Consider the following 57,021-nt stretch of genomic DNA (forward strand, 5'->3'; position numbering starts at 1 on the left):
GCCGAAGGCGTAGATGGTGCCGGCGGTGGATGCGCCGAAGGCGAAGAACACGAAGTTCAGCAGCCGGGCAAAGAAACCGTCGGTGGGACCAAAGGCGCCCATCAGGACGATGGCCACAATCACGATGGTGACGTTGCCGTCAATAACCGGGGTCAGGCCGCGGGCAAAGCCGCTCTTGAGGGCGCCGGGCAGGGACTTGCCGTTGCGCAGCTCCTCCTTGATGCGCTCCGCCGTGATGATGTTGGCATCCACGCCCATGCCGATGGCCAGAATGATACCGGCGATACCGGGCAGGGTCAGGGTGAAGCTGTTGAACACCGGGAAGTAGCCCGAGACAAACGCCAGGGTCGCGGCCACCTGGCCCAGCAGGGCCACACAGGCCAGCGCGCCGGGCAGGCGGTACATAAAGATCATGATGGCAAAGATCAGGATGAAGGCGATGATGCCGGCATAGACCATAGCCTCCAGGCTGTTCTCACCCAGGGTGGGGCTGATGGTGGAGTAGCTGTCCACCGTCAGGGCAAAGGGCAGCGCGCCGGAATTGATCTGGCGGGCCAGGGTGACCACGTCCTCCCGGGTGAAGTTGGACCCGGTGATGACGGCCCGGCCATCGGTGATGGCCGAGTTCACGGAAGCCACGCTGATGTTCTGGTCGTCCAGCCAGATGCTGATGCTGCCGCCCTCCTGGTACAGGCGGGTGGTGGCGTCGCCGAAGGCGGCTGCGCCGTTGGCGTCAAACTCCAGAGCCACATAATACTCCGAAGCGCCGCCGTTGGTCACCGGGCCATACTGGGCGGTGGCGTTCTCCACGCTGGAACCGTCCAGAATCAGGGCGCCGTCGGCGCTGCTCCCCTCCCGGAAGGTCAGGTAAGCGGTGGTGCCGATCTCCTGGATGGCGGCCTCCGGATCAAATGCGGTCTCATCGGACTGCCAGGGGAACTCCAGGATCAGGCTGTCCTGGTTGTAATCTGCATAGAGCTCGTAGTCGGTGATGTTCAGGGCCACCAGACGGTTCTCGATGACCGACTGGGCTGCATCCAGCTGCTCGTCGGTGGCATCAAAGCCGTCGGAGGGAAGGAACGTCACATTGACGCCGCCCTTGATATCCACACCAAAGCGGATATCGGACACGCCTTTGATGTAGGTGGTCGTCACATCTCCGTACTTCACCGACACGCCGAAGAACGCGGTGAATGCAAACACCACGATCAGCAGCACCGTGACCACGAGATGCCATGCTCTGCCTTTTGTCTTCATAAAATTTTGGAAACCTCCCAATTAAATAACCTCCCGCCCGCCGGTTTCCCGGACGGGCAGAGAAGATTTTTCAGGATGCATCTGAAAAGTCAAACAGGCCGAACCATGGCAAGCAAAGCGCTGGGGGACTTTTCAGACCGGCCCCGAGCCAGAGGCTCAGGCCTTATTCTTGAGCAGGAGCTCAACGGTAGCCAGCCGGGTGCAGACGGTCAGCAGCTCGGAGGCCTGCTCCACCTCGCTCAGGCTGGGGTAAGTGGGGGCGATGCGCAGGTGCGAATCCTCGGGGTCCTTCCCGTAGGGGAAGGCTGCGCCGGCGCCCGTCAGCACCAGGCCTGCCTCCTTGCACAGCTGAGCCACACGCTTGGCGCAGCCGGGCATCACATACAGGCTGATGAAGTAGCCGCCCTTGGGGTTGGTCCAGTGGGCGATGTCGCCGCAGGGGGTCAGCTTCTGGGCAAAGGTGGTCTTGACTGCGTCAAAGCAGGGCACCAGACGGCGGCGATGCTTGAGCATATGGGCCAGCACGCCGGCCTTGTTCTTCAGGAACCGCACATGGCGCAGCTGGTTCATCTTGTCGTAGCTGATGATCATGACCTCAAAGCGCTTGCAGACATACTTCATCATGTTGTCGCTGCAGGCCAGGGCCGAAACACCAGCGCCGGGGAACGTGATCTTGCTGGTGGAGGTAAACATAAAGACGCGGTCCTCGTGGCCGTAAGCCTTGCTCTCCTCCAGCAGAACGGGGGTCTCGATGATCTCATCGGTCAGGTGATGGACGATGTAAGCCTCATCCCAGAAGATCTTAAAGTCGGGGGCAGCGGTCTTCATGGCGGCAAAACGGCGCACCGTCTCATCGCTGTAGGTGTAGCCGTCGGGGTTGGAATACTGCGGCACACACCAGATGCCCTTGATGGTGGGATCCTCAGCCACCAGCTTCTCCACCATGTCCATGTCGGGGCCTTCCGGGGTCATGGGGATGTTGATCATGTCGATGCCAAACTCCTCGGTGATCCGGAAGTGGCGGTCATAGCCGGGCACCGGGCAGAGGAACTTGGGGTGATCCACCTGGGACCAGGGGCAGGGAGACTCGGGGAAGCCGAAGGTGTAGCCAATGCTCACCAGGAAGTACATCAGCTGCAGGCTGGAGTTGCCGCCCACAAAGACGTTCTCCGGCTTGACGCCCATCACTTCGCCGAACAGTCTGCGGGCCTCATACAGGCCCTCCAGGTTACCGTAGTTGCGGGCGTCGGTGCCGTCCTCCGAGGTGTAATCGGTGGTTTTGAACAGGTCCATCGCCAGATCCATCTGGTGAGGGCCGGGCTTGCCGCGGGCCATGTTCAGCTTCAGACCCATGTTCTTAAAGTTCTGATAGGCGCTGCGCAGCTGCTTCTCCTCTGCCTGCAGTTCTTCGGTGCTCATCTCCAGATAATTTGCCATATTCAGTACTCCTTTACTATACTTTCTGTCCCTATCACCGCTGCTTTTCCTGCCGGAGGAAGCGCGGCGGAAACGCCTTTTGCATCGGCCGGACCTGCCGGCGCGATCCCAGACTTTATTATTATAGTACACTTTGCTTTGAGAAACAAGAATTTTACACGAAAAAAGCCCGGCCAGAGGGCTTTCATCCCCTGGCCGGGCCTGGATTTCAGGAAACTCAGTTTGCCGAAATCTGATTCTTATAGCGCTTGCGGACAGCGCCGTACTCCATGTGAGGTTCGCCGCCCTCCACCGTATCCTGGTCGATGGTGACCCGGACAATGGTGGGGTCGCTGGGCACGGCGTACATCACCGGCATCAGCAGGCTTTCCATCACGCTGCGCAGGCCGCGGGCGCCGCTCTTGCGCTCGATGGTCTTGCGTGCGATGGCCCGCAGGGCATCGTCGGTGAAGGTCAGCTCCACATTGTCCATCCCAAGCAGTGCCTTGTACTGTTTAACCAGGCTGTTCTTGGGCTCCTTCAGAACCCGGACCAGGGTCTCCTCGTCCAGGTCGTCCAGAACGGTGATGACCGGCAGACGGCCGATCAGCTCGGGGATCAGGCCGAACTTCACCAGATCGTGGGGCTCCACCTTCCGCAGCAGAGCTTTCTGTGCGTCGGAGGAATTGTCCTTCAGCATGCTGCCGAAGCCCAGAGCCGAGTTGTCGGTGCGGCGCTGGATGTATTTGTCCAGCCCGTCAAAGGCGCCGCCGCAGATGAACAGGATATTGGTGGTGTCGATCTGGATGAACTCCTGCTGGGGATGCTTGCGGCCGCCCTGGGGCGGGACGTTGCTGACGGTGCCCTCCAGGATCTTCAGCAGAGCCTGCTGGACGCCCTCGCCGCCCACATCACGGGTGATGGAGGGGTTCTCGCTCTTGCGGGTGATCTTGTCGATCTCATCAATGTAGATGATGCCGATCTGTGCCCGCTGCACATCGAAATCGGCGGCCTGGATCAGCTTGAGCAGGATGTTCTCCACATCCTCGCCCACGTAGCCGGCCTCGGTCAGGGTGGTGGCGTCCGCAATGGCGAAGGGAACGCCCAGCATCCGGGCCAGGGTCTGGGCCAGCAGGGTCTTGCCCACGCCGGAGGGGCCCAGCAGCAGAACGTTGGACTTCTGCAGCTCCACGTCATTCCCCTTGCCGCTCATGATGCGCTTATAGTGGTTGTACACCGAAACGGACAGAACCCGCTTGGCGTCGTCCTGGCCGATGACGTACTGGTCCAGACCTTCCTTGATCTCCTCGGGAGTCATGATGTTGATCTGGGCGGGAGCCGCCGGCTGAATCCGGGCGCGGGCGCTGGGCGCGCCGCCCCGGCTGGGCCGGTTGCCGCTGGAGCGGTCGGGCTTTTCGCCCAGCAGATCGTAGCACAGGTTGATGCACTCGCTGCAGATATTGACGCCGGGCCCAATGATCATCCGCTCGACTTCGTCCTGATGCTTGCCGCAGAAGTTGCAAACAAGGTCTTTTTCATTCTTATCTCTGCCGGAATTGTTATTTGCCATAGCTGTACTTTCCTTTATTGTGCGTTTCTGCGCTCAGCCCTTGGTTCAGCGTGTGGTGATAACCTCGTCAACCAGGCCATACTCCTTGGCCTGCAGGGCGGTCATATAGTTATCCCGCTCGGTATCCTCCCGGACACGCTCGATGGGCTGGCCGCTGTACTCGCTGAGCAGGCCATTGATCTTGTCGCGCAGGTAGACGATGTGGTCGGCATGGATCTTGATATCGGTAGCCTGGCCCGAGAGGCCGCCCCCCTGCCCGCCGGCGATCAGAGGCTGATGAATCATGATCTCCGCGTTGGGCAGCGCAAAGCGCTTGCCCTTGGTGCCGCTGGCCAGCAGGAATGCGCCCATGGAGGCAGCCATGCCCATGCAGATGGTGGAGACATCGCACTTGATATAGCGCATGGTGTCATGGATGGCCATGCCTGCGCTGATGGAGCCGCCGGGGCTGTTGATATACAGGCTGATGTCCTTGTCCGGGTCCTGCCCCTCGAGGTACAGCAGCTGGGCGACAACCAGGCTTGCAGAAGTATCATTGACGTCCTCGCTGAGGACGATGATGCGGTCGTTCAGCAGACGGGAGAAGATGTCGTAAGAGCGCTCTCCGTGGGCCGTCTGTTCTACAACGTAAGGAACAAAACTCATAACAGTTCGCCTCCTGAAAATCAAATTGGATTCGCTATTTTTGCAAAATTGACCGATGCGGCATCAAAAAACCGCCGCATCGGTCAATTTCAACAACATGTGCACAGGCAGGATGCGTTTCGCGCTTTTCTGCCCGGACTCAGCTCACCGGCAGCGATTACTCGGCGTCGGCAGCCTTCTCCACGATATTGGCGTGGCTCTTGATGAAGTCGATGGCCTTATTGACAGCCAGGTCCTTCTTCAGCTCGTCCATGTTGACCAGCTCGCGGACCTTGTCCTCCTCCATCTTGTACTGGTCGGCAATGCGCTTGATCTCAGCGTTGACGTCCTCCTCGGAAGCAACGATGTTCTCAGCGGCAGCCACAGCCTCCAGAGCCAGGCGGATCTTCACCTGCTTCTCAGCCTGGGGCATGAAGGAAGCACGGAACTGCTCCATGGTCTGGCCCATATACTTCAGGTAGGTATCCAGGCTCAGGCCCTGCTGCTCCACACGGAAAGCAAAGTCGTTGACCAGCTCGTCCATGCGGACATCGTACATAGCCTGGGGAATCTCAGCCTCCATGCCGGCGATGACCTGATCCACCAGAGCGTTCTCAACAGCCAGGTCGTCCTGCTTGTTCAGCTGCTCCTGGTTGGACTTGCGGATGGACTCCTTGAACTCCTCCAGGGTGTCGTACTCGGAGCAGTCCTTGGCCAGCTCGTCATCCAGAGCGGGCAGCTCCTTGTACTTGACCTCGTGCAGCTTGATCTTGAAGACAGCGGGCTTGCCGGCCAGCTCAGAAGCCTGATACTCCTCAGGGAAGGTGACGTTCACGTCGAACTCCTCGCCTGCGCTGTGGCCCACAACCTGATCCTCGAAGCCGGGGATGAAGCTGCCGCTGCCCAGGGTCAGGCTGTAGTGCTCAGCCTTGCCGCCCTCGAAAGCAACACCGTCGGTGAAGCCCTCAAAGTCGATGTCCACGATGTCGCCGTTCTGGGCGGCGCCGTCGCGGGTCAGCTCGCGGGCGTTGCGCTCCTGCACACGCTTGAGCTCGGCGTCAACCACCGACTCCTGCACAGTATGGACCGTCTTCTCCACGGTCAAACCGGAATATGCGCCGATCTTGACCTCGGGCTTGACAGCGACCTTGACGGTCAGGACTGCGCCCTGATCATCGCTGGCAGACTCCACGGTCACCTCGGGACGGCCCACAGCCTCGATGTTGGCAGCCTTGACAGCAGCCTCGAACTCAACCGGGAACAGGTTGTTGATGGCGTCGTAGGTGAACACGTCGGGACCGTACATCCGCTCGATCAGATGACGGGGGGCCTTGCCCTTGCGGAAGCCCTGGACGGTGTACTTCTTGCCCTCGGTCTGGAAGACCTTCAGGACCTCGTTCTTATAGGTCTCAGCATCAATGGAAAACTGCAGTTCGACCATGCTCTTCTCGAGCTTTTCACACTTGATAAGATTCATTTTGCTTTTCCTCCGCTCAAAATTTGGTGCTGGGGCAGAGGATCCCTCTCCCCGCATCTGCGCCGCGCGCCCATTTTCTTTCCAAACGGCGCACGCGCCTTTGGGTACGACAATCGCGTCAGCGCTTATTATAACACGTTCGCCGCATAAAAGCCAGTTGTTTTTTCACATTTTGGGAATTTCCACTGGTTTTCCGGGGCATTTCATGTGATTTTATACGGGCAGAAGCGCAGCCCGTCCGCGCTGACCAGCTTATAGCGGATGCCGTCCACCTCGCCCTGCACGGCAAAACGAAGGGCTTTGCCATGCAGGTGGGCGTAAAAGCACCGCTGGATTCCATATTCCTTGAGGACGGCCACAATCTCGGGCGCGTCGGCTCCGGTGTACACCGGCGGGTAGTGGAGAAACACCAGCTTCTCCTTCCCCGGCTCGGCTGCCTCCAGGCTCAGCCGCAGGCGGCCGATCTCCCGGCTCATCACCTTTTCATCGTGGGGCTCCCCCACGTCGAACAGCCAGCCCCGGGTGCCGCACAGGGCGTAATCCCCCACAGTGTAGGAGTTATTGTGCAGCAGCTGGAGGCTGTCGAAGCCCTCGGCCTTGAAAAAGGCGTTCATCTTATTGGCGGTGGACCACCAATAATCGTGGTTGCCCTTCATCAGGAGCTTCCGGCCCGGCAGGCTGTGGAGAAAGGCGAAGTCTTTGCGGGTATCCGACAGGCGCATTGCCCAGCTGATATCCCCCGCCAGCACCACCGTATCCTCCGGCTTGACCAGCTTGCGCCAGTTGGCCTCGAGCTTCTCCACATAGCCGTCCCAGCCCGGGAACACATCCATGGGTTTCGCGCCGCCCAGCGAGAGATGGGGGTCGCCCAGCACAAAAAGTGCCATTCGTTTCTCCTGTTCTAGTTTTATTCCTGATAGCTCAGCGCCACCCCGGCGATCTCAGCCGGGTCGATGATGGCGTCGAAGCGCTCCGCCTTCTGGCGCAGGCAGGCCAGGCTGGCAGGAGCGGTGCGGCCGGTGGACTGTTCCAGAGACTGCATGGCCTCAAAGTCGTTCTCCGGCGCGGCCTGGCCCAGAGCGGCCAGCACGCTGCGGGGGAACTTGAAGGGCGACGCGGTGGACAGAACCACCATCGGCACCCCTTCCCGCTTCTGTTCGCGGGCCACATGGAAGGCCACGGCGGTGTGGGTGTCGCAGAGATAGCCGTCCTTCTCCCAGCGGGTGCGGATTTCCTGGGCCACCTGGTCCTCCTCGGCATAGCCGCAGGCAAAGGTTTCCTGGATGGCAGCCAGGGTCTCGGGACGGACGGTGTAGCTCCCCTCCTGGTTCAGGCGGCTCATCAGAGAGGCCACCTCGGCGTCGCTGCCGGTGACATGGTACAGCAGACGCTCCAGGTTGGAGGACACCAGAATGTCCATGCTGGGGGAAGAAGTCTTATAGAAGGTCCGCTTGGCGGTATAGGTGCCGGTGCGCAGGAAATCGGTCAGGACGTTGTTTTTGTTGGACGCGCAGACCAGACGGCCCACAGGCAGACCCATCCGCTTGGCGTAATAGCCCGCCAGAATATCGCCGAAGTTGCCGGTGGGGACGCAGAAGTCCACTTCCTGGCCAAAGGAGATCTTCCCTGCCTTGACCAGCTGGGCATAGGCCGCAAAGTAGTAGACAATCTGCGGCACCAGGCGGCCCCAGTTGATGGAGTTGGCGCTGGAAAGATGGATGTTCCGCTGGGCCAGCTGGGCGGCGATGGCCTTGTCGGCAAAGACCCGCTTGACGCCGGTCTGGGCATCGTCAAAGTTGCCCCGCACTGCGTACACCGCCACGTTGGCGCCTTCCTGGGTGGCCATCTGGAGGCGCTGGATCTCGCTGGTGCCGCCGGTGGGATAGAACACAGCGATCTCCACACCCGGGATATCGTGATAGCCGTCCAGGGCGGCCTTGCCGGTATCGCCGCTGGTAGCCACCAGAATCAGAGTCTTTTCGGTGTGGTTCAGGTTGCGCTTGGCCTCCACCAGAAGCTTGGGCATCAGCTGCAAAGCATAATCCTTGAAGGCGCAGGTGGGACCATGCCACAGCTCCAGCGCCCAGGTATCCCCTTCCACAGGGGCCAGATAACCTGCCTTGCCCCCAAAGGCGTCGCCGTAGGTTTTGGCGGCTGCCTCAGCCAGGAAGGCCGGATCATAGTCGGTCAGATATTCCTTGAGAACTGCGGCTGCCATGGCCGGATATTCCAGATCGCAGATGGCCTTGGCATCCACCTGGGGGAAGGACTCGGGTACAAACAGGCCGCCCTCATCCGACAGGCCCTGCACGATGGCCTCCGAGGAGGTCACACGCCGGCTCTGGTCTCTCGTACTGAAAAACTGCATTTTCAATCGCTCCTTTTCCATCCTGAGTCGTAGTTTCGCTCGCTTGCATCAAATGCCCTTTTAATAATATGTACCATCCAGCGTCCACTGTCAAGAGGGGTCACTTCTGCCACATCAAAGTGGACAAAAGCTTCCTGCTGATTGGTCTCAGATAAATAATAGCGCGCCGCACGGATTAAACGCCGTTGTTTGGCCCTGGTCACCGAAGCGGAGGGCCGGCACACGGCATTGGGATTGGTGCGGGTTTTGACCTCACAAATGACGATGTGTCCCTCCGGCGTGCGGAGAATCAGATCAATTTCCCCGCCGCGGATGCGGTAGTTGTGTTCCAGCAGCGTACAGCCCCGCTGGATATAATACAGCGCTGCCGCCCGCTCTCCACGCCGGCCCACCTCTGCGGGGTCCATCACTTCTCCTCCGTCCAGTAGCCCTGCTTTTTCAAAAAGCTGCGGCGGTAAAAAGGCTGGATGCCATACTGGGCGATCAGCTCATAGTGAAGCTTGGTGGGATAGCCCTTGTGTTTGGCCAGCTGATACTGGGGGTACTGCCGGTCCAGTTCCATCATGTAGCGGTCCCGGCTGACCTTGGCCAGAATGGATGCCGCGCCAATGCTGGCGCTGGTGGCATCCCCCTTGACCACAGGCTGGGCCGTCATGGCCAGCCCATCGGGGCAGCGGTTGCCGTCCACCAAAACCAGGTTGGGGGTGATTTCCAGCTTTTCCACTGCTTCCCGCATCCCGTTCATGGTGGCCTTCAGGATATTGTCCCGGTCGATGATGTCCGGGCCCACAAACACGATGCTGTAGGCCAGGGCTTTTTCTTTGATTTCATCAAAGAGGGCTTCCCTCTTTTTTTCGGTGAGCTTTTTGGAGTCGTTGATGCCCCAGACCGGTTTGGTGGGGTCCAGAATGCAGGCCGCCACGCAGACCGGGCCGCACAGCGGACCCCGGCCCGCCTCATCCACCCCCGCAAAGCAGCCGTTGGCTGCCCGGACGGCGTCGTCGTAATCGTAGAGCGGGCGGGAGATTTCCTCGTCGGTCTTTCGCTTCATTCCTCGATCTCCTCCTGGTCCTCACGGAAAGGCGGGCGCTCCAGGGTGATCCGGCCCCACTTGCAGGCCCGGAACTCATCCACCAGCATGATGGCGCACCGCTCGGTGTTGACCTCGCCGCCCCGGACCAGCAGTCCCCGCTTGCGGCCGATGGCCTCCATCAGCTCATAGGGAGGCAGAGCCAGGGCTTCCTGATCCAGCTTGTACCGGCTGGCCACCAGTTCGGGATAGTTCCGGCGAACCTCGTCCAGCAGGTTCATGGCCAGCTCCTCCACATCCAGGATATCGTCCTTGATGGAGCCGATGAAAGCCAGATTGGAGGCCGTGGTCTTGGAGTCAAATTTCTTCCACAGAACGCCGGGCATATCCAGCAGGTCAAACTTGTCGGTGGAGACCCACTGTTTGCCCTTGGTGACGCCGGGGCGGTCGGCGGCCTTGGCCCGCACCGACCCTGCAAAGGTATTGATAAAGGTGGACTTGCCCACGTTGGGAATGCCGCAGAGCATGATCTGGGTTTTGGCACCGCTCATGCCCCGGGCCTGGCGCCGGGCCAGCAGACCCGACAGCTCTTTCTCGATGGCGGCGCGCACCGCAGCGGTGCCGCCCTTGCTCTTGGCGTTGATGGCCACACAGCCGGCGTCGGCGGCCCGGAAATACCGGATCCACTCCTCGGTGACAGCGGGGTCGGCCAGGTCAGCCTTGTTCAGGGCATACAGCCGGGGTTTGCGGGCGGTGATCCGCTCCACCTCCGGGTTGAGGCTGGACAGAGGAATCCGGGCGTCCAGCAGAATCAGGCTGGCGTCCACATGCTGGATCTCCTGCTCCATCACCCGCAGGGTCCGGGCCATATGGCCCGGGAACCACTGGATATTATATTGATTGGAAAATTGAAGTTCTTCGTTGTTCACTTGACCACTCCTGCATCCTCCAGGGGCAAAAAGCAGAACAGCACTTTGCCCAGGATATCCTCCTCCGCAATGCACCCGATGCTGGACGAACGGCTGTCCAGCGAGGCGTTGCGGTTGTCGCCCATCAGGAACAATTCCCCTTCGGGCACGGTATAGGGAAACTCCACGTCATAGCCCAGGAAGGTGGGCTCGGCGATATAGTCCTCCTGCAGCACTTCCCCGTTGACGGTCACGGTGCCGGAGGTATAGTCAATGGAGATGGTATCCCCGCCTTTGGCAATGACCCGCTTGACCAGGGGCTTGCCATAGGAGGTATAGTCATCCACGATGACCACATCGCCCCGCTGGGGGGTATAGCCTGCCCCCCAGACCACCAGCTTGTCCCCGTCCCAGAGGGTCGGGTTCATGGATGCGCCGTCCACCTGAATGATCCGGAAAAAGAAGGAGAACAGCAGCACCATGACCACCAGCGCAGAGATCAGCGCTTCATACCACTCAATCACACCCTGCCCCGGCATCGATGCCGCCTCCGGTTCACGCTTTGCGTTTGTCATCCATTGCACCCCGCATTCCTTGACGTTTTCCCTGTTATTTTACCACACAGCCTGCCCCGGTAAAAGAGGCAGGCTGTGAAAGGATAAAGAAAAAAGGGACAACAAGTGTCCCTTTTCCCTTCGACCAGCCTGACAGGCAGACTGTGGATGATCAGATATCGCTCTTGACCTTGGCAGCTTTGCCGGTGCGGTTGCGCAGGTAGTACAGCTTTGCGCGGCGGACCTTACCCTTGCGGACAACGGTCACCTTCTCAACGAAGGGGCTGTTGACGGGGAAGACACGCTCGATGCCCACGCCGTAAGCGACGCGGCGAACGGTAAAGGTCTCAGCGACGCCGCCGTGCTTCTTGGCAATGACGGTGCCCTCGAAGGCCTGGATACGCTCACGCTCGCCTTCCTTGATGCGGACGTCCACACGAACGGTGTCGCCAACGTTGAACTGGGGGCGCTCAGCCTTGATGCTGCCCTCGGAAATAATCTTCAGTGCGTCCATTTGATGATCCTCCATTTGTTTTAGACGTTCATACACGGCACATCTGCCGTCAGAGGACCGCCCGTTTAATGATTGCTTGTCATTAACCCCGCTGTGGTCTCAGCGGACACTAACGCCTAACTATGATAGCACAAACCCGCCGGGAAAGCAAGCGTTTTCACCAAAAAACGGGCGAAAATTTTTCTGCCTTCCCTGCCCGGCTTTTTTCAGACGGCACCAGCCGTCTGACCGGCACAGAAGGGGGTCTTGTCGGCCTTGAGCAGGGCGGTGCGCAGGATGGATGCCTCCGCCGAGGACAGTCCAAACTGACTCTCCAGAAAGGCCGTCAGCAGGGCCGGGTTCAGGTTCAGCTCCTGGGCGGCGGGCAGGCAGACGTCGAACTCCACCCGCTCCCCTGCCGCACGGCAGGCAATGGACGGGACATAAGCCTTCAGGTCCACCTGCTTGGACTTCTTTTTGCCCTTCTTCTCCACCGGAGCTGCCTCCAGAGCATTGTAGGCTTCCAGCTTGGACTGAGCCGCTGCGGGGTAGCTGATGGTGTAGCAGGCAAATGCGATGGCGCTGGCCTTGTCCTGGACCGGTTCCACCTGATAGACATGGATGCCCGCCGGCATGATGGCGTTCAGCTTGTCCTGCCAGGCCCGGAAATCCGGGGCCTCCTCCTCGGTCTTGACGTCCACGCTCTCGCACAGGCTCTCCTGCCCCAGAGACAGCGGACAGGTAAAGGTCATATAGATATGGGGATTGAAGCCCAGGGTGTGCCAGACCGGCAGGCCGCTGCGCTTGAGCACCCGCTGCATCACCCGCTGCATATCCAGCAGAGAGATGTACGAGGCTTCATTTCGTTTTTCAAACCAGATCCGAACTGTAATCAAAGCAGGGTCCTCCCAACAGACGGTTTGCGCCGCATCCGCCGCAGGCGCGGTTGCAGGGCGGGGTGGTCTGGGCAGCCAGTGCCCGCTTGTACTCCCGCACCAGGTATTCGTGGGTGATGCCGTAATCCATATGGGACCAGGGGGTCACCTCGTCCAGGCCGATGGCCCGGTTGCAGTAGAAATGGGGGTCGATGCCCAGGTCCTCAAAGACCTTCATCCAGGTGTCATACTGGAAGCACTCCTCCCAGCCGTCAAAGTAGCAGCCGCGGCGGTAAGCCTCCACCAGCGCCGGAGCCAGACGGCGGTCGCCCTTGGCGAAAACGCCCTCCAGGAAGCTGGTCTTGCTGTCGTGGTAGTTGACCTTGATCTTCCGGCTGTGGACGCTCTCCAGCAGATGCTTCTGCTTGGCCTGGAGGGTCTCGGCGGTGTCCATGGGGACAAACTGGAAGGGCGTATGGGGCTTGGGCACAAAGCAGGCGCAGCTGATCGTCACCTGCACCCCCTTGCCCTTGGCGTGGTCCATGCTGTAGTAGAGGTCCACCACCTTCTGGGCGGTATTGGCGATGCCCTCGATATCCTCCATGGTCTCGGTGGGCAGGCCCATCATGAAATACAGCTTGACCGAGGTATACCCTGCCTCAAAGGCAATGCGGCAGGTCTTTTCGATCTCGTCCCAGGTGACGTTCTTGTTGATGACGTCCCGCAGGCGCTGGGTGCCGGCTTCCGCCGCGAAGGTCAGGCCGCTCTTGCGGACCCGGGTGGTCTTTTCGATCAGGCTCTCGGAGAAGTTGTCCATCCGCAGCGAGGGCAGAGACAGGCTCACGTGCTCCTGGGGAGCCCAGCTGTTCAGGTCGTCCAGCAGTTCCTCCAGCTGGCTGTGGTCCGAGGTGGACAGGCTGGACAGACTCAGCTCCTCATAGCCGGTGTTGGCGCACAGGTCCTGCGCTGCCTTGTTCAGCAGGCCGGCGTCCCGCTGGCGCATGGGCCGGTACAGGAAACCCGCCTGGCAGAACCGGCAGCCGCGGACACAGCCGCGCAGCACTTCGATGCTGGCCCGGTCCTGGATAGCTCCCACCATGGGCACCACAAAGTTGGTGGGCGGGGCAAAGTCGTTCATGTTCTGGATGATGGCCTTGGTCACCACCGCCGGGATGCCCGGCTCATTGGGGGTGATGGCCTTGACCCGGCCGTCCTCGTAATAGGTCACGTCATAGAAGGCCGGGATATACACGCCGGGGATTTTTGCAATCCGCAGCAGCAGTTCCTTTTTGGAGATGCCCTCCTTCTTGCCCTGCTCGATGGCAGCGCAGATGGCGGGCAGCTGACGCTCGCCCTCACCCAGCTGGATCACATCGAAGAAGGCTGCCACCGGCTCTGAGTTGCAGGTGCAGGGGCCGCCGGCCACGATCAGAGGCCATTTTTCATCCCGGTCGGCTGCATAGAGGGGAATTCCCGCCAGATCCAGCATGGCCAGAATGTTGGTGTAGGACAGCTCATACTGGAGGGTAAAGCCCACCGCGTCGAATGCAGTGAGGGGGTCTTTGCTCTCCATGGTGTACAGGGGCAGGCCCAGACGCTCCATCTCAGCTTTCATGTCCAGCCAGGGCATGAAGGCCCGCTCGCACCACCAGTTCTCGTGGGCGTTCAGGAGCTCATACAGGATCTTCTCCCCCAAAAAGGACATACCCACCTCGTAGGTATCGGGGAAGCAGAAGGCAAAGCGGACGTCCACCTTGTCCTTCTCCTTGTAAACGCTGCCCGGCTCGCCGCCGGTATAACGGCCCGGCTTCTGCACATGGCTCAGCGCTTCTTTCAGCTTTGGGTCAAACATTGGGTTCCTCCACTATCGGGTTTTATCCCGTTTTTATTTCCTTGGTTTTCTTATTGTACCCTATTTCGGGCCGGATTGCAATTTTTTCATTTCCGATGGGCCAGAGCGGCGGCCATCTGCGCGCCGTCCAGGGGCGGCACCGGCAGCAGGTTGAACAGACCCGTCAGGATATTGGCTGCCCAGAAGGCCGCATCCCACACCGTGAATTGCTGGCACAGCCGCAGATACCACACCGCCGCCAGCAGCGCATTGGTCCCCGGCCCGGCGGCTGCCAGCCCGAACCTCTGCCACGGTTTCATGGCGAGGCCGCGGGTCTGCATACAGAACCCCGTCATGGTCACCTCGATGACCGGCAGGCGTCGGAACAGCAGGCAGAACACCAAAATATGCCCGCACTCGTGCAGACAGGCGGCCAGCAGCCCGATGCGCAGAAACTGGCTGCTGTCAAAGTAGAGCAGCAGATACAGCAGGCTGCAGGTAAAGAAGGGATCCCGGAAAACCACCGGCCCCACCTGCACCCGTCGCGGAAAAACCGCCCCCCGCCTCATACGGCGTCCTCCAGGCCCAGCAGGGCCGACGGGTCATAGCGGACCGCCCGGTACAGCAATTCAAAATGCAGATGGGGTCCGGTGGCCCGCCCGGTCTGCCCCGCCGTGCCCAGAACCTCCCCCGCCCTGACCACCTGGCCGGGCCGGGCGTAGAGGTATTGGAGATGGGCATAGAGGGTCTCGGTGCCGTCGGAATGGGTCAGGCGGATGTAATTGCCATAGCTGGCACTCCGCCCGGCGGCAAAGACCACCCCGTCCATGGCAGCCAGAACCGGCGTACCCTCAGAACAGGCCAGATCCACCCCCTGGTGGAAATCCTCCTGTTCCTCATCAAACGGGTCCACACGCCAGCCATACCCCGACGAGACATACCAGCCGCTTGTCCCCAGAGGAAAGGCAAAGTCCTGGTCCGGGACCCGGCTTTTCAGGCTGCATCCCGCCGGGGCCTCCTCCCGGGCACAGGCCCGCAGGGCGGCCGCCGCGGCACAACACAGGAGCAGCCCGCACAAAAGAGCTGTCAGGCGGCCTTTTCTCCGCCCGGCAGCCCTTCGACGGGCTGTCCATGAAAATCCGGTTCGATTCTTTTTTCGCTGCATCCGCCTTGCCTGCACCCCAACGCCCCCTTTTCATCTGGGGCTATTGTATGCAGGGACAGGCAGGTGCATGCCAAAATTACTGGTTCTTGTTGCCAAAGAGGGCTTTCCGCAGACGGGAGAACAGACCCTCCTGGGGCTGCTCCTTCACCACCACAATGGTCTCGGCGGGCTTGGACGGCTCCACCGGAGCGGGAGCTTCCACCACGCAGGGAGCCGGCTCAGCCACAGGCTGGGCGGCGGGTGCGGGACGGACCGGCTCAGCAGCCGGTGCAGCGGGCGCTGCAGGCGCGGCGGGCTCTGCCGGAGTCACCGGAGCAGCAGTCTGGGGCGCAGGCTCCTGAACGGGAACCTCTGCAGCCACCGTCTCTGCCACTGCGGCCGGCTCCGCCGGGGTGTGCACATTCGAGTGGGCATAGCGGCCGCCGGTCCAGTCATCCCGCAGCAGCTCGTACATTCCCATCTGGCTGTTGACCAGGGGCTCGCCGGGGGCGTGCTTGACCTTCTGATAGCTGCCGTCGGGCTGCATCTCCCGGGCGTTCACGTTGTCGGCCAGATGCATCTCCAGAATGTCGGACAGCTTCTTGACCAGCACCGGGTCCTTGATCCGGACGCCCACTTCCACGCGGCACTCGGTATTTCGGGTCAGGAAGTCGCCCGAAGCGATATACACCCGGGTCTCCCGGCCATCAAAGAAGCTGTAAATCCGGGCGTGTTCCAGATAGCGGCCCACAATGCTGCGGATATGCAGATTCTCGGTCTTGCCCGGCACACCGGCACGGACGCAGCAGATGCCGCGGACAATCATATCAATGCGGACGCCGGCACAGCTGGCCTCCTCCAGCTTGAGGATGATATCCCGGTCGCTGATGGAGTTGTTTTTCAGGATCATGGACGCAGGGCGGCCCAGACGTGCCGCCTCAATGACCCGATCCATCTCATCCAGCAGGACGCTCTTGAACCGCAGCGGAGCCACCAGCATCTGATCGGTCTCCTCGGTCAGCTTCTGAACCGCCAGGTTCTGGAAGACGCCTGCCGCCTCCTCGCCGATATCGGGGTCGGAGGTGATGAAGGAGAGGTCGGTGTACAGCTCACTGGTCTTTTCGTTGTAGTTGCCGGTGCCGATCTGGGTGATGTAGGAGTAGCCGTCGGCGTTTTTCCGGGTAATCAGGGTCAGCTTGGAGTGGACCTTATAATCCTCGAAGCCGTACACCACCGTGCATCCGGCCTCTTCCAGCTGCTTGGACCAGTCAATGTTGTTCTGCTCGTCAAAGCGGGCCCGCAACTCCACCAGGGCCACCACTTCCTTGCCGTTTTCGGCGGCGTCCATCAGAGCCTGCACAATCTGGGACTCCCGCGCCATGCGGTAAAGGGTCATCTTGATGGAAATGACCTCGGGGTCCCGAGCGGCCTTCTTCAGCATGGTGATGAAGGGACGGATGGACTGGTACGGATAATAGAGCAGCACATCCCGCTTCTGCACCTCATTGGTCAGGCTGTAATTGAGGGGCGGCAGCATGGGACGGGCCGGCGAATAGAACAACTCGGCGTGGCCGTCGTTCTCCATCCGGGCATCCAGCTTATAGAAAAAGCTCAGGTCCAGCGGGCTCTTCTGGTCAAAGACCCGGCGGTGGTTCAGCTCCAGACGGGTGCAGAGCATCTTGACGATCTCGGGCGCCGGAGCCGGGGTCACCTGCAGGCGGACTGCCGCCAGCTTGCGGCGGCGCTTGAGCAGCTCGGTCATGATCTCGCGGTAGTCGATATCGTGATCCATCATGCCCTCTTTGACGTCGATGTCGGCGTTGCGGGTCACACGGAACAGGCATTTCTCCAGGATGGTCTCCTTGGCAAACACCATGCTGACGTAGTGATAGACCATTTCCTCGGTGAGGGCGAACAGGGTCTCCCCGTCCCGCTTCAGGAAGCACAGGCGCTCCATCTGGCTGGAAATGGGGATGATGCCCAGGCTCACATCCCCTTCTTTCTTGTCCTTCAGCAGCACGCCCAGGTAGATTTCCTTGTTGCGCAGGAACGGGAAGGGATGGCGGTTGTCCACAATCTGGGGGCTCAGGATGGGGAACAGCTCATTCTGGAAATATTTCTTCCAGAACCGCTCCTCTTCCTTGGTGATCTTATCAAAGTTGACCTTCCGGTAGCCGTGCTCGGCCAGCGCTTCCAGCGCCTTGTGATAGTACTTGTCGCAGTCCATTTGCAGCTCCGCCGTCTTGGGCATGATGGCGTTCAGCTGCTCCTCGGGGGTCATGTTGGTCTTGTTCTCGGGCTTTTCCTTCTTGCCCTTGAGGTTGGCCCGCTCCTGCAGCGAGCCCACGCGAACCATGAAAAATTCGTCCAGGTTGGACCCGTAAATGGCCAGGAACTTGAGCTGTTCGGCCAAAGGAACGTTTTTGTCCTTGCCCAGCACCAGAACCCGCTGGTTAAAATCCAGCCAGCTCAATTCCCGGTTGATAAAAATGCTTTCTTCCTTCATTGTCCTCATTCCCCTTTTGTCCGGCCTGTCAGCTCACATAGGCGATCCGCGTCCAGTTCCGGATGGTGTTTTGGGTAATTCCGCTTACCCGTGTTACGTCCTCAACCCGCTCATAAGGGCCGTTGGCGGCGCGGTCGTCGAGGATGGCCTGCGCTTTCTTTTCCCCAATGCCAGGCAGAGTACACAGTGCTTCTAGGCCGGCGGTGTTCAAATCCACCTGCGCGGCATCCAGCAGCGTATCCGCCGCATACGTGTTCCCATCCTCCTCCACAGGGCGCAGAGGTGCTGCATCCAGAAAGGCCAGCCCCAAAATGAGCGCCGACGCCGCAAGCGATACAGCCAGAAAGACAATTTCCTGTCTGGTCACACGTTTCCTTTTCATTGTACTGTATCCTCTCCAAAAAAGAAAGCCCTCCGCACGAAGTACGGAGAACTTTTTACAGGAATTTTACCTCTGCCCCTCGCTGCTCCGCACCAGTTGGTAGAGATATTCTGCGGCGGCGCCCTCAGCGGCGCGGCAATAAGTGATCTGCCCTGCCGCCAGACGGACTTCCGCCGGCGCATCAAAGGCCGCCGCGCTCTGGCCTGCCAGACGCATCAGGTCCACCATGGGCCCGCTGCCCGCCAGGACGGTGATATTTTCCGGGGAAAGCCGGGCAGAAGCGCACACCGCGCTGAAGGCCGCCCCCACGCTCATGGCGTCGGGGGTCAGGGCCAGGCAGTCGATGGCCAGCCGCTCCTGACGGACTGGCACGCCGGCCTCCTCCACGGCCTTCTCAAAGGCCTGCAGGGTCGGGATGACCTTGGCGTCCTGATACAGCAGAATCCGCAGCACGTCGGCGCTGTTCACCCCGCCCGGCGTGGTGAGCAGATACGGGGTCCACTCCCGGCGGAGATGGCGTTCCAGCGCATGACTCATCCGGCAGACCCGGGTGACACCGTCCTTCATCTGAAGGGCCACGCCGACGCCGGGCACTGAGGGCAGCTGGGAGAGAAACGCATCCCCCAGCATTTCGAAGCTGCTCATGGCCTGGCCGGTGCCTGCGGCAAAGCTGTACACCAGGGTGCCGCCGCACAGCATCGCAGGCGCCGCCAGAGACACGCTGCCCAGAATGGTGCGGACCGCCTTGGGGGTCTTTTGGGAGAACACGGTCAGGCGGCCGCCCCGGGCCGTGAACAGCTGCAGGACATCCCGCAGCACCTGGGTCAGGTTGCCGTCCGGCCCCAGCATCAGGGCGTCCAGGTCGCAGAGGACCAGCGTGGATTCCAGCGGCTGTCTCATGTCCGTCCCCTCCTTAAGGAAGCCAGAAAATGGGTGAAATAATCGGGCAGTTCGCTGTCAAAGGACATCCACTCCCCCGTCGCCGGGTGCACAAAACCCAGGGTCTTGGCGTGGAGGCACTGTCCATGGAGGCTGGTGATGCAGTTCCGGGGGCCGTAGACCGGGTCCCCTGCCACCGGGTGATGCAGCGAAGCCATATGCACACGGATCTGATGGGTCCGCCCGGTTTTCAGGCGGCATTCCAGCAGGGTGAACTCCCCCAGCCGTTCCAGCACCCGCCAGCCGGTGTAGGCATATTTGGCGTGGGGCTCGCCGTCGGGGCAGACCGCCATCTTTTTGCGGTCGGTTTTGGACCGGCCCAGATAGCTCTCCACAAAGCCCTCGTCCTGGGCAAATCCTCCATAGACCACCGTCTGATAGGCTCGCTCCACACTGTGTTCCGCCATCTGGCGGGACAGGCCGATGTGGGTGGGGTCATCCTTGGCCACCACCAGCAGACCGCTGGTGTCCTTGTCGATGCGGTGAACGATGCCGGGGCGAATCTCGCCGCCAATCCCCGACAGGCTGCCCCGGCAATGCCACAGCAGGGCGTTGACCAGGGTTCCGTCCGGGTTGCCGGGCGCGGGATGCACCACCATCCCCTTGGGTTTGTTTACCACCAGCAGGTGGGCGTCCTCATAGACCACGTTCAGGGGGATATCCTGGGGCACGGCGGCAATGGGCGTCGCGTCCGGGATCTCCACCAGAATGGTATCCCCTGCCTTGAGCTTGAGGTTTTTGGCCGCAGGGCGGCCGTTGGCCAGGACATGGCCGTCCGCCATCAGGTTTTGCAGGGCGCTGCGGGACAGGCCGGTGTCCTCTCCTGCAAGAAAGCGGTCAATCCGCTGGCCCGCGTCCTCTGCCTCTACCGAAAACTCTCGCTGTTCCATGGCTTATTCTTTTCCTTTCGGATGACGGCGCTCCTCAAGGATCACCGCCAGAATCCACAGGCCCATACCCACACAGATGCAGATATCGGCGAAGTTGAAGATGGCGAAATCCATAAACAGCAGGTTGAGATAGTCCACCACGCGGCCCTCGGCGATGCGGTCGATCAGGTTGCCGATGCCGCCGCCCAGAACCAGAATCCAGGCCCAGCGCTGCAGCTGGTCGTTGCGGCAGCGGGTGAACAGCCACCAGGCGATGGCCAGCAGGCCGATGCTGGTAGCGGCAATCAGAAAGCCCTGTTTGCCGCTGAGGAGGCTGAAGGACATGCCCTCATTGTAGACAAAGCGCAGCTCGATCACATGAGGGATCAGGGGCATCGAGCCAACCTGCTGCAGCGAGTGGACGGCCCAGAGCTTGATCGCCTGATCGATGCCCACCAGGGCCGCGATGCAGACGAGATTCAGGAACACAAACATAAAACGACTCCTGTGAGAGAGCCAGGGCCCGCAGCATTCATGCGGCGGGCCCCGCCCTGACAGTTTCTTTCAAAGACGGCGTTTGCAAAGAACGGCGCTCCCCAAGACAAACCAGAGGGAACGCCGCTCTTCTATTTTTCACAAAAAACGGGGATCAGGCCATCAGCCCTCGATGACGCTGGCGCAGCGTGCGCACAGGGTGGGATGAGCCGGATGGGTGCCAATGTCGGCAGTGTACTTCCAGCAGCGCTCGCACTTGTCGCCCACAGCGTGCTCGGTGGTGACGCCCAGGCCCTCCAGAGCGGAGGCATTGCCGCCCTCGCCCTTGACCAGCTCCACGCGGGAGACGATCATCAGGTCGGCCAGCTCGTCCATGGGAACGCTGTTCAGCAGGTCGTACAGCTCATCGCTGCAGTACAGGGTGACGGTAGCTTCCAAAGAAGCGCCAATCTTCTTGTCGTTGCGGGCGATCTCCAGGGACTTCTTCACCTCGTCGCGGACGGCGATCAGCTTGGCCCACTTGGCCTTGAAGGCCTCATCGGCGGCATACTGGCCGGCGTGCGGCATATCCTCAAAGACCACATAGCGGTTCATGCCCTCCATCTTGGGCATGAAGTCCCAGATCTCCTGGCTGGTGAAGCACAGGATGGGAGCGATGATCTTGTCCAGGGCCACCAGGATCTTGTACATGGCGGTCTGGGCAGCCTGACGGGCTGCGCCATTGGTGCAGTACAGACGGTCCTTGGTGACATCCAGGTAGAAGTTGGACATGGCCACAACGCAGAAGTTGTAGACAGCGTGGTAGACCTTGTTGAAGTTGTAGGCTGCATAGCCTGCATCGGTCTCCTGCAGCAGGTCGTCCAGAGCAGCCAGAGCCCAGCGGTCGATCTCCTGCAGCTGATCCACCGGCAGCATATCGGTGTTGGGATCAAAGCCGTCCAGGTTGCCCAGGATGAAGCGGGCGGTGTTGCGGATCTTGCGGTAGGCCTCGCTCAGCTGCTTGAAGATGTTCTTGCCGGCGCGGACGTCCACGGTGTAGTCGGAGGAAGCGACCCACAGACGGATGATATCGGCGCCGTAATCCTTGATGATCTCGGCGGGCTCCACGCCGTTGCCGGCGCTCTTGTGCATCTGCTTGCCCTGCTCGTCCACGACCCAGCCGTGGCACAGAACAGCCTTGTAGGGAGCAACGCCGCGGCTGGCGACGCTGGTCAGCAGGCTGGACTGGAACCAGCCGCGGAACTGGTCGGCGCCCTCCATATAGAGGTCAGCCGGGAAGTGCAGCTCGGAGCGCTCCTCCAGAACGGCGCGGTGGGTGGAACCGGAGTCGAACCACACGTCCATGATGTCGGTGTCCTTGGTCCACTCGGTGCCGCCGCAGTTCTCACAGACCTCCCCTGCGGGGATGATCTCTTCGGCCTCATACTTGTACCAGGCGTCCGAGCCCTCCTTGCGGAACAGGTCGCTGACGGCCTTGATGGTGGCGTCGGTGATGTGGTACTTGCCGCACTTCTTGCAGTAGAAGGCAGGAATGGGCACGCCCCAGGTACGCTGACGGCTGATGCACCAGTCGCTGCGGTCGCGCACCATGCCGTACATACGGTCATGGCCCCACTCCGGCATCCACTGGACGCCGTCGATGGCCTGGTAGACATCCTCCTTGAAGGCGTCGATGGAGCAGAACCACTGCTCGGTGGCGCGGAAGATGATGGGGTTATGGCAGCGCCAGCAGTGAGGATACTGGTGCTTGATGTGGACCTGGCCCAGCACAGCGCCGGAAGCGGTCAGGTCTGCCAGGATGGTCTTGTTGGAAGCCCAGACCTTCTGGCCTGCGTACTTGCCGGCCAGCTCGGTCAGGTAGCCGCCGTCGTCCACAGGAACGGTGATGGGCACATTGTACTTCTGGCTGACGTTGAAGTCGTCCACGCCGTGGCCGCCGGCGGTGTGAACACAGCCAGAGCCGCTCTCCAGAGTGACATGATCGCCCAGGATTACGGTGCCCTCCTTGGGCAGGTAAACGTGCTGATAGCGCATCAGCTCGAACTCGGAGCCCAGAACCGGCTGGCCCACCACCTCATACTCGGTAATGTTGCAGGCCTTCATGACGCTCTCGATCAGGTCGGTGGCCATGATGTGGTACTCACCGTTGAACTTGACGAAGGAGTACTCCAAAGCGCCGTTCAGGCAGATGGCCTCGTTGGCGGGCAGGGTCCAGGTGGTGGTGGTCCAGATCACGAACCAGGTCTTGTCCATGGGGATGCCGTACTTGGCCAGCACGCCGTTGGGGTCCTGGGTGACATGGAACCGGACGAAGATGGAATCGCAATCGTCCTCGCCGTACTCGATTTCAGCCTCGGCCAGAGCGGTGCGGCACTCGGGGCACCAGTAAACCGGCTTCAGGCCTTTGTAGATATAGCCCTTCTTGGCCATCTCGCCGAAGATCTCGATCTGGCGGGCCTCAAACTCGGGCTTCAGGGTGAGGTAGGGGTGCTCAAAATCGCCAATAACGCCCAGACGCTTGAACTGGTCGCTCATGATGTCGATATGCTCGGTGGCGAACTTCTCGCAGATCTGGCGCAGGCCCAGCTTGGAGATGTCCTTCTTCTTGTCGCCGACCGATGCCAGAGCCTTCAGCTCGATGGGCAGGCCGTGGGTATCAAAACCGGGGATATAGGGGGCCTTGTAGCCGTCCATGTTCTTCTCGCGGATGATGATATCCTTGATGATCTTATTCAGGGCGGTGCCCATGTGAATGTTGCCGTTGGCGTACGGAGGGCCGTCGTGGAGCACAAAGGTGGGCTTGCCCTCGTTGTGCTTCATCAGCTCATTGTACAGATCGTTCTTGTTCCAGTCCTCCAGCATGGCGGGCTCCTTCTTGGGAAGGCCGGCACGCATTTCAAACAGGGTCTTGGGCAGATGCAAGGTGCTGTCGTATTGGGATTTTGTCTTAGGCACTGGTTCCACACTCCTCAATAATCTTTCATTCAATGCGCTCAGGGCGCGGCTGTGCCGGCTGACCCGGCACATGGGAAAAGCAGGGACAGGCGCTCAACGCCCCTGCCCTGCTGCATCACGCGGAAAACCGCGCGGGGATGTACGGTTATTTGCTGAACTGGACGCCCTGAAATGCGGAATAATCCACTTCGGCGGGGCGCTTCTGCTCAGGGGTTTTCAGCTCGCTCTCGTCCTTGTCCCAGAAGTCCTCGTTCTGGTCGGCGTCCTGGGTATCCACCTCGGCCTCGGCGGCGTCAGCGTCCAGCACATCGGCGACGGCGTCTGCGGCAGCCGTATCCGGAGCGGCTTCCACCGGGGTGTCGGGGGTGTACTCGGGCAGGCGGCTCAGGGACTCCACGTGGCTGCGGTAGAGGTTCAGCACGTCCGCCTTGAAGCGGGTGACTTCCAGGCGAACCCGCTCATACTCCCGCTCCTCCATCATCCGCTGGTCACTGGCCTCGCGGACGATCTCGTCGGCGCGGTCGGTGGCCTTCTGCAGCAGGTCATTGGCATCACGGATGATGTCGTCGCTGCGGATGTTGGCCTTGTGGATGATCTCCTCCGCCTTCTGGTTGGCCTCGCGGATGACGTTCTCGCCGATCCGCTGGGCATTGATAAGGGCGGACTTCATGATCTCACCGTCGGCGCGGTAATCCTCGGTCTCCTTGGCCAGGCGCTGGTTTTCGCTCTGCAGCTGCTGAATCTGCTGCTGCAGACGCTCCAACTCACTGGCATTGCTCTTGAGCTGCTCCTCGATTCTGTCCAGGAACTGGTCCACCTCTTCGATCCGATAGCCGCGGAAGCCCTTTTCAAACTGGACAGAATGCACGTCCTGCGGTGTCAGCATAACTGATTTCCTCCTGTTATTCTACTACTAATACTGGAAGAACGCAACAATCTGGCGGTCCTTCCTTGTTTTGCCCGGGAGCCCGGTCAGAGCAAAGCGCCCCTTGCCCCGAACGGTAAAAATATCCCCTTCATATACTGGGGCGTGAACATTTTCGGTGGGCAGATGGTTGATCTCCACCCTGCCCGCCTCGATCAATGCGGCCGCAGCGCCGCGGCTGCAGTGCAGCATCGCCGCCAGCACGGCATCCAGCCGCAGGGAGGACACCGCCGCCGTCCGCACAACCCGCTCGCCCGGCGACAGGTCGGGCAGCTCGTCCAGAGGCTGCAACGTACAGCTGACCTCGGCGCGGCCCACCTGGCACAGTTCCTCGCAGATCAGACGGGCCGCCGGCTCCAGCGCAAACACATAGGCTGTGCCGGGAGTATCCGGCGGGAGGACGATGTCCCCCAGCGCTTCCCGCTTCAGAGCAAGGCCCATCAAGCTGCCCAAATAGTCTTTGTGGGCCGGCAGGTCTGCCCCGGGGGCTGCCCTGCACTCCAGCCGGACACAGATCAGCGGACTGTCGGTCCAGCTGTCCTCCGGCTCGATGGCAACCAGCTGCCGCTCGGCGTCGGGGTGTCCCCCGTCCAGCCGCCAGCAGCTGCAGCCCGCCTTGGATAAGGCGGCTTTGGCCAGCACCTGTTCCCTGTCACTGAGGAACGAAGAATACTTGGGGATGCCGCGGGCCTCGGCCGTGCGGGCCAGGTCCTCGATGTGGCGCATCAGAAAACGCTCTTTGTCGTTCTGGGGCGGAATAAATCCGCGGACCGGATTCCGGGCGCCGGAATCATCAATAGAACGCGCCATTGCTCTCCAGCTCGTCCAGCAGATCGCCCATAATGTCGACGTTATAGGGCGTGATGATAAAGGTGCTGTTGGCCACCCGCTTGATCTGACCGTTGTTGGCGTAGGCCACGCCGGACAGGAAATCCACCAGGCGGCGCGAGACCTCTTTATTGGTGGACTCCAGGTTCAGCACGACGGTGCGCTTGTTGTTGAGGTGGTCTGCGATGGTGCTCGCATCCTCAAAGCGCTCGGGCTTGACCAGAACCACCTTGAGCTGGGTGGTGGCATTGATGTTGACCACGCGGTTGCTGCTCTTGGTGCTCTCGCTGCTGTCATCATCGTAGGAATCCGACACGCCGAAGCCGCTGTTGTTGTTCACCATCTGAGGGCCGTCGTCAATGTACTGATCGTCGTAGCCGTCATCCTCGCCGAAGAGTCCTTTTTTGATATTTTCCATAAAAGACATCGATACCGCTCCTTTCATCTGCCATGCAGATGCCATTCGCTATGAAAGACGCCGCTGTCCTGCACAGCGGGACAGACAAAAAAGAATAGCTTTTTATATTATCTGTTTTTTTGTTCCGGATGTCAAGTAATCGCAGCATAAATCTGGTACAGATTCCCAAACCGCCGCCAGCCCGTCCGGAACGGGCCCAAATCAGGACAGCAGTTTGCCGTCGTAGAGGTTCTGGCCCTCCACAATCACCTGGTCGTACAGGCGCACTTCGCTGACCGACCCCTCCGTCCCCTTGGGAGACACAATGATGTAGTCGCCGTCGGTGACCAGGGGGTGTTCGTTGTCCACCGGGTCAATCCGGCAGAAACGGGCCAGGTTGCCAAACTTGACGTAGACGCCGGGGATGTAGTTTTCCCCTGCCGGAACGGTTCCCGAGGCGGCGCTGTCTGCCTCCGGTGCGGCCTCCCCGGTCTCGAGGACATAGTGGACCGATGCCGCAGGCACCCGCAGGCCGGTGGTCTCATTGACAATGATCTCCGCCGAAGCCTGACCCAGCCGCAGCACGTCCGCGGTGATGGAATCACAGGTCAGGACAAAGCGGGCCAGGCCCGACGCCTCGTCGATGGTCACCTCGGTCAGTTTGCCTTCCAGAGCCTGGTTGGTCTGGCCGGGGAAACGAATCTTCACCGTCTTGGTCAGAGGGGTGCCGTCGGCCCGCAGGAGTTTCTGGGCCTCTTTGGCGTCGCAGACGCCGCAGTAGGTCCAGCTGAACCCCGATACCATCTTGCCGGCACATCCCGCCAGGGGGGCGTCTGCGCCGCCGTCCAGATAGGCCTTGAGGGTGGCCGCATCCATTGCCAGAATGGCGTCGGAGGACTGGCTCAGCTGACGGGCATTGGCGCAGCGGACAAAGTAACCGGTCAGGGGCGCGGTGATCTGGGCGGGCGAGCCCAGCCGGCTCCGAATCTGATCGGCCTCAGCCTGCAAAGCGGCAATCTGGGCCGCGAAGCCCGACGCCTCCCCCGTCACCACCAGAATCTTGTTCTGGGCCAGGAGATAGTCCTCTTTGCCGTCGTCCAGGTCTTCCAGTTCGCCCCGGTCCACTGCGTCCATCAGGTCGTAGAGGGCGGTGGTGCGCTCCTGGATCATGGTGTCCACCTGGGTGGCGGACACGTTCTCGGCCCGCTGCAGCAGGTCAATCTGTTCGTTCAGATCGTTCAGCTCAGCCCGCAGGGTGCTCTGATCGTGGCTGGTGTAAACCTCCGCCACCACGGTGCCGGCCGAGACGCGGGCGCCGTCGTCCACCAGGTAGCCCAGATCCCCGCAGCCGGGAATCATGGTCTCCTGAAACAGCAGCACGCCGTCCGCCTGCACCTTGTTCTCTACGGTGGCAGTCAGGACGGTTTCGTAGGTATTGGGCGGGTTGACCAGGTGCATGATCTGATAGCCCACATAGCACAGTGCAATGAACAGCAGAACCACCACAATTCCGCCCAGAATGGTGAGCCAGTTTTTGGGGGAAGCGGTTTCCGAATCCTTTCTCATCCAGCATCACCCCTCTTTGAGAAATGCGGCGGCCAAGTCTGCCGCCTGGTCAATCAGGTCCGGCGCGTCGGCCTGCAGCCAGACCACCCCGTCCATATGGCGGAACCAGGTCAGCTGCCGCTTTGCATAGCGGCGGGAGGACTGTTTCAGCTGCTCAGCGCAGTTCTCCAGCGTAGCCTCCCCCGCAAAGTAAGGGAAGAATTCCTTGTATCCGATGGCCTGCGCCGCGGTGCGGTAGGTCTGCCGGTTCTGATAGACCATCCGGGCTTCTTCCAGAAGGCCCTGTTCCAGCATCCGGTCCACGCGGGTGTCAATCCGGCGGTAGAGCACCGCCCGGTCTGCAAAATCCAGCCCCAGCACCAGAGAGCGGTAGGGCCGTTCCGGCGGCAGAGAGGCTGCTTTCTGCTCGCTGAGGCGGCGGCCGGTGGCCCGGTAATGTTCCAGAGCCCGCAGCACCCGAAGGTGGTTGTTGGGATGGATGGCCGCTGCGGCCTCGGGGTCAGCAGCCTGAAGCTCGGCATACATGGCCTCGGGGCCCCGGGCAGCCAGTTCCGCCGCCAGAGCCTCCCGCAGGCCCTCCGGGGTCTTTTCCTCGGTGAAGCGGACACCGTACAGGAAACTCTGGACATAAAGCCCCGTCCCGCCCACCAGAATGGGCAGGCGGCCCCGGGCGTCGATTTCCTCCACCAGGCCGCCGGCCAGGGCCGTAAAATCAGCCACGCTGAAGGCCGTCTCCGGGGACAGGATATCCACACAGTGGTGCGGCACGCCGCGGGTTTCCTCCGGGGTCACCTTGGCGGTGCCCACATCCAGCCCCTTGTAAATCTGCATGGAGTCAGCGCTGATGATCTCGCCCCCAAACCGGAGGGCCAGTTCTACGCCCAGGGCGGTCTTGCCGGTGGCCGTGGGCCCCACCACCGCCATCACCGGGCGCTTTTCATTCGATTCTGCCAAACTGCTTTTCCAGCTCCTTTCGGGTCAGCTTGAGGACGCAGGGACGGCCATGGGGGCAGAAAGGCGGCACTTCGCCCGAGAGGATTTTCTCAGCCAGGGCCATCAGCTCCTCGGGAGAGGTGCGGTCCCCGGCCTTGATGGCGGCGCGGCAGGACACCGAGTGGAGAACCCATTCGGTCCGCTCGCTCAGCGCGTCGCGGCTGCCCCGGGCCAGCTTGTCTGCAATTTCCACCAGCATATCTTCCAGGTCGTCCTGCTCCACGTCGCAGGGGACGGCCCGCAGCAAAACGGTGTTGCCGCCAAAGTCCCCTACTTCGATGCCCACGTTTTCCAGCAGGGGGATGTTCCCCATCAGGGCCTGCTTCTCCTCCGCCGAGAGGGTGATCACCAGCGGCGCCAGCAGCAGCTGGCTGGGCACGTCGCCATAGCTGGCCGCCAGCTTCTCATAAATCTGGCGCTCATGGGCTGCGTGCTTGTCAATCAAGCAGAGTTCTTCCCCACGCTGGGCGATGATGTAGGTTTGGAAGGCCTCACCCACATAGGACAGCGGGATAGGGGCATCTGCCCCCGGGAGCACCGTCTGTTCCGGCTGGACGGATGTTTCCTCCAGCTCTGTCTCGGGAGCTTCCATGGCCTGCTGCTCCGGCTGAGCGGGCTCAGGTTCCGGCAAGGGATTGAACACCGGTTTTGCGGACGCATCCGCTTTTTCAAACGGGTCGCCGGGGGTCCATTCCTCCGGCTCTTCCAGGCTGATATCCAGCTTGGATTCCTGCTCAGCAGGGCGGAACGTCTGTTTGGGACGGGCCGGCTCGGGGCTGCGAAGCTCCATTACTTTGGGGATGGGTTCCTCGATCCCCCACCAGTGCCGTTTGGGCTGGAGGGGCTCGGATTGGATCTCCGGTTCATCCGGTTCGGAGGCTGGTTTTGTCGCCGATTTGGGCACGCCGGGCTCCGATTGCCCCGGAATGACCGCAGAAAGTCCTGTAAAGTTATCTTGCTTTACAGATTTTTCCGTCTTATTATCGTTTGCTTTTCCGGTCGTCTTTGCACTGTCGGAATCGGACGCTTCAAAGGTCTCTTTGGGCGAATCAAAGACAAAACGGCGTTCTCCGCTGCCCGGAGTGGCCAGCGCCAGCTTGACGGCGTGGTAAACCACATCAAAGACATCGTTCTCCCGGGCAAAGCGGACTTCGGTCTTGGCAGGGTGGACGTTGACGTCCACCAGATCCGCCGGCATCTCCAGCATCAGCAAACCGCCCGGGAATTTTCCCTGCATGGTGGTGCCCTTGAAGGCAGTCTCCATGCCGGCCATCATGGTGCGGTTGCGCACATAGCGGCCGTTGATGTAGAAATATTGCATGCTGCGGCTGGCGCGGCAGCTCTTGGGCGGAGTGATGAGGCCGTGAATCCGGTACAGTTTGCTCTCGTCGTTCACTTCGATCAGGTCCCTGCTGAACTCCCTGCCCAGCACCGCATAGGCTGCGCCCCGCAGATCCCCGTCCCCGGGGGTGACGTACTGGGTTTTGCCTTCCCGCACAAATTTGAAGCTGACCTCCGGGTGGCTGAGGGCCAGCCGGGTCACCACGTCGGACACAAAGGTGCCCTCGCTGGAGTCCTTTTTCAGGAACTTCATGCGGGCGGGGGTGTTGTAGAAAAGGTCCCGCACCCGGATGGTGGTGCCCACCGCCCGGGCTGCCGGTTCACAGGGGCCCTCTTCCCCGCCCTCGTTGCGGTAGAGGGAGGCGAACTCGCTGTCCTCGGTACGGGTCAGCAGTTCCACCTTGGCCACACTGGCGATGGAGGCCAACGCCTCCCCGCGGAAGCCCAGGGTGTGAATGGAATTCAGGTCCGCCTCCACCGCAATCTTGCTGGTGGCGTGGCGGATGAAGGCCGTGGAAATATAGGCCGGCTCGATGCCGCTGCCGTTGTCGCTGACTTCGATCAGCTTGACACCGCCCGACTCAATGGACACTGTAATTTGAGTGGCGCCCGCATCGATGGAGTTTTCCAGCAGCTCCTTGACAACCGACGCAGGCCGCTCCACCACTTCGCCCGCCGCAATCAACTCGGCGGTATGTTTATCCAGCACATGGATGACTGCCATGCAGACACCCTCCTTTCGTTGTTTCTAAATTCAGCCGGAAATGCTGCCCTTGAGGGTCTTTTTCAGCTCATAGAGGAAATTGAGGGCCTCAATGGGGGTCAGAGTCTCCAGGTCCAGCGCCTCCAGCTTGTCCACCAGTTCGCTGGGCACCGCAGGAGACTGATACTCCTCCAGCGTGCCGAAGTCCATCTGCTCCACATTGTTCTTGGGGGCAGCGGCCTCCAGTTTGCGCAGAACTTCATGGGCGCGGCGGGTGACGCTGCCCGGCAGGCCGGCCAGTTTGGCCACCTCGATGCCGTAACTGTCATCGGCCGGCCCCCGGACAATCCGGCGGAGGAAAGTGATGTCCTCGCCCCGCTTTTTGACTGCAATGTTGTAGTTCTTGATGCCCTCCACGCTGCCTTCCAGGTCGGTCAGCTCGTGGTAATGGGTGGCAAACAGGGTCTTGCAGCCCAAGCCGGTTTTGGGGTCGGAGATGTGCTCCACCACCGCCCGGGCAATGCTCATGCCGTCAAAGGTGGAGGTGCCGCGGCCGATCTCATCCAGAATCACCAGGCTGCGCCGGGTGGCATTTTTGAGGATTTCGGCCACCTCGGTCATCTCCACCATAAAGGTGGACTGACCGGCGGCCAGGTCATCCGAGGCCCCGACACGGGTGTACACCGCATCCACAATGCCCACATGACACTCTTTGGCTGGGACGAACGAGCCGATCTGGGCCATCAGGGCAATCAGGGCATTTTGGCGCATATAGGTGGATTTGCCCGCCATATTGGGGCCGGTGATGATGAGGCAGCGGTTTTCACCGCAGTCCAGCTGGGTATCGTTGGGGACAAAAAGGCTCCCCTTGAGGACCTGTTCCACCACCGGGTGGCGACCCTCCCGGATCACTAGCTGGTCGCTGTCATCCACGATGGGGCGGCAATAGTTGTTGTCTGCCGCCACGGTAGCCAGCGAGACATAGACGTCCAGCTCAGCCACCGCCCGGGCGGTCCGCTGAATCCGGTCCAGCTCCCGGCCGATGCCTTCCAGCAGGTCTGCAAACAGCCGATGTTCCAGGCTGATGAGCCGCTCGTGCGCGCCCAGAATCTTGTTTTCCAGTTCTTTCAGCTCGGGGGTAATATAGCGCTCACCGTTGGTCAGGGTCTGCTTGCGGGTATAGTTGTCGGGAACCATGTTTTTGTAGCTGTTGCTGACCTCGATGTAATAGCCAAACACATGGTTGAAGCCGATTTTCAGCTTGGGAATACCGGATTCCTGCCGCAGGCGGGCTTCCAGCTGAGCCAGAATCCCCTTGGTGTTCTCCCGGATGGACCGCAGTTCATCCACTTCGTCGTTGTAGCCCGCAGCAATGACGCCGCCATCCTTGAGGGTGGAGGGGGCTTCCGGGTCGATGGCCGCATAAATGCGGGCCTTGATGTCCTCCAGGGGGTCCATTTCTCCGGCCAGAGTTTTCAGCTCCTCGCAGCTGCAGTCCCCTGCCAGCTTTTTCAGCTCGGGCAGACGGTCAAAGGTCTGGGCCATAGAGTAGATTTCCTTGGGGGTGGCGGAGCCATACACCGTCCGGGTCATCAGGCGCTCAATATCGGTGATATAGCGCAGGGTCTCGGACAGCTCGCCCCGGGCCATGGTCTGTTTTACCAGGCATTCCACCGCGTTGAGGCGGTGGTTGATGATGGCGCTGGACACCAGCGGCTGTTCCAGCCAGCTGCGCAGCAGACGCTTGCCCATGGCGGTGGAAGTCTGATCCAGAACCCACAGCAGGGTCCCCCGCTTCTCCCGGCCCCGCATGGTCTCGGTGAGCTCCAGATTGGAGCGGGTCACGTTGGACAGGTGCATGTACTGGGCCTCGGTGTAGCGGATCACCGTCTTGAGGCGGCCGACGCCCTTAATCTGGGTGTCGTGCAGGTACTGCAGCAGTCCGCCCATGGCGTATTTCACCAGGCCGTTGGCGCCGATCTCAGTGGTGTCGGCCCAGTCCCGGCCAAACTGTTCGGTCAGGGTGGACTCGATGAGGCCGGGAGCGTACCGCTCATCCTCCATCAGTTCCACCGCACAGTTGAGATACTTTTTGATGTAGTTGGTGATTTCCCGATTGGCGAGAACGCCCTCGTTCATCAGCACCTCACTGGGATGATAGCGGCACAGCTCCGCAATGACCGCCAGCCCCAGCTTGTTGCTGGACAGTTCGGTGACATGGGCTGTGCCGGTGGAGACATCCGCAAAGCAGACGCCCGCCTGCTCCCCTTTCAGGTAGAGGCTGGCAATGTAGTTGTTGCGGTCATCCTGCAGCATGCTGCTCTCGATGACGGTGCCCGGCGTCACCACGCGGACGATATCCCGCTTGACCAGGCCCTTGGCGGTGGCCGGGTCCTCCACCTGTTCGCAGATGGCCACCTTATAGCCCTTGGCAATCAGCCGGGCCATATAGGTCTCATAGCTGTGGAAGGGCACGCCGCACATGGGGGCACGCTCCTTCTGGCCGCACTGCTTGCCGGTAAGGGTCAGATCCAGCTCCCGGGAAGCCGTGATGGCGTCGTCGTAGAACATCTCATAGAAATCGCCGATGCGATAAAAGAGGATCTCATCCTTATGCTGTTTTTTGATATCCAGATATTGTTTCATCATGGGCGACAGATCCGCCATGGCATTCCCCTTCTTTCCCCGGATGCGTCCCGCATCCCTCCGTCCGGTTTGTTCCCGGTAACCATTGAGACAAGGAAACGCGGCTCTGCAGATGCACAGCCGCGTTGATCACCGGACTCAGCCGCAGCCGCCGCAGGTGGAGCAGCTGCCAGAGCAGGAACTGGTGGGCTCCTGCACGGTCATCGGGTCGCCGCCATTCATCGCGGTGTTGATGATGGCGTCGATATAATTCACGAGGGCTTCGCACTCCCGCTTGGCGTCGTTGTAGGCCAGCATGCCCTCGTCGTTCATGATCTTGCTGTAGAGGGTGTTCACCTTCTCGTTCAGCTCGGCCACCCGGGCGTCGTTCCGCTCGGGCTTGCTGATCTCGTTGTTCAGGTCCATCCGGGCCAGGTTGAACTCCCCGATCATGTTTTGGAGCTCCTCATCGCCGTCGTTCATCTTGCGGGCCTTGTCCAGGGCCAGGTAGCGGCTGTCGGTCTGAAGCGCCATGGCGGCGCGCTTGAAAAGATCAATGCAATCCATTGTAAATATTCTCCTTTTATTTTGTCAGTCTTGTGGTTGTATCTTGTCCCGAAATCACTGGACCCATTCGCCCAGCAGGACGGTGGCCCGGGCCCCGGTCAGGTGCACCATGGCATACTGCCCCATCATGGAATCTTCTGCGGCAAATTCCACCGTCAGGTTGTTGTCCAGGCGGCCCGACAGAGTGCCCTCCAGCCGGCCATACCCTTCCACCAGAACTCGGACGGTCTGGCCCACCTGGGCCTTGACCAGGCCCATGGCGATCTCATCCTGTACCGCCAGCAGCCGGGCCATCCGGTCGGTCTTTTCCTGCCGGGGGGTGTCGTCGGGGTAAGTGGCCGCCGGCGTACCCTCCCGCTTGGAATAGATGAAGGTGAACAGCTGCATGTAGCCCACCTTGCGGACCAGATCCAGCGTACCCTGGAAGTCCTCCTCGGTTTCCCCGGGGAAGCCCACAATGATATCGCTGGAGAAGGTGATGCCGGGCACCCGGGCCCGGGCATACTCGATCAGATCCAGGTAGTGCTCCACGGTATAGTGACGGTTCATCTTGGCCAGCAGCCGGTCCGACCCGCACTGCACCGGCAGGTGCAGGTGTTTGCACAGGTGGGGCTGGGCCGCGATGGTATCAATCAGCTTGCGGCTGGCGTCCTTGGGGTGGCTGGTCATAAACCGGATGTGATAATCCCCCGGCACGCTGCACAACAGGTTGAGCAGGTCGGCAAAGTCGATGGATTCCTCCAGGCCCTTGCCATAGCTGTTGACGTTCTGGCCCAGGAGGGTGATCTCCTTGTAGCCGGCCTCCACCAGGCCCCGGAACTCCGCCAGGATATCCGCCGGGCGGCGGCTCTTTTCCCGGCCGCGGACGTAGGGCACGATGCAGTAGGTGCAGAAGTTGTCGCAGCCATACATGATGGGCAGCCAGGCCCGGAACTCGCTCTCCCGCCGGATGGGCAGGTTCTCCACGATCACCGGGCGCTGGGCCGGCTCCAGCAGAATCCGCTTGTGCTTTTCCAGTTTGCGGACAATGAGCTCGGGCAGGGTGTCGATGCCATCCACGCCGAACACCAGATCCACATAGGGATAGCTCTGGCGGAGTTTCTCCACCACATGTTTCTGGTTGGCCATGCAGCCGCACAAGCCGATCATCAGGCCGGGCTTTTTCTCTTTCAGGCCCTTGAGGGCGCCCACATTGCCGAATACCCGCTGTTCTGCGTGCTCCCGCACGGCGCAGGTGTTGAACAGAATCAGGTCGGCATCCTCGGGTTTATCACACAGGCCATAGCCGATATCCACCAGCACGCCCTTGATCCGTTCGCCGTCATTGACGTTCTGCTGGCAGCCATAGCTGTGGACATAAGCCAGCGGCGGCGTCTCATAAAACCGGCTGATGACGCCGGCCGCCTCCGCGTTGTGTTCATAAGTGATGTATTCCAACAATCTACCATCCTTCATCCCGGACGGCCAAAGCCGTCGGGTTCCTTGTTTTTTGGGCCTGGGGCCCGTCCTTCATCCTGTCTATTATACAGGTTTCTCTCCCGCGAAACAAGGGAAAATTTCACGCCGGACCCAAAGCGCCCTGAAAAAGTTTTCCGGCCGGCCCTTCGCCTGGCCGGGCCGGAAACAGCAGCGGCCGCATCGCTGCGGCCGGCGCATCCAAAAGCGGCTGGACGCCGTCCCTTTCAGAGGGACGCAGCCGCCTGGAGTTTTTCTCCTTCTTCTTCCCGGGCACAATCCTCACACAGGCCAATCCAGGTCAGGACGCAGTCGCTCACCCGGCCGGGCTGGCTGTTCAGCAGGCGCTGCATCACCTCACTGTCCAGGTCCAGGTCGGTCACCTGGCCGCACCGGGTACAATACAGGTGGCTGTGCCACGACAAGGTGTGGTCAAACCGGTCCGGCTGGCCCGGAATCGGCACCCGGCGGACCCGGCCTGCCTCCACCAGGCTGTTTAAATTGCGGTAGACGGTGCCAAGGCTCAGCCCCGGGCACTCCTTGAGTGCATTCTGATAGATTTCCTCTGCAGTGGGGTGGTTGTTCATGGCTTCCACCTGCTGCATGACCAGTTCCCTCTGTTTTGAGTAGCGCATATTTGTTGCCCCCTTTACCCTTCCCCTTTGATCTTGGCCCAGTAGGCCTTGGCGGCCTGTTCCGAGCGGTTGTCTCCGTAGGTGTAATATTTGGCGTCTTTGATGGCGTCGGGCAGATACTGCTGCTCCACCCAGTGGTTTTTATAGGCTTGGGCATACTTGTAGTTCTGCCCTTTGACCAGGGCGTCGGCCCCGTCGAAATGTTTGTTCTGCAGCTGGCGGGGCACCGGACCGGTGCGGCCCGCCCGCACGTCCGCCAGCGCTGCGTCGATGGCCGCCTCGCCGCTGTTGGACTTGGGACTGGTGGACACCAGGATGACTGCGTCGGCCAGAGGAATCCGTGCCTCCGGCAGGCCCAGCATATTGGCCGCATCCACCGCCGCCTTGACAATGGGAATAATCTGCGGGTAGGCCAGCCCAACATCCTCACAGGCGCAGACCATCAGGCGGCGGCAGGCCGACGGCAGGTCCCCTGCCTCCAGCAGCCGGGCCAGATAGTGCAGGGCCGCATCGGGGTCGGAGCCCCGCATCGACTTCTGATAGGCCGAGACGATGTCGTAGTGTTCGTCGCCGTCCTTGTCGTACCGCATGGCGGTGCGGCGGGTCACCTGCTGGATCATTTCCAGGGTGATGGTTTTGCCATCCGGCCCGTTTTCCGCGGCGGCCACCGCAAATTCCAGGCTTCCCAGCGCTTTTCGCATATCGCCGCCGGCACTCTCGGCCAGATACTGGGCCGCCTCGTCGGTGATGGTCACCGGACTTTCCTCCGACAGGCGGGACACCGCATTGCGGACTCCGCGCTCTATGTCCTGCGCAGTCAGGCTCTTGAATTCAAAGACGGTGCAGCGGGAGAGCAGTGCATTATAAATGTAGAAATAGGGGTTTTCGGTGGTGGAGGCGATGAGGGTGACCGTCCCGTCCTCCAGGCACTCCAGCAAGCTCTGCTGCTGCTTTTTGTTGAGATACTGAATCTCATCCAGATAGAGCAGAATCCCCCCTGCCCCGGCCAGGGTTCCAATGTCCTTAAACACCGCCTTGATGTCCCCGGTGCCGCAGGAGGTACCGTTGAGTTTGTGGAGGGTCATGCCGCTGTTTTCGGCGATGATCCGGGCCACGGTGGTCTTGCCGGTACCGGAGGGACCATAGAAAATCATATTCGGAATATGCCCGCTGTCGATGGTGCGCCGGAACACCCGTCCCGGGGCCAGCAGATGCTGCTGGCCGCAGACATCCCCCAGAGTCTTGGGCCGCAGGCGCTGGGCCAAAGGTTCCCGCATAACAAACCACCTTTCCATACCGGTTTTCAATAGTGCGAACGATTACGATTATTATACAGCATTTTACTGGAAAGGACAAGGGCACCCAGTCACAGTGCGAAATATTTACAAAATCCTCAAAACGTGATATCATCACAGCAACAGCTTCCAGGAGGTGGCCCCCATGCCCAAAAAACAGATGTCCGCCGCAGAACTTGCGGCCAAAAAAGAACTGGCCCTGGCCGTCATTGAACGGCTGAAGGCCGAATATCCCGACGCTGCCTGCAGCCTGGACTACGACCACGCCTGGCAGCTGCTGGTCAGCGTCCGGCTGGCCGCCCAGTGCACCGACGCCCGGGTCAACGTGGTGGTGGAGGATCTCTTTGCCAAATATCCCAATGTGGCCGCTCTGGCCGCCGCCGAGCCGGAGGAAATCGAAGCCATCGTCAAGCCCTGCGGCCTGGGTCATTCCAAAGCGCGGGACATCTCGGCCTGCATGCGGGTACTGCGGGATCAATACAACTGCCAGGTTCCCACCACCTTTGATGAGCTGCTGAAACTGCCCGGCGTCGGCCGCAAGAGCGCCAACCTCATCATGGGCGACGTCTTTGGCAAGCCCGCCATTGTCACCGACACCCACTGCATCCGCCTGTCCAACCGGATCGGCCTGGTGGACAACGTCAAGGAACCCCAGAAGGTGGAAATGCTTCTGTGGCAGATCATCCCTCCCGAGGAGGGCAGCGATCTGTGCCACCGGTTTGTCTACCACGGCCGGGCCGTCTGCGACGCCCGCAAGCCTCTTTGCGAAAAATGCTGCCTGGCAGACATTTGCCGCACCGCCCAGGCCAACCAGGCGGAAGCCCAGTCATAACAGCCATTCAGGAGGATTGAACCATGATTATTTCTCTGTTTTCGATGATTTTCAGCCTGCTTGTGGGCGCTCTGGCCGGTTATGTGGCCGGACGTCTGATGGGCAGCTACACTTCTGCCCTGCGCAACGTTGTTCTGGGTATGCTGGGCGGCGTTGTAGGCAGCTTCCTGCTGGGGCTCATCGGCCTGCGGGCTGTGGGCTTCGTGGGCGACTTCGTCGTCTCGGTGGTGGGCGCCTGCGTCTGCATCTGGATTGCCCGCAAGCTTTCCCGCTGAATCGAATCTTTTCCGGCCCTGCCGCTTCAAAAAAGCGGCGGGGCCTTTTTGTTTGGTATATTTCTTTGCAGGAAGATCTTGACAAATTGTGAAAGAAGTCTTATTATAAGCTTCGACACAATAAGCGAGCTTATTATTCAAAAAGAAGGTAGAGCTATGACCAACGAACCTCTCCACCGCCTGCTGCTGCGTGCTCAGTCCGCCATGAACCGGGATGTCCTGGCCCGGGCTTCCGAGCTGGGGCTTTCCCCCGGCCAGCCCAAAATCCTGGAGTTCCTTCTGCAGACCGGCGAGTCCAACCAGAAGTCCATCGCCGACTACTGTGAAATCGAGCCCGCCACCGCCGGCACCATTCTGGGCCGGATGGAGCGGGACGGGCTGATCGCCCGCGCACGGCACGAGGGGAACCGGCGTTCCCTGTACGTCACCCTGACGCCCCACGGCCGGGAGGTGGCACAGGCCATGGATCTCGCCTTCCGCCAGGCCGATCAGGCCGCCGCCGCTCTCCTGTCTGAAGAGCAGTGCGCCCAGCTGTGTGCCATGCTGGCTGACGTATGCGAAGCATTGAATCGAGAAAGGAAGAATCCCACGTGAAGAAACGATCCCTCAACAATCTGGTCCGCCGCTATCTGACCCTGCTGGTGGGTCTGCTCATCATGTCCTTTGGCGTGGCCTTTTCAATCAAGGCCGGGCTGGGCACCTCGCCGGTTTCCAGCGTCCCCTATGTCCTCAGTCTGATTGTCCCCATGACGGTGGGCGAAACCACCATCCTGATCAACTGCCTCCTGGTGCTGCTCCAGATTCTCCTGCTCCGCCGCCAGTTTGAGCTGGTGCAGCTGATTCAGGTGCCGGTGGCCATCGCCTTTGGCTATCTGACCGACCTGGCGGTCTGGGTTCTGTCCCCCATTGTCCCCGCCGCCTACTGGCAGCAGTGGCTGTTCTGTGTTCTGGGCATCCTGCTGGTGGGCATCGGCGTCAGCTTTGAGGTCACCGCCGACGTGGTCACCATGGCGGGCGAAGGCGTCGCTCTGGCCCTGTGCAAGACCACCAAACTCCCCTTTGCCAAGGCCAAAATCACGGTAGACTGCTCTCTGGTGGTCATTGCCGTTGTCCTGTCCTTCCTGTTCCTCCACACGCTGGCCGGCGTCCGGGAAGGCACCATCGCCGCCGCTCTCTTTGTGGGCATGACCGCCAAGCAGGTAAACCGTCCCATGAGCCGGATCGGCAATCTGCTGCTGGCCTGATCTTACGTTTGCTTCCTCCTGATTGAAAACACATGCAAAAACGCCCGCACGGACCCTCGCTTGGAACCCGGCGGGCGTTTTTGTTGTTTTCCCTTGTCTCAGCAGGAGGCGGTGTTATGGGCTTTCCTCGGTGTGGTCAGTCCTGCCGATACTGTTTTTGTGGTCAGCATGCAGACTCCTCCAGACGTTCACGGCACCGTCCGGCCGCAGGAGGTACATAAGACTGCGGCCTTTTCAGAACAGAAAAACGCCCCCGGATGCAGCGTTTGTTCTGCATGCGGAGGCGTTTTCTCAGCAGATGGAAGAACCTCGATTTTATCAGGAGAGAATCATCCGGTCATTGGCCAGTTCATCGCCGCTGGCGGTCTGGAACTTGGCCAGCAGGTCGGCTACCTTCAGCTTCTTCTTTTCCTCGCCGCTGACATCGTAGATGATATGGCCCTCGTGCATCATAATCAGGCGGTTGCCGTATTTGATGGCGTCCTTCATGTTATGGGTAATCATCAGGGTGGTCAGGTTGTGCTCCGCCACCAGCTTGGCCGACAGGGTCAGCACCTTCAGGGCGGTTTTGGGGTCCAGAGCGGCGGTGTGCTCATCCAGCAGCAGGAGCTTGGGCTGGGTCATGGTGGCCATCAGCAGGGTCAGCGCCTGGCGCTGGCCGCCCGACAGCAGGCCCACTTTGGCGGTCAGGCGGTCTTCCAGGCCCAGGTCCAGGGTCTTGAGCAGCTCGCGGTATTCCTCCCGCTCCTTTTTGGTGATGCCCACCCGCAGGGTACGGGGTTTGCCGCGGCGGGCAGCCAGGGCCAGGTTTTCCTCGATCTGCATGGTGGCGGCGGTGCCGGTCATGGGATCCTGGAACACCCGGCCAATGTACTTGGCCCGCTGATGTTCCCCCAGGCGGGTCACATCGGTGCCGTTGATCATAATTTTGCCGGTATCCACCGGCCAGACACCAGCCACCGCGTTCAGCATGGTGGACTTGCCTGCGCCGTTGCCGCCGATGACGGTGACGAAGTCGCCCTCGTTCAGATGGAGGGAGAGATGGTCCAGGGCCGTCTTTTCGTTGACGGTGCCTGCGTTAAAAGTCTTGGAAATGTTCTGGATATCAAGCATGGGTTTCGTCCTCCTTCTGAACCTTTTTGGGGACGGGCTTGGAGAAGTACTTCCCCTTCCAGTACGGGACTGCCAGGAAGATGGCAACCACAGCAGCCGACAGCAGCTTGAGCAGGTTGGCATCAAAGCCCAAAGTCAGAACCAGCTGGATGACAATGTAGTAGATCACGGCGCCGATGGACACCGCAAACAGCTTGAGGGCGAAGTTGCGGAAAATCCGGCCAAAGATGGCCTCGCCGATGATGACGGCAGCCAGGCCGATGACGATGGCGCCTCGGCCCATGCTGACATCTGCAAAGCCCTGGTACTGGCTCAGCAGAGCGCCCGACACCGCCACCAGCGCGTTGGACACCATCAGGCCCAGAACGATATTGAAGTTGGTGTTGATGCCCTGGGCGCGGCTCATGTTGGGATTGGAACCGGTGGCGCGGATACCGCAGCCCAGCTCGGTGCCGAAGAACCAGTAGAGAACCCCGATCAGGACCGCCGTAATCAGGATGACCATAAACACCGGGTTGCGGAGGGCCCATTCCTTGACCCAGCGCAGAGAGATCAGCAGGTTGTACTTATCCACGTTGATGGACTGGTTGGCCTTGCCCAGAATCTTCAGGTTGATGGAGTAGAGGGACAACTGGGTCAGGATGCCGGCCAGAATCGCCGGGATCCCCATAAAGGTGTGGAGCAGGCCGGTGACCAGGCCGCACAGCAGGCCTGCCACCAGAGCCAGCAGCAGGGCCACCCAGATATTGCAGCCCGCCAGCAGAGCCATGACGCAGACCGCGCCGCCGGTACCGAAAGAGCCGTCCACCGTCAGGTCGGCCACATCCAGAATGCGATAAGTGATGTACACGCCGATGGCCATAATACCCCAGATCAGGCCCTGCGCGCAGGCTCCCGGCAGAGCGCCGGGCAGATTTGCCAGTCTCGCTAAGACTTCCAAAACAATTCCTCCTCATTTTTACGTAGTTCCGCCGGATCTTCCCTGCCCGGCGGCGCCGGAACAAAAACCGTAAATGTGCCCGCGACCGCCGGAGCAAAAACGCCCCGACGGTCGTGTACGCAAAAGGCGGGGCGGATGGCTTCCCATTCTCCCCGTCTGGTTTGATTTAAGAAAGAGGATTTACGCCTCGATGGCCTCGTACCCCTCCGGAACCGTCAGCCCCAGCTCATCGCAGATGGTCTGGTTGTACTTCTTGGTGACGTTGGTGTACTGGATGGGCATGGTGGAGATATCCGCCTCGCCGGTCAGGATCTGGGCGGCCATCTCGCCGGTGGTGTAGCCCAGGTCATAGTAGCTGATGGACAGGGTGGCGACGCCGCAACCCTTGCAGATGCCCTCCTCGCCTGCGAAGACCGGCTTCTTCATGGGGCGGCAGATGCCGTCCACAATACCGGTATTGGCGGCGACGGTGTTATCGGTGGGAACATACAGGATGTCGTTGTCGGCGGCAGCCTGCTGGCAGACCGAGGACAGATCGTTGGAATCCGAGAAGGGATACTGGGTGACGGTCAGGCCGGCAGCCTCCAGCTCAGCCTGCACCACATCCACCTGATACTGGCTGTTGGCCTCGGCCGAGCAGTAGAGCAGGCCAGCGGTCTTGGCCTCCGGCATCCACTCCAGAATCATAGCGGCCTGCTCATCCAGGGGAGCCAGGTCGGAAGTACCCGAAATGTTGCCGCCCACGGTGCCGTCAAAGTCATCCAGACCCAGGGCCACGCCGTACTCGGTGATGGAGGTGCCCAGGACGGGGATATCGGCGGTGGCGGCCTGTGCGGCCTGCAGGGCGGCGGTGGCATTGGCCAGAATCAGGTCCACGCCAGCCGAGACAAAGCCGTTGCAGATGGTGGCACAGGTGGCCGTATCGTTCTGCGCGTTCTGCAGGTCAAAGGTGACGGCGTCGCCGAACTGGTCGGTCAGGGCATCCTGGAAGCCCTGGGTAGCGGCGTCCAGCGCCTCGTGCTCCACCAGCTGGCAGATGCCCACCGTATAGCTCTCACCCGATGCGGCCGATGCGGCCGAACCTGCCGAAGCAGCGGCAGACGAAGCGGTGGATGCCGCGGTGGAAGACGAAGAAGAACCGCAGGCCGACAGGATGCCGGCAGCTGCAGCAGCCGCAGAAACAGCCAGGAACGAACGACGGGAAATCTTACGCATAACAAAACTCTCCTCTATCTTATACTGCGTGTGCCGCGGGGAACAGGACCCGCAGGAAACCAGCCGCTCAAAGGCCGCCCTTTCACTTCACACGTGTGAACTGCTTTACGCTTGTGAAGTATAGCACACTTTCCCATGGATTACAAGACGAGAGCCGGAGATTTATTCTCCTGAAGCGCCCCAATTATCGATTGTATCGAATTTATCCATCACTTTTTTCGATGAATGCTCTGCTGCATCTTTTCTAGTCGGGTCCGCTCCTCTTTCAGCCAGGCAAGATTTTCTTCCAGCTGCTCCAGCCAGGGACGGTTCAAATCGTAGCGGTAATAGAGAGCCTCCCCCAGTTTTGCCTGAAACCGCCGCAGCACCACCGGGTGGAGCGTCTGCTCCCAGGCCGGAGCTTCCTGTTCCAGGGCCATACAGCACTGGGCCCATCGGATGTCCAGCGGTTCCCGCTGGGCAATCCCCTGGCCTTCCAGATAATCCGTCAGGTTCGCCTGATGGACCGGGCCGCCGCACCGGGTGGCCTGGAAATAATACCGCACCTCCCCCGCCGGGCTGATTTCCTGCCCCAGCGGATAGAGGGCGCAGACCAGTGGACGGGCTTCATGGACGGCGCAGCGGTTTTCGGTGAAAAAGGGACAGTTATTGTGTTCCTCTTTGACCGGCATCAGCCGGAGCACCGGGAGGTGGCTGACCGTTCCAATGTACATTTTGCAGAAGGCCCGGGCGGTCAATTTGGGCGGCAGGCCCAGACGCCGGGACAGCCGGTAGAGGTCATATCCCGACAGGACGATGTCCTCCCGCCCGCGGCAGCATCCGCCGCAGCCGGCACACCGGAACGAAAAGGCGGCATCCCGTTCCAAAAAGGGCATTTCCGGGCTCCGGCCGCCGTTTTCGGCTCCGCACAAATCAATCTCGTGGTCTCTCATACATCCTCCTCGTCCTCCCGCAGAAGCTGTTCGATCAGCCGTTCCCGATTCTCCAGGAACAGCCGCGTCAGCTGGTAGCTTCCGGTTTCTTCATAGGTGCAGGGGTGGACGCCGGTCTCGTCAAAGGACAGAATCCGGGCATCTGGCGCGCCCAGCAAAATCGGCGAGTGGGAGGCAATCACAAACTGCGCCCCCGCCCGGGCCATCCGAACCATCTGCACCAGCAGGGCCAGCTGACGCTGGGGCGAGAGCGCCGCCTCCGGTTCGTCCATCAGGTACAGACCCTGTTCATTGCAGGACTGAAACCACCCCAGAAAGCTCTCTCCGTGGGACTGCTCATGAAGGGCTTTTCCCCCAAAGCGTTCATAATAGATCTCTTTGGGAACCGGCCCCAGGCCGCTGTTGCGGTAGACTTCCGCCTGGCTGGCCACATTGAAAAAGCTCTCTGCCCGGAAGAAATAGCCGAAGGGCGGCCGGCGGAACCCTCTGGACACCCGCATGGCCTGCGCCGGCCCGTCTCCCTCGTCAAAGGTGGAAAACCGATAGTTGATGGTACCGCCCTCCGGGTTGAAGCCGCAGTTTACCGCGATTCCTTCCAGCAGAGTGGACTTGCCGGTGCCGTTTTCTCCGGCCAGAAGGGTGATGTTGTGGTCAAACCACAGCTGTCCCAGCTGACGCAGGGCCGGAATGTCCCTCAGCCAGGAATCCCGCGGCAATTTGCTCCAATCGATTTCCACCGCCCGGAGATAGCGCTCGTCCATCTTGGTTCCGCCTCCCTTTTCCTCTTGTTCCATGTAAGGATAGCACGGCGCGGCGGGCGCTGTCAATTTTCCGGGCCGCAGAATTTCCCGTCCCCATCCGCTGCGGCGTCCCGGCCGCCTTTTCCGCGTCAGAGGCCGTCAGACAGGCCCCTCTTTTTTAAAAATTCAAACGCAATCCGGGATTTGTTTTTAGTTTTTTCAAGATTTCGTGCTATAATGGCCCTATCTACAGAGCATCCCCATGCTCTGCCCCGCCGTTTGCCCGCGGTAAAGGCCCATTCCAGGCCGCTGCAGGCGAGGAGACTCTGGTTTTTGCCGATCATTCTTTCAAAATCAGCGGCAAAAGCCGGAATTTGAAACTTTAGCTTTTCTTTTCTACGCATAGAGAGTATACTAAGCTTACAATATCACTTGAATCCGGAGGCTTTTATGTATCAATTTACCGGTTGTCCCTGTTCGGTCTGCGGCAAACCTCTGACCGATACGGACGATATTGTCGTCTGTCCCGACTGCGGCGCACCCTATCACCGGGTGTGCTACGAGAATCAGGGCGCCTGTGTCTACGCTGACAAACACGGTTCCTTTGAATGGACGCCCCCTGCTTCGGCCCGGCCGGAGCACAAATGCCCCAACTGCGGCGCGCCCAACCCCGAATCCGCTACCCGGTGCAGCCACTGCGGTTATCTCTTTGACAACGGGCAGACTCCCCCGCCCCGGGTGGACGCATCCCGTCAGGCCCAGCAGCCCGCCGGAGGCGGCTTCAACTACGCCCGCCTCTATCAGGAGGCCCAGGGCGGCACCTGGCAGTCCAGCGCAGCCAGCGCCGTGGAGCCCATCGACGGAATTTCCGGGGACGACTGGGCCACCTACATCGGCCCGGCCAGCCCTGCCTACCTGCGGGAATTTGCCCGGATGCAGCGGTACGGCCGCAAGAGCTCGGTCTGTTTCTCGGCCCTTCTGTTCGGCCCGCTGTATTTCTTCTACCGCAAAGCCTGGAAGCCGGCTTTCGCCTTCCTGGCGGTGGATCTGCTCCTGAACCTGCCCGCTCTGCTGGAACTGCTGGTCCTCAGCGAGAGTTCTCTCGCCCCCGCCATCAGCTCCTCCACCCTCATCCTGCTGGCGCAGATTGCATCCATCCTCAGCTTTGTGGTGATGGTTCTCAGCGGTATGTTCGCCAAGTATCTGTACCGCCGCTCCGCCGCGGAGCGCATCCGCCGCATCGAGGCTGAGTTCCCCGAGAAAGCCCAGCGGGAAGCTGTTCTGCGCGCCCAGGGCGGCGTCAGCTGGGCCGCTGTGGTGGGCGTGTTTACCGCAATGGTCGTGGCAGGCGCTCTGTTCAGCCTGCTGCTGGGCCCCAATGTTGAGGCAGTGACTTCTCTGCTGCTGTGATATTCATCCACTCAAATACCGAAGGAGGTCCCTTATGAAAGCTGTCAAAAAAGCCATCATTCCTGCGGCCGGTCTGGGCACGCGGGTGCTGCCCGCCACCAAAGCCATGCCCAAGGGAATGCTGCCCATTGTAGACAAGCCCGCCATCCAGTATTTGGTGGAGGAGGCGGTCCGCTCCGGCATCACCGACATCCTGATCATTCTCAGCCGCGGCCAGACCATCATCGAAGATCACTTTGACCGCAGCCCCGAGCTGGAAGCCAAACTGGCTGCCCCCGGCAAGGAAAAAATGCTGGAGGAATGCCTCGGCATTGCCAATCTGGCCAACATCTATTTTGTCCGCCAGAAGCAGACCCTCGGTCTGGGCCACGCCGTAAGCATGGCGCAGCCCTTCACCGGAGACGATCCCTTTGTGGTCATCTATGGCGACGATGTCATCGTGGGCGAAGACCCCGTCTGTGCCCAGCTGATCCGCGCTTATGAAACCTTTGGCCGTCCGGCCGCCGGCGTCTCGGCAGTGCCCTGGGAGGATGTGAGCCGCTATTGCAGCCTCAAGACCACTCCCATCCGGGACAACTATTTCTTTGTGGACGACATGATCGAAAAGCCCAAAAAGGGCCAGGAGTTCAGCAACTATTCCATTCTCGGCCGGGTGCTGCTGACTCCCGAGATCTATCCCCTGCTGGCGGCCACCAAGCCGGGTGCCGGCGGCGAAATCCAGCTGACCGACGCCATGGCTGAATTCGCCCGCACCAAGGGCGGCATGACCGCCGTGGAATTCACCGGCAAGCATTACGATATGGGCAACAAGCTCTGTGTGGTGCAGGCCCAGGTAGAAATGGCCCTTCAGCACCCCGAAATCGGCGAGGCCTTCCGGGCCTACCTCAAGGAGTTCTGCAAGACCCTGTGAGCGCCTGATTCCGTCGCAGATAGACAAAGCCCATCCCCTGACCGGGGATGGGCTTTTTGCTGTCACTGCAAATCACAGAAAAACGCCGCCCATCGTGAAACGGGCGGCGTTCATTGCTGATTGCTGATTTGCTGATTGTTTTGAACTGGGGTTGTGAGCGATTAGTCGCTGACGTAGGGCATCAGAGCAACGTGACGAGCACGCTTGATGGCCACGGTCAGGGCGCGCTGATGATAAGCGCAGGTGCCGGTCACACGGCGGGGAATGATCTTTGCACGCTCAGAAACATACTTGCGCAGGCGAGCAACATCCTTGTAATCGATCTCGTCAATACGATCGACGCAGAAGCTGCAGACCTTCTTGCGGCCGCGGCGCACGGGACGTGCGGGGCGAGAGCCTTCGTTCTTCTCAAAAGCCATTGCTGGTTTACCTCCTGTTTGAATTTTTCAGTCGAGATGGACGCTCAGAACGGCAGATCGTCGCTGTCGTCGATGACGGCGAAGTCATCGGTATCCCCTGCCGAATAGCTGGGGACCGCCTCAATGGAGGACGGACGGGCAGACGGAGCGTTCGAGCGGGGCTGGCTGGCAGGATATGCCGAGCCGCCTCCATTGGTTCCGGAGTTCTTGGGACCGCCAAAGTTGATGTTGTTGGCCACGATCTCCACACCAGTGCGGTTGTTGCCGCTCTTGTCCTGGTACTGACGGGTCTGGATGCTGCCCTCAATGATGATCAGGCTGCCCTTCTGGAAGTATTTGCAGACGAAATCCGCCTGCTGGCGCCAGGCCACAACGTCCAGAAAATCGGTCTGACGCTGCTCACTCTGACGAGAGTAGCTGCGGTCGCATGCGATGCGGAACCGCGCCAGATTGATCCCGTTGGTGGTGGTGCGAAGCTCGGGGTCCGCCACCAGGCGGCCCATGATGACAACAACATTCAACATAAGACAGGACTCCTTGTACCCGGTGGAATTAGTCTTCCTTTGCAACGATCAGAGAGCGCATGACACCCTCGGTGATCTTGTACACACGGTCCAGCTCGGCGGGGAAGTCGGGCTCGCTGGTGAAGTTAATCACAGTGTAGACGCCCTCGTTCTCGTCGTTGATGGGGTATGCCAGACGGCGCTTGCCCCACTCGTCGATGGAATCGATCGTGCCGTTGGCCTCGATCAGGGTCTTGAACTTACCGACCAGAGCGGCGGTAGCCTCCTCGTCGAGGGTGGCGGTGGTAATCAGCATGGTTTCGTACTTTGCCATTTTTGTGCACCTCCTTTTGGACTTAAGGGCCTCCAATGAGGCCAAGGATCCGCAAAAGACCTTCTTTCGCGGGGCCGTCTTTACAGACAGCAATTCATTATACCAAGCCCAGGACAAATTGTCAATCACAATTTTCGGATTTTGGGAAATTATTTAGATCAATCCAATAGCGCTCCAATTCTTCATCCCGGCCCGGCACAAAGACGGTGGATTCATAGACTCCGCCATTGGCCAGAATGGTCTTTCGGCTGCCCACATTGTCGGTCCGGCAGCTGATCAGAACCTTTTCCAGGCCGATCTGCCGGCAGAACGGCAGGGTGTCCCGCAGCATCCGGGCGGCGTAGCCTTTCCTCCGCTCGGAGGGGCGGACCGAGTAGCCGATATGCCCGCCATAGGCGGCCAGAAAGGCATTGAACCTGTGCCGCACCTGGATGGTGCCCACCATCTTTCCATCCTCCGGCCGAATGTACAAAAACTGGGTGGAGCGCACCCAGTCCACCCCTTCCGGCAAGGGTCCATCGGTGTCCCAGGCCCGGCAGTAACGAACCCAGTCCATGGGGTCTTCCATCCGGCGCAGCGGACCGCAGCCATCCATCCGGCTGCCGGCGTCCAGATATTCCCGGCGAAAGTCAGCGATGGCCTCAGCATACTCCGGAGCCGGCCGCACCAAAAGCATGGATTTCATCTTCTCCCCTCCCCTGTACGGTCCATCCTAACAGACCACGCTGCAAAAAGCAAGCCCCGCGCCGAAACGCAGGGCTCGCCTTCTTTATAAATAGAATATCTCAGAGCACACGGCCCGCGCCCTGTTCCCGCAGGGTGAGCAGATGGCAGCTGCCCGGGCCAAAAACGCCCTCCATGGCTGCACAATAGCGCTCCAGGCACTCTCTGGGCACAAAGGCTTGAATGGTGCCGGCAAATCCGCCTCCCTGCATCCGCCATGCCCCGCCGGTTCCTTCCAGCAGATGCTGACTCAGGGCCAGGGCCACCGACAGCTCCTGCCGGGCGGGCGTGGAAGCACAGTAGACATTCTGGCACAGGGCAAATGAGGCGTGGCCGCTCTCCCCCACCAAGTGCAGAAAGCGACCAAACTGCCCGGCCCGCAGGGCGCGGTCCTCGGCCAGGGTGCGGGCGTTTTCCTCAAAGAAATGCATCGCCCGCAGGCAGGCCCGGTCTCCACAGGCTGCCCGCACCTCGGGCAGCCGGGCCCAAAATTCCGCCTCCCGCACTTCGCCCAGCACGTTGCAGCCAAAGCAGGCAGCCACTGCTTCCATCTCATGGCGGATGGCGGCAAATTCCGCGGTCAATTCGCTGTGACTGCCCCGGGTATCGGTGACACAGAGCACCATTCCATCCGGCATCTGGCCCTTGGCCCGCAGTTTCTCCACCCGGGGCGACGCGGGATCTTCAAAGTCCGCAAAGATGACGCCGCCCAGAGCGCTGGCCAGCTGGTCCAGCATCCCGCTGGGCTTGCCGAAATAGATATTCTCTGCATACTGTCCCAGCCGTGCCACCTGAATGGGGGTCAGGCCGCATTCAAATTCCTCGTTCATCATGGCGCCCATCGCCATTTCAAAGGCCGCCGAGCTGGACAGCCCCGAGCCTCGCAGCACATCGCTGGTGGTATAGGCGTCGTAGCCGCCCACCTGCTTTCCCTGGGTGCGGAACCCTTCCGCCAGGCCGCGGATCAGGCTGGCCGAATGGGTGGACTCCGACGCCTGGGGATTGGGCTCATCCAGATCCACCACGTCCAGCTTGTTGAAGCCCCAGGACTTGACCCGGATATAATTGTCCTCGTTCCGGGCCACCACCCCAACCAGGTCCAGGTTCACCGCCGCCGCCAGGCCATAGCCGTGCTGATGATCGGTGTGGTTGCCTCCCAGCTCAGCCCGGCCGGGCGCCGTGTACAAATGCACCTGCCGTCCCGGACCAAAATAGCGCTCAAAGTCCGTCAGCGCCGCGCACCAGCGCGCTCGCTGCCGGGCCAGTACCGCCTCCGACGAACCATACAAGGTCCGCAGAAGATCGTCCCACACGCCCGCCGCTATTTCCTGCCGCCTCTGTGCGCTTGTCGCCATATGTACCCCCTATCTACGCATCTCACCGTGAAGGCCCGGACGAAAAGCCAGGCCGCAGACCGACTACTTAGATGCAGTGCCTGGCCCAAACAAAAACAACCGGGCCAGGCCCCGGGATCTTGCCTCTATTGTAGCTTACATGGCGGACATTTGCAATTTTATCCGATATCGGGGACATATTTTCGGCGTCAGGTCCAAAGATTCAGATGTACTTTTGTTGAATTTGCGCTGTCATCTATGGTATACTGGTATCACAACCCATCGGCGCGGTCGTTCCGCCCAAAAAGGAGGCTCTCTATGCCGGAAGTTTACAAGCAGTCGTTTAAACAAAATTATACCAACAACGTGGATCTTTCCGTCTTTAACTGCGGCTTGGAGCGCTGTGCACCGGGCCATACCTGGGGGCCCGGCATCCGGGACCATTACCTGATCCACCTGATTCTGGCGGGCAAGGGGACCTTCCAGACCGGCGGAAAAACCTGGGAACTCAGCCCCGGCGATATGTTTTTTGTCCAGCCCAACCAGCTGAACACCTATACCGCCGACATCCAGCAGCCCTGGGAATACTGCTGGGTGGGCTTCAACGGCATCAGCGCTCACAAGCTGGCCGCGCTGCTGCCCTTCTCGGACGAGCAGCCGGTGCACCATACCCAGCACCCGGAGGAAATGTACAACGCGCTGGACAATATCTTCCGGGCCCGCGGGATGCGGGTACAGGACGAGACGGCCATGGTGGGCTATCTGTACCTTTTCATCGCCGCCCTGATGGAGGAAACCAGCGAGCGCAAGCCCCACAACACCAATTCCTCCAGCCAGTATGTCCTGAATGCCATCAAGTACATCCAGTTCAACTATTCCCATGATATTTCCATTGACGACGTGGCCAAGAGCGTGGGTGTTTCCCGCAGCCATCTCTACCGCGTCTTTATGAGCAACGTGGGCAAAAGCCCCATCGACTACCTGACCGAATACCGCATCAACGAGGCCTGCAAGCTGCTGCGGGCGGGCACCTTGTCCATCGCCGAAGTGGCTATTTCGGTGGGATTTTTCGATCAGTTCTATTTCTCGCGGGTGTTCAAGCGGGCCAAAGGCGTGCCGCCCAGCAAGTATCTGGCCGCACAGCAGGCAGAGGCCCAGTCCTCTGAGACCACCGATCCCGAATAACCGCGTCCAGCCGCCCTAGGAGGAATCATGCCTTTACAGAAAAATCAAATCATCACACTGTCCATCGAACGGCTGTCCGGCGACGGCAGCGGCGTCGGCCATTGGGAGGGCGAAGCGGTTTTCGTGCCGGGCACCGCTCCCGGCGATGTCATCCGCGCACGAATCGTTAAAGACTGCAAACGGTATGCCTTCGGCATTGTGGAGAGCATCGAAACCGCCTCTCCCGACCGCATCCCGGTGGAATGCCCTGTGGCAGGGCCCTGCGGCGGGTGCAGCCTGCGGCACCTGAGTTATCAGGCGGAACTCAAGGCCAAGGAGGCCTCGGTAGCGGATGCGTTCCGCCGGATTGGCGGGCTGGATGTCCCCATCCAGCCCATTCTCCCCTCTCCCGAAGTGGACCGTTACCGCAACAAGGTACAGTATCCGGTAGGCCGCGACAAAAACGGGCATCTGTGCATCGGCTTCTATGCCGGGCGCAGTCACCGCATCGTTCCCTGTGAGGACTGCAAACTGCAGCCTTCTGTCCTCAACGAAATCGGCCGTACCCTGTGCAGCCTGCTGGAACAGTACGGCATTCAGCCCTACGACGAAGAAACCGGCAAAGGCCTGGTCCGCCACATCTTCCTGCGGCGCGGCACCCACAGCGGCCAGATCATGGTTTGCCTGGTCTGCACCCGGCCCAAACTGCCCCACGCCGACGAGATGGTGGAACGGCTTTGCAGCCAATTTGCAGATATCGCCACAATTCTCATCAACGTCAACCGCGAAAAGACCAATGTAATCCTTGGCCTTGAGAATCACGTTTTGTATGGGCCGGGCTACATTGAGGACACTTTGTGTCAGGTTCCGGTCCAGCTGGGGCCCCTTTCCTTCTATCAGGTCAACACCCCCGGTGCCGAGCAGCTCTACGCCGTGGCCGCCGCCTATGCCTCCCCCACCCCGGAGGATCTGCTTCTGGATCTCTACTGCGGCATGGGCACCATCGGCCTGTCCATGGCCGGCCGCTGCCGGGAGCTGATCGGCGTTGAAATCATCCCCGAAGCCATCGAGAGTGCCAAAACCAACGCCGCCCGCATGGGTGCCGCCATTGCCGCCAAGAGCCGCTTTTTCTGCGGCGACGCCGGCGAAGCGGCCAGCCGCCTGGCCGCCGAAGGGCTGGCCCCCGATATTATTGTTGTAGACCCTCCCCGCAAGGGCTGCGACCAGGCCACCCTGTCGGCCATCGTCCAGATGTCTCCCCGGCGTCTGGTCTACGTGAGCTGCAACCCCGCCACCGCCGCCCGCGACGCCGCCATTCTGGCTGAGTCCGGCTACCAGGTAGAAAAAGTGCAGCCGGTGGATATGTTCCCCAGGACGGGACACGTGGAGGCAGTAATTCAACTTTCCAAGGGCGAATTTACACTAAAAAAGGTCCGTATTCCGTTCTCTTTGGAGGGTGTGGACCTGTCCAAACTTAAAAAGGGCGCCACCTATCAGGAGATCAAAGACTACGTCAAGGAGCAGACCGGCCTGAACGTCACTCCCCTCTATATCGCCCAGGTCAAGCAGAAATGCGGGATCATCGAGCGGGAGTGTTACAACAAGCCCAAATCAGAGAATTCCAAGCAGCCCCAGTGCCCGCCCGAAAAGGAAAAGGCCATTCGGGATGCACTGAAGCACTTCCATATGATTTGAAATGCAGCTGCATTTTCAAAGATAGGTTATCACAAAACCAGTCTGGCGGGCAGTGCCCAGCCAGATGAAAAATGGAGGGAAACAAAAATGTATCCGTTGTGGGAAGAGCTGAATCGTTTGAAGAAATGCCGCTGGGTGGAACTTTGCCACCCGCTGAACAACCAGAGCCCCTACTGGGGCGGCATCCCGGAAGGCTCGGTGGAGCTGGGAAAAACCGTCTTTGACTGGGGCAACGAGATGCTGGATTGCCTGATCCAGACCTTCAAGTTCCCCGGGCAGTTCGGCACCCATATAGATTTCCCCGGCCACTTTGTAAAGGGAGGCGCTCTGTCTGAAAAGTACGGGGTCAAGGAAATGGCCTTCCCCCTGGTGGTGGTGGACGTGACCGAAAAGGTCAAGGCCGACCCTCATTATGCTGTGACCGTGCAGGACCTGCAGGACTGGGAGACCAAGTACGGGCCCATCCCCGATGGGGCCTTTGTGGCCCTGCATACCGGCTGGGCCGAGCGCTGGCCGGACATGAACGCCCTTTCTAACTTTGACGAGGAGGGCGGCGAGAACTTCCCCGGCTGGTCCATGGAGGCTCTGCAATACATTTACGAAACTAGAAACGCTGCCGCCAACGGCCACGAGACCCTGGATACCGACGCTTCGGTTCTGGCCGCCGCCGCGGGTGACCTGGCCTGTGAGCGGTATGTGCTGAGCAAGGGCAAGCTGCAGGTAGAGGTGCTTTGCAACCTGGATCAGGTGCCCCCTGCTGGTGCCATCGCTTTCGCCGTCTGCCCGCCCATCCAGGGCGCTACCGGCCTTCCGGTGCGGATGTGGGCCATCTTGCCTGACTAAACCGGCCTGACAGGACGAAGTAAAATTATATAACGAAAGAGCCGCACGCTCTCCGGGATAGTTCTGGCGGGTGTGCGGCTTTTCATTTGATTCTGAGAAATTTGTTTTTGGGGCGTCAATAAAATATAAAAGGCAGTTTATGCCTGGTACCCATAAACTGCCTTTTGTTCTTAACCTTTCGGCGGGTGCGGGTCGTGCCCGTGAGAATCCTTCTCACGGATGCGGCCATCTGCTCCATGAATCACCAGTTCTGATCCCTGGTTGCGCGCAATTTCCCTAGCCACCGCAATGGCTTCCGCCTGCGTATTGGTTCTGACAGTAGCCCGTGAATTGCCGGCACCAATTACCTGCCATCCACCGTCCGCGTGCGGCGTAACATGCTGATTTTTGCCCATCTTAGCTCCCTCCTTATACACGCGGCAGATCCAGAAGATCATCATTGCCATAAGTATCAGGGGCAGAGCGAACATACTTTTCGCCCCGACCGCTCAAAGCCGAAACTACGTTTGGATACGGATAAATATTTACCCGGATGGAACCAGTATGTTCCTTTAAGTAGTCGTAGAGAACGGCTTTTTTAAAGAAGCCAGGATTGGTGCAGCCTTCAATGTAAATGGAGTCAATTTCCAAGAGATCCTTAGAATTATAGCACCCCTGCTTCATTTTGATTTTCGTTGCGTACATCATAGGTATCAACCTCACTTTCTTTAGCAACAATGTGAACTATTCGTCTTTCGAACGGTTTATTCAACAGCCAAAAGAAAAACCCGGTTACACAATGACATTTTTACGTTTTGTGAAAAATGCCAACTTGAACCGAGCCCGGAAACGTGATACACTAGATGTGTCGAAGGAAAACACATGTGTACCGTGCCTCTGAGCATCGTATTCTGTGTAGACGCGAGATACAGCACTCTGGATAGCAGCCGGAGTGCTGTTTTCTTTTGTCTGAGAAACCCTAGTTAAGTTTACCACGATCTTGGACAGATGTCAACTAAATGTTGTGCATTGCCCGCTAATCGTTACAATATATAGTATTATTCCTTTTTTTCGACCTTTTCAATGAGGTCAAAGAGAGAAGGCTCACCAGATTGCTCCTCTTTCTCTCGTAGCTCAATGATCGCGTTAAGTCTTTCTCCCATCTTGCTATTAATTGCCGCTGCGGTTTTGAGCTTGTCCAGCTTGCCGCTGTCGGCTGTTGCCAAAAGCATCTTCATCGAAAGCATGTAAAAGTTCAAAGCATGCTCAAAGGTCATCGACTCGAAAACTTTATGGAAGGCAGTCTCTTTGTCTTGGATTCCCTCCGATTGCTCGCTGATCTCTTTAGCTCTTTCGCTGGATTCGACTATGGCTGACCGGGCATCCGTGGTCAGTTCCTTATCATAAAAGTACTCAGGACCTATACCGTAGTAGATGGACAGTTTCTCCCGGTTACTACTAGAGGCAACAGAGGTTCCGTTCTCCCAGTTGGCTACGGTCACACGATTCACGTTAATTGCTTGCGCAACCTGCTCCTGTGTGGCACCGTAGAGTTCTCGGATTATCCTCAAATTGTTCATACCGGTTCACCTCGTATGACTATTATACGTCACACTACATGGATTGTCAAGTGAGCGAATACTACAAATTTTATGTAGTATTTTGTAGTGTTTTCTTTAGCAGCTCCACCGCGCTCTCTTCGCTGGGGTCGTTGGTGCCCAGCTCGCCGCGGAAGGCACGGGCCAGGATGGCTTTCTTGGTCAGGTCAATCTGTTCCAGCACCTTTTCGGCGGCTTCTTTGGCCTGCTGCTCTTTGGCGAGGAGGCCATCAAGGATGCGGACGATTTCGGTTTGTTCATCCAAAGGGATAAAGGGAAATGAAATTGTCTTAACTTTCCCTGCACTTAAATTAAATAGTCCGGCTGTAGTTTTGGCCCGCTCCTGCATGACAGATTTTCCAGTTTCACTATTCAGGTAGTAAAGTACAAACTCTGGCAAAATGTCTGAAGTTTTACTTCTCAGCCGAATAATGTGATTTTGATGAACGCATACAGGTAATTCATTATGCCACATGGCACATCGGCCAATCTCATTACCGCTTCCATTTCCCTCTACAATCAAAAGGTCCTTATTTTTTAGTTGAAGTTTATCCAGCTCTTCTGGTGAAACTTCAAAATATCGGATTTCTGAAAGATCTATTCGATTCCGGTATACATTTGCTACTGTTAGATATGGAATTGGATTATCTTTAGGACTTCGAGCGGGTGTTTTTTGAATGCCAGAAACGATTTCAAAGCATTGTACTAATTCACGCGTTTTCCAGCTCTCCATCCCCACACCATGTTCTTTTCTCCATTGTGCGGTGAGCTCACCAGTAAAGGCTTTGTTCAGAATGGCTGCTTTGCGGGTTTCAAAGCTATCCAGGGCATCCTGGGCCTTTTGTTTGGCCTCATCCAGCTTGGCAAACAGGCTTTCAATACGATCAACGATACGCTGTTGTTCATTGTATGATGGGAATGGAACAGGATACTTTTTTAGCCATTCTGTGCTCATATTAAGCTGCGCAGAACCCTTAGAGTTTTTGATACAATCATAAATAAATTGTTTTCTTAGGAAATAATAAAACAAAAAATATTTATTACAATTGGAAGATGTCATTCTAATACATGCTACTCGCTGATTTAATGCCGCAGGCAACATACTATTGTTAATTAAAGCAACCCTCCCAACATTTCCTGTAAGTGACATAAGCAAATCCTTGTCCTCTAGCATAAATTCTTTAATAGAATCTCGACTACTTAAAGGGTAAAAAACAGGCTTATTATCTTCAATATAACCATCTTGGACGTTTGAAATTCTTATAATTCTAATTCCACAGTCCGTATATTCTTGACTTTTAAATGCAAACCCATTTAAAATTTGCGTGATATTTTCTATTCTAGTCCAGCACCAATTCTCTGGCACCTTGTACGGCTGCTCACTCTCCGGTACCAGCGCTGCCTGCAGGCGCTCCTCGGGAGAAAGAGCGGCTTCTTTTTTCTTCCCTTTTGCCATCAGTCCCGCACCTCCAGCGCCCGCAGTTCCTTTACCACGCTCATCAGCAGATCGACGGCCTCCTCCAGGTTGGCGGCAGCTTCTTCGGCGCTGTCGGTGGGGTCGGGCAGGTCATTGTAATCCAGCACGGAATCGTCTCGGATCAGGCCCAGATCCAGGCTGTTCCCCTTCTCTGCAATCTGCTCCCGTGTAAAGACGCTCCACCGCTCATCCTGCACAGCATGGCGGTCCTCAGCCTCATAGGCTTTCTCAAAGTCCGCGAAGTGTTCCTTTTTCAGCGGGGTGGTCTTGCCAAAGCTGGGCATGTTGGTGCGCAGGTCGTAAAACCAGACCTCTTTG

57 protein-coding genes (2 of these 57 running past the window's edge) are annotated in these 57,021 nt (G+C 59.7%); 9 read left to right on the forward strand and 48 right to left on the reverse strand.

Annotated features, from left to right (window positions below; translation table 11 throughout):
• From secF to B5G28_RS01770, 33 genes are all read right to left on the reverse strand, one after another.
• Positions 1–1,257 carry the 5' portion of a protein translocase subunit SecF gene (gene secF / locus B5G28_RS01610; protein ID WP_087245774.1) on the reverse strand. Its footprint begins 1,062 nt before the window's first position, so only the first 1,257 of its 2,319 coding nucleotides appear in the window; it begins with the start codon at positions 1,255–1,257; its stop codon lies off the left edge, out of view.
• A 156-nt stretch (positions 1,258–1,413) separates the two neighbouring features.
• Complete coding sequence (locus B5G28_RS01615; protein ID WP_087245776.1) at positions 1,414–2,694, reverse strand: aminotransferase; 1,281 nt, start codon at positions 2,692–2,694, stop codon at positions 1,414–1,416.
• 217 nt (positions 2,695–2,911) lie between these two features.
• The gene (gene clpX, locus B5G28_RS01620; RefSeq protein ID WP_087245778.1) at positions 2,912–4,243 is read right to left on the reverse strand and encodes an ATP-dependent Clp protease ATP-binding subunit ClpX; all 1,332 of its coding nucleotides are present in this window, start codon (positions 4,241–4,243) and stop codon (positions 2,912–2,914) included.
• A 45-nt stretch (positions 4,244–4,288) separates the two neighbouring features.
• A complete protein-coding gene (locus tag B5G28_RS01625) occupies positions 4,289–4,888 on the reverse strand; it encodes an ATP-dependent Clp protease proteolytic subunit (RefSeq protein ID WP_087245780.1) in 600 nt (199 codons plus the stop codon).
• A gap of 157 nt (positions 4,889–5,045) precedes the next feature.
• Positions 5,046–6,344 (reverse strand): trigger factor, encoded by a 1,299-nt coding sequence (tig, locus tag B5G28_RS01630; protein WP_087245782.1) that lies wholly within the window; start codon positions 6,342–6,344, stop codon positions 5,046–5,048.
• A 203-nt stretch (positions 6,345–6,547) separates the two neighbouring features.
• A complete protein-coding gene (locus B5G28_RS01635) occupies positions 6,548–7,231 on the reverse strand; it encodes a metallophosphoesterase (RefSeq protein ID WP_087245784.1) in 684 nt (227 codons plus the stop codon).
• 20 nt (positions 7,232–7,251) lie between these two features.
• Positions 7,252–8,712 (reverse strand): threonine synthase, encoded by a 1,461-nt coding sequence (gene thrC / locus B5G28_RS01640; protein WP_204228791.1) that lies wholly within the window; start codon positions 8,710–8,712, stop codon positions 7,252–7,254.
• 2 nt (positions 8,713–8,714) lie between these two features.
• Positions 8,715–9,119, reverse strand: a complete 405-nt coding sequence (locus B5G28_RS01645; protein WP_087245788.1) for a YraN family protein — start codon at positions 9,117–9,119, stop codon at positions 8,715–8,717.
• On the reverse strand, positions 9,119–9,763 hold the full coding sequence (gene rnhB, locus B5G28_RS01650; RefSeq protein ID WP_087245790.1) for a ribonuclease HII: 645 nt from the start codon (positions 9,761–9,763) through the stop codon (positions 9,119–9,121). The genes B5G28_RS01645 and rnhB overlap by 1 nt, the downstream gene beginning before the upstream one ends.
• On the reverse strand, positions 9,760–10,671 hold the full coding sequence (gene ylqF, locus B5G28_RS01655) for a ribosome biogenesis GTPase YlqF (protein WP_087245792.1): 912 nt from the start codon (positions 10,669–10,671) through the stop codon (positions 9,760–9,762). Before ylqF ends, rnhB begins: the two co-directional genes overlap by 4 nt.
• Positions 10,668–11,225: a signal peptidase I gene (gene lepB / locus B5G28_RS01660; protein WP_087245794.1), complete on the reverse strand. Its 558-nt coding sequence runs from the start codon at positions 11,223–11,225 to the stop codon at positions 10,668–10,670. Before lepB ends, ylqF begins: the two co-directional genes overlap by 4 nt.
• A gap of 151 nt (positions 11,226–11,376) precedes the next feature.
• On the reverse strand, positions 11,377–11,718 hold the full coding sequence (rplS, locus tag B5G28_RS01665; RefSeq protein ID WP_087245796.1) for a 50S ribosomal protein L19: 342 nt from the start codon (positions 11,716–11,718) through the stop codon (positions 11,377–11,379).
• A gap of 206 nt (positions 11,719–11,924) precedes the next feature.
• Entirely contained in the window at positions 11,925–12,593 is a 669-nt protein-coding gene (locus B5G28_RS01670) for a TIGR03936 family radical SAM-associated protein (protein ID WP_087245798.1), read from the reverse strand.
• Entirely contained in the window at positions 12,568–14,424 is a 1,857-nt protein-coding gene (locus B5G28_RS01675; RefSeq protein ID WP_087245800.1) for a TIGR03960 family B12-binding radical SAM protein, read from the reverse strand. The genes B5G28_RS01670 and B5G28_RS01675 overlap by 26 nt, the downstream gene beginning before the upstream one ends.
• An 86-nt stretch (positions 14,425–14,510) precedes the next feature.
• Positions 14,511–14,927 carry a M50 family metallopeptidase gene (locus B5G28_RS01680; RefSeq protein WP_242967429.1) on the reverse strand — a complete coding sequence of 139 codons (417 nt, stop codon included), beginning with the start codon at positions 14,925–14,927 and terminating at the stop codon, positions 14,511–14,513.
• Positions 14,928–14,968: 41 nt separating this feature from the next.
• Complete coding sequence (locus B5G28_RS01685) at positions 14,969–15,481, reverse strand: M23 family metallopeptidase (RefSeq protein WP_242967430.1); 513 nt, start codon at positions 15,479–15,481, stop codon at positions 14,969–14,971.
• Positions 15,482–15,644: 163 nt separating this feature from the next.
• A complete protein-coding gene (ppk1, locus tag B5G28_RS01690) occupies positions 15,645–18,053 on the reverse strand; it encodes a polyphosphate kinase 1 (RefSeq protein ID WP_087245806.1) in 2,409 nt (802 codons plus the stop codon).
• Positions 18,054–18,081: 28 nt separating this feature from the next.
• The gene (locus B5G28_RS01695) at positions 18,082–18,420 is read right to left on the reverse strand and encodes a helix-hairpin-helix domain-containing protein (protein ID WP_242967431.1); all 339 of its coding nucleotides are present in this window, start codon (positions 18,418–18,420) and stop codon (positions 18,082–18,084) included.
• An 81-nt stretch (positions 18,421–18,501) separates the two neighbouring features.
• On the reverse strand, positions 18,502–19,335 hold the full coding sequence (locus B5G28_RS01700; protein ID WP_087245810.1) for a haloacid dehalogenase: 834 nt from the start codon (positions 19,333–19,335) through the stop codon (positions 18,502–18,504).
• Positions 19,332–20,264 (reverse strand): RluA family pseudouridine synthase, encoded by a 933-nt coding sequence (locus B5G28_RS01705; RefSeq protein ID WP_087245812.1) that lies wholly within the window; start codon positions 20,262–20,264, stop codon positions 19,332–19,334. The genes B5G28_RS01700 and B5G28_RS01705 overlap by 4 nt, the downstream gene beginning before the upstream one ends.
• A gap of 3 nt (positions 20,265–20,267) precedes the next feature.
• Complete coding sequence (gene lspA / locus B5G28_RS01710; RefSeq protein ID WP_087245813.1) at positions 20,268–20,738, reverse strand: signal peptidase II; 471 nt, start codon at positions 20,736–20,738, stop codon at positions 20,268–20,270.
• A gap of 162 nt (positions 20,739–20,900) precedes the next feature.
• Positions 20,901–23,693 carry an isoleucine--tRNA ligase gene (gene ileS / locus B5G28_RS01715; RefSeq protein WP_087245815.1) on the reverse strand — a complete coding sequence of 931 codons (2,793 nt, stop codon included), beginning with the start codon at positions 23,691–23,693 and terminating at the stop codon, positions 20,901–20,903.
• A gap of 145 nt (positions 23,694–23,838) precedes the next feature.
• Positions 23,839–24,579, reverse strand: coding sequence for a DivIVA domain-containing protein (locus tag B5G28_RS01720; protein ID WP_087245817.1), 741 nt, complete (start codon positions 24,577–24,579; stop codon positions 23,839–23,841).
• Positions 24,580–24,606: 27 nt separating this feature from the next.
• Positions 24,607–25,428 carry a YlmH/Sll1252 family protein gene (locus B5G28_RS01725; RefSeq protein WP_087245819.1) on the reverse strand — a complete coding sequence of 274 codons (822 nt, stop codon included), beginning with the start codon at positions 25,426–25,428 and terminating at the stop codon, positions 24,607–24,609.
• Entirely contained in the window at positions 25,412–25,873 is a 462-nt protein-coding gene (locus B5G28_RS01730; protein WP_087245821.1) for a cell division protein SepF, read from the reverse strand. The genes B5G28_RS01725 and B5G28_RS01730 overlap by 17 nt, the downstream gene beginning before the upstream one ends.
• Positions 25,874–26,065: 192 nt before the next feature.
• Positions 26,066–27,409, reverse strand: a complete 1,344-nt coding sequence (locus tag B5G28_RS01735; RefSeq protein WP_087245824.1) for an HlyD family efflux transporter periplasmic adaptor subunit — start codon at positions 27,407–27,409, stop codon at positions 26,066–26,068.
• 6 nt (positions 27,410–27,415) lie between these two features.
• Positions 27,416–28,363 carry a tRNA (adenosine(37)-N6)-dimethylallyltransferase MiaA gene (gene miaA, locus B5G28_RS01740; protein WP_343215534.1) on the reverse strand — a complete coding sequence of 316 codons (948 nt, stop codon included), beginning with the start codon at positions 28,361–28,363 and terminating at the stop codon, positions 27,416–27,418.
• Positions 28,347–30,467 carry a DNA mismatch repair endonuclease MutL gene (mutL, locus tag B5G28_RS01745; RefSeq protein ID WP_087245826.1) on the reverse strand — a complete coding sequence of 707 codons (2,121 nt, stop codon included), beginning with the start codon at positions 30,465–30,467 and terminating at the stop codon, positions 28,347–28,349. The genes miaA and mutL overlap by 17 nt, the downstream gene beginning before the upstream one ends.
• 30 nt (positions 30,468–30,497) lie before the next feature.
• Complete coding sequence (gene mutS / locus B5G28_RS01750; RefSeq protein WP_087245828.1) at positions 30,498–33,113, reverse strand: DNA mismatch repair protein MutS; 2,616 nt, start codon at positions 33,111–33,113, stop codon at positions 30,498–30,500.
• Between the two features lie 117 nt (positions 33,114–33,230).
• Positions 33,231–33,638, reverse strand: a complete 408-nt coding sequence (locus B5G28_RS01755) for a YlbF family regulator (protein ID WP_087245830.1) — start codon at positions 33,636–33,638, stop codon at positions 33,231–33,233.
• A 54-nt stretch (positions 33,639–33,692) separates the two neighbouring features.
• Positions 33,693–35,075: a tRNA (N6-isopentenyl adenosine(37)-C2)-methylthiotransferase MiaB gene (miaB, locus tag B5G28_RS01760; RefSeq protein ID WP_087245832.1), complete on the reverse strand. Its 1,383-nt coding sequence runs from the start codon at positions 35,073–35,075 to the stop codon at positions 33,693–33,695.
• A 245-nt stretch (positions 35,076–35,320) separates the two neighbouring features.
• Entirely contained in the window at positions 35,321–35,728 is a 408-nt protein-coding gene (locus B5G28_RS01765) for a transcriptional repressor (protein ID WP_087245834.1), read from the reverse strand.
• Positions 35,729–35,742: 14 nt separating this feature from the next.
• Positions 35,743–37,005, reverse strand: coding sequence for a replication-associated recombination protein A (locus B5G28_RS01770; protein ID WP_087245836.1), 1,263 nt, complete (start codon positions 37,003–37,005; stop codon positions 35,743–35,745).
• A gap of 163 nt (positions 37,006–37,168) precedes the next feature.
• On the opposite strand from B5G28_RS01770, the gene nth reads away from it, so the two are divergent.
• From nth to B5G28_RS01790, 4 genes are all read left to right on the forward strand, one after another.
• Positions 37,169–37,855 carry an endonuclease III gene (nth, locus tag B5G28_RS01775; RefSeq protein WP_087245838.1) on the forward strand — a complete coding sequence of 229 codons (687 nt, stop codon included), beginning with the start codon at positions 37,169–37,171 and terminating at the stop codon, positions 37,853–37,855.
• Between the two features lie 23 nt (positions 37,856–37,878).
• Positions 37,879–38,130, forward strand: a complete 252-nt coding sequence (locus tag B5G28_RS01780; RefSeq protein WP_242956705.1) for a GlsB/YeaQ/YmgE family stress response membrane protein — start codon at positions 37,879–37,881, stop codon at positions 38,128–38,130.
• 156 nt (positions 38,131–38,286) lie between these two features.
• A complete protein-coding gene (locus B5G28_RS01785) occupies positions 38,287–38,724 on the forward strand; it encodes a MarR family transcriptional regulator (RefSeq protein WP_087245840.1) in 438 nt (145 codons plus the stop codon).
• Positions 38,721–39,374 carry a DUF6198 family protein gene (locus B5G28_RS01790; protein WP_242967432.1) on the forward strand — a complete coding sequence of 218 codons (654 nt, stop codon included), beginning with the start codon at positions 38,721–38,723 and terminating at the stop codon, positions 39,372–39,374. The genes B5G28_RS01785 and B5G28_RS01790 overlap by 4 nt, the downstream gene beginning before the upstream one ends.
• 318 nt (positions 39,375–39,692) lie before the next feature.
• Here the strand turns inward: B5G28_RS01790 and B5G28_RS01795 are convergent, their stop codons facing one another.
• The 5 genes from B5G28_RS01795 to B5G28_RS01815 form a co-directional block, all read right to left on the reverse strand.
• On the reverse strand, positions 39,693–40,487 hold the full coding sequence (locus B5G28_RS01795) for an ABC transporter ATP-binding protein (protein WP_087245844.1): 795 nt from the start codon (positions 40,485–40,487) through the stop codon (positions 39,693–39,695).
• Positions 40,480–41,427: an ABC transporter permease gene (locus B5G28_RS01800; protein WP_087245846.1), complete on the reverse strand. Its 948-nt coding sequence runs from the start codon at positions 41,425–41,427 to the stop codon at positions 40,480–40,482. The genes B5G28_RS01795 and B5G28_RS01800 overlap by 8 nt, the downstream gene beginning before the upstream one ends.
• A gap of 180 nt (positions 41,428–41,607) precedes the next feature.
• Complete coding sequence (locus B5G28_RS01805) at positions 41,608–42,642, reverse strand: ABC transporter substrate-binding protein (protein ID WP_087245849.1); 1,035 nt, start codon at positions 42,640–42,642, stop codon at positions 41,608–41,610.
• A 209-nt stretch (positions 42,643–42,851) separates the two neighbouring features.
• The gene (locus tag B5G28_RS01810) at positions 42,852–43,574 is read right to left on the reverse strand and encodes a YkgJ family cysteine cluster protein (RefSeq protein ID WP_087245851.1); all 723 of its coding nucleotides are present in this window, start codon (positions 43,572–43,574) and stop codon (positions 42,852–42,854) included.
• Complete coding sequence (locus B5G28_RS01815) at positions 43,571–44,335, reverse strand: AAA family ATPase (protein WP_087245853.1); 765 nt, start codon at positions 44,333–44,335, stop codon at positions 43,571–43,573. Before B5G28_RS01815 ends, B5G28_RS01810 begins: the two co-directional genes overlap by 4 nt.
• Before the next feature lie 429 nt (positions 44,336–44,764).
• On the opposite strand from B5G28_RS01815, the gene B5G28_RS01820 reads away from it, so the two are divergent.
• Both B5G28_RS01820 and B5G28_RS01825 read left to right on the forward strand, forming a co-directional pair.
• Positions 44,765–45,724 carry an RING finger protein gene (locus tag B5G28_RS01820; RefSeq protein ID WP_087245855.1) on the forward strand — a complete coding sequence of 320 codons (960 nt, stop codon included), beginning with the start codon at positions 44,765–44,767 and terminating at the stop codon, positions 45,722–45,724.
• Positions 45,725–45,758: 34 nt separating this feature from the next.
• Positions 45,759–46,634, forward strand: a complete 876-nt coding sequence (locus B5G28_RS01825) for a UTP--glucose-1-phosphate uridylyltransferase (RefSeq protein ID WP_087245857.1) — start codon at positions 45,759–45,761, stop codon at positions 46,632–46,634.
• A 161-nt stretch (positions 46,635–46,795) separates the two neighbouring features.
• On the opposite strand, the gene rpsR is transcribed toward B5G28_RS01825, so the two are convergent.
• From rpsR to B5G28_RS01850, 5 genes are all read right to left on the reverse strand, one after another.
• Complete coding sequence (rpsR, locus tag B5G28_RS01830; protein ID WP_087228743.1) at positions 46,796–47,053, reverse strand: 30S ribosomal protein S18; 258 nt, start codon at positions 47,051–47,053, stop codon at positions 46,796–46,798.
• A 44-nt stretch (positions 47,054–47,097) separates the two neighbouring features.
• A complete protein-coding gene (locus tag B5G28_RS01835; protein ID WP_087245859.1) occupies positions 47,098–47,577 on the reverse strand; it encodes a single-stranded DNA-binding protein in 480 nt (159 codons plus the stop codon).
• A gap of 28 nt (positions 47,578–47,605) precedes the next feature.
• Positions 47,606–47,890, reverse strand: a complete 285-nt coding sequence (rpsF, locus tag B5G28_RS01840) for a 30S ribosomal protein S6 (RefSeq protein ID WP_087245861.1) — start codon at positions 47,888–47,890, stop codon at positions 47,606–47,608.
• A gap of 121 nt (positions 47,891–48,011) precedes the next feature.
• A complete protein-coding gene (locus B5G28_RS01845) occupies positions 48,012–48,575 on the reverse strand; it encodes a GNAT family N-acetyltransferase (protein ID WP_087245863.1) in 564 nt (187 codons plus the stop codon).
• Between the two features lie 100 nt (positions 48,576–48,675).
• The gene (locus B5G28_RS01850) at positions 48,676–49,968 is read right to left on the reverse strand and encodes a galactokinase family protein (protein ID WP_087245865.1); all 1,293 of its coding nucleotides are present in this window, start codon (positions 49,966–49,968) and stop codon (positions 48,676–48,678) included.
• 297 nt (positions 49,969–50,265) lie between these two features.
• Here B5G28_RS01850 and B5G28_RS01855 point away from each other — a divergent pair, with 297 nt between their 5' ends.
• The 3 genes from B5G28_RS01855 to B5G28_RS01865 all read left to right on the forward strand — a co-directional run bounded on the left by B5G28_RS01855 (position 50,266) and on the right by B5G28_RS01865 (position 53,649).
• Entirely contained in the window at positions 50,266–51,132 is an 867-nt protein-coding gene (locus tag B5G28_RS01855) for an AraC family transcriptional regulator (protein ID WP_087245867.1), read from the forward strand.
• Between the two features lie 27 nt (positions 51,133–51,159).
• Positions 51,160–52,806, forward strand: coding sequence for a 23S rRNA (uracil(1939)-C(5))-methyltransferase RlmD (gene rlmD, locus B5G28_RS01860; protein WP_087245869.1), 1,647 nt, complete (start codon positions 51,160–51,162; stop codon positions 52,804–52,806).
• Positions 52,807–52,893: 87 nt separating this feature from the next.
• On the forward strand, positions 52,894–53,649 hold the full coding sequence (locus B5G28_RS01865) for a cyclase family protein (RefSeq protein WP_087245871.1): 756 nt from the start codon (positions 52,894–52,896) through the stop codon (positions 53,647–53,649).
• 170 nt (positions 53,650–53,819) lie between these two features.
• Here the strand turns inward: B5G28_RS01865 and B5G28_RS01870 are convergent, their stop codons facing one another.
• The 5 genes from B5G28_RS01870 to B5G28_RS01890 form a co-directional block, all read right to left on the reverse strand.
• Complete coding sequence (locus B5G28_RS01870; RefSeq protein ID WP_087245873.1) at positions 53,820–54,044, reverse strand: DUF2188 domain-containing protein; 225 nt, start codon at positions 54,042–54,044, stop codon at positions 53,820–53,822.
• Between the two features lie 13 nt (positions 54,045–54,057).
• On the reverse strand, positions 54,058–54,336 hold the full coding sequence (locus B5G28_RS01875) for a DUF3892 domain-containing protein (protein WP_242967433.1): 279 nt from the start codon (positions 54,334–54,336) through the stop codon (positions 54,058–54,060).
• 350 nt (positions 54,337–54,686) lie between these two features.
• Positions 54,687–55,208 (reverse strand): helix-turn-helix transcriptional regulator, encoded by a 522-nt coding sequence (locus B5G28_RS01880; RefSeq protein ID WP_087245875.1) that lies wholly within the window; start codon positions 55,206–55,208, stop codon positions 54,687–54,689.
• Positions 55,209–55,278: 70 nt separating this feature from the next.
• Positions 55,279–56,682 (reverse strand): restriction endonuclease subunit S, encoded by a 1,404-nt coding sequence (locus B5G28_RS01885; protein ID WP_087245877.1) that lies wholly within the window; start codon positions 56,680–56,682, stop codon positions 55,279–55,281.
• Positions 56,682–57,021 carry the end of an N-6 DNA methylase gene (locus B5G28_RS01890; protein WP_087245879.1) on the reverse strand. 1,079 nt of this gene lie beyond the right edge of the window, so only the last 340 of its 1,419 coding nucleotides appear in the window; its start codon lies beyond the right edge, outside the window; the stop codon is at positions 56,682–56,684. Before B5G28_RS01890 ends, B5G28_RS01885 begins: the two co-directional genes overlap by 1 nt.

Source organism: Faecalibacterium sp. An77 (assembly GCF_002161315.1).
Taxonomy (GTDB): domain Bacteria; phylum Bacillota; class Clostridia; order Oscillospirales; family Ruminococcaceae; genus Faecalibacterium.

Coding starts and splice junctions, on each gene's coding strand:
- B5G28_RS01755 (WP_087245830.1), bottom strand. CDS start 33,638: ATGGATTGCATTGATCTTTTCAAGCGCGCCGCCATGGCGCTTCAGACC.
- tig (WP_087245782.1), bottom strand. CDS start 6,344: ATGAATCTTATCAAGTGTGAAAAGCTCGAGAAGAGCATGGTCGAACTG.
- lepB (WP_087245794.1), bottom strand. CDS start 11,225: ATGACAAACGCAAAGCGTGAACCGGAGGCGGCATCGATGCCGGGGCAG.
- B5G28_RS01705 (WP_087245812.1), bottom strand. CDS start 20,264: ATGGAACAGCGAGAGTTTTCGGTAGAGGCAGAGGACGCGGGCCAGCGG.
- rpsF (WP_087245861.1), bottom strand. CDS start 47,890: ATGGCAAAGTACGAAACCATGCTGATTACCACCGCCACCCTCGACGAG.
- B5G28_RS01870 (WP_087245873.1), bottom strand. CDS start 54,044: ATGGGCAAAAATCAGCATGTTACGCCGCACGCGGACGGTGGATGGCAG.
- rplS (WP_087245796.1), bottom strand. CDS start 11,718: ATGGACGCACTGAAGATTATTTCCGAGGGCAGCATCAAGGCTGAGCGC.
- B5G28_RS01820 (WP_087245855.1), top strand. CDS start 44,765: ATGTATCAATTTACCGGTTGTCCCTGTTCGGTCTGCGGCAAACCTCTG.
- B5G28_RS01825 (WP_087245857.1), top strand. CDS start 45,759: ATGAAAGCTGTCAAAAAAGCCATCATTCCTGCGGCCGGTCTGGGCACG.
- B5G28_RS01625 (WP_087245780.1), bottom strand. CDS start 4,888: ATGAGTTTTGTTCCTTACGTTGTAGAACAGACGGCCCACGGAGAGCGC.
- rnhB (WP_087245790.1), bottom strand. CDS start 9,763: ATGAAGCGAAAGACCGACGAGGAAATCTCCCGCCCGCTCTACGATTAC.
- B5G28_RS01805 (WP_087245849.1), bottom strand. CDS start 42,642: ATGCGTAAGATTTCCCGTCGTTCGTTCCTGGCTGTTTCTGCGGCTGCT.
- thrC (WP_204228791.1), bottom strand. CDS start 8,712: ATGCAGTTTTTCAGTACGAGAGACCAGAGCCGGCGTGTGACCTCCTCG.
- mutL (WP_087245826.1), bottom strand. CDS start 30,467: ATGGCAGTCATCCATGTGCTGGATAAACATACCGCCGAGTTGATTGCG.
- B5G28_RS01735 (WP_087245824.1), bottom strand. CDS start 27,409: ATGAGAAAGGATTCGGAAACCGCTTCCCCCAAAAACTGGCTCACCATT.
- B5G28_RS01875 (WP_242967433.1), bottom strand. CDS start 54,336: ATGATGTACGCAACGAAAATCAAAATGAAGCAGGGGTGCTATAATTCT.
- B5G28_RS01855 (WP_087245867.1), top strand. CDS start 50,266: ATGCCGGAAGTTTACAAGCAGTCGTTTAAACAAAATTATACCAACAAC.
- B5G28_RS01865 (WP_087245871.1), top strand. CDS start 52,894: ATGTATCCGTTGTGGGAAGAGCTGAATCGTTTGAAGAAATGCCGCTGG.
- B5G28_RS01720 (WP_087245817.1), bottom strand. CDS start 24,579: ATGCTGACACCGCAGGACGTGCATTCTGTCCAGTTTGAAAAGGGCTTC.
- B5G28_RS01725 (WP_087245819.1), bottom strand. CDS start 25,428: ATGGCGCGTTCTATTGATGATTCCGGCGCCCGGAATCCGGTCCGCGGA.
- rlmD (WP_087245869.1), top strand. CDS start 51,160: ATGCCTTTACAGAAAAATCAAATCATCACACTGTCCATCGAACGGCTG.
- B5G28_RS01845 (WP_087245863.1), bottom strand. CDS start 48,575: ATGAAATCCATGCTTTTGGTGCGGCCGGCTCCGGAGTATGCTGAGGCC.
- B5G28_RS01770 (WP_087245836.1), bottom strand. CDS start 37,005: ATGCGGGAACCTTTGGCCCAGCGCCTGCGGCCCAAGACTCTGGGGGAT.
- B5G28_RS01785 (WP_087245840.1), top strand. CDS start 38,287: ATGACCAACGAACCTCTCCACCGCCTGCTGCTGCGTGCTCAGTCCGCC.
- B5G28_RS01730 (WP_087245821.1), bottom strand. CDS start 25,873: ATGTCTTTTATGGAAAATATCAAAAAAGGACTCTTCGGCGAGGATGAC.
- B5G28_RS01835 (WP_087245859.1), bottom strand. CDS start 47,577: ATGTTGAATGTTGTTGTCATCATGGGCCGCCTGGTGGCGGACCCCGAG.
- B5G28_RS01765 (WP_087245834.1), bottom strand. CDS start 35,728: ATGCGCTACTCAAAACAGAGGGAACTGGTCATGCAGCAGGTGGAAGCC.
- B5G28_RS01810 (WP_087245851.1), bottom strand. CDS start 43,574: ATGAGAGACCACGAGATTGATTTGTGCGGAGCCGAAAACGGCGGCCGG.
- B5G28_RS01795 (WP_087245844.1), bottom strand. CDS start 40,487: ATGCTTGATATCCAGAACATTTCCAAGACTTTTAACGCAGGCACCGTC.
- clpX (WP_087245778.1), bottom strand. CDS start 4,243: ATGGCAAATAACAATTCCGGCAGAGATAAGAATGAAAAAGACCTTGTT.
- nth (WP_087245838.1), top strand. CDS start 37,169: ATGCCCAAAAAACAGATGTCCGCCGCAGAACTTGCGGCCAAAAAAGAA.
- B5G28_RS01635 (WP_087245784.1), bottom strand. CDS start 7,231: ATGGCACTTTTTGTGCTGGGCGACCCCCATCTCTCGCTGGGCGGCGCG.
- B5G28_RS01885 (WP_087245877.1), bottom strand. CDS start 56,682: ATGGCAAAAGGGAAGAAAAAAGAAGCCGCTCTTTCTCCCGAGGAGCGC.
- B5G28_RS01850 (WP_087245865.1), bottom strand. CDS start 49,968: ATGGCGACAAGCGCACAGAGGCGGCAGGAAATAGCGGCGGGCGTGTGG.
- lspA (WP_087245813.1), bottom strand. CDS start 20,738: ATGTTTGTGTTCCTGAATCTCGTCTGCATCGCGGCCCTGGTGGGCATC.
- B5G28_RS01615 (WP_087245776.1), bottom strand. CDS start 2,694: ATGGCAAATTATCTGGAGATGAGCACCGAAGAACTGCAGGCAGAGGAG.
- rpsR (WP_087228743.1), bottom strand. CDS start 47,053: ATGGCTTTTGAGAAGAACGAAGGCTCTCGCCCCGCACGTCCCGTGCGC.
- B5G28_RS01675 (WP_087245800.1), bottom strand. CDS start 14,424: ATGTTTGACCCAAAGCTGAAAGAAGCGCTGAGCCATGTGCAGAAGCCG.
- B5G28_RS01780 (WP_242956705.1), top strand. CDS start 37,879: ATGATTATTTCTCTGTTTTCGATGATTTTCAGCCTGCTTGTGGGCGCT.
- B5G28_RS01880 (WP_087245875.1), bottom strand. CDS start 55,208: ATGAACAATTTGAGGATAATCCGAGAACTCTACGGTGCCACACAGGAG.
- ppk1 (WP_087245806.1), bottom strand. CDS start 18,053: ATGAAGGAAGAAAGCATTTTTATCAACCGGGAATTGAGCTGGCTGGAT.
- B5G28_RS01700 (WP_087245810.1), bottom strand. CDS start 19,335: ATGAGACAGCCGCTGGAATCCACGCTGGTCCTCTGCGACCTGGACGCC.
- B5G28_RS01815 (WP_087245853.1), bottom strand. CDS start 44,335: ATGGACGAGCGCTATCTCCGGGCGGTGGAAATCGATTGGAGCAAATTG.
- B5G28_RS01645 (WP_087245788.1), bottom strand. CDS start 9,119: ATGGACCCCGCAGAGGTGGGCCGGCGTGGAGAGCGGGCGGCAGCGCTG.
- mutS (WP_087245828.1), bottom strand. CDS start 33,113: ATGGCGGATCTGTCGCCCATGATGAAACAATATCTGGATATCAAAAAA.